The organism is Natronosalvus halobius, assembly GCF_024138145.1.
Taxonomy (GTDB): Archaea; Halobacteriota; Halobacteria; order Halobacteriales; family Natrialbaceae; genus Natronosalvus; species Natronosalvus halobius.
Genome location: NZ_CP099997.1, coordinates 1,581,732 through 1,639,402, shown reverse-complemented (window position 1 = coordinate 1,639,402; position 57,671 = coordinate 1,581,732). Strand labels below are relative to the sequence as shown.

Genomic DNA, 57,671 nt, shown 5'->3' with positions numbered 1-57,671 from the left:
AGATGACGATGGAAGGTCGCGCCACGGTCAATTCGTCCGCCTCGTCGGTATCGGCACCGGCGCTCGAGCGACTCGAGAGTGCCGACTTCGTCCGCATAGTCACGCGGGCGGACGGCGACGGACTGGCCGCGGCCGGCCTTCTCGCCAGAACCCTCACCGATCGCGAGACGCCGTTCCAGGTGACGGTCGGCGAGACGATCGGCGATCGGACGGCGCGCCTACAGCCGAGCGACGATCGCATGCCGGGAACGGTGTCGGTTGCGATCGGTCCGCACGACGTCGACGTCGACGCCGACCCCGAGGGGGCGGACATCGTCTCCCTCGAGACCGAAACTCGCCCGGCGACGCTCGCCGCAGCGGAACTCGCCCGAGATCTCGAGGGCTCGCCCGATCCCGTGCTCACTCTCGCCGGAACAATCGCCGCCGGGATCGAACCCGGTGCCGGCGAGTCCGAGTGGGTGCTCGAGTCGGCTCTCGAGAGCGACCGCCTGGAGCGACGACCCGGCGTCGGTGTTCCGACTGCGGACGTCATCGACGGCCTCACTGCCTCGATGGGCTGTCTCGCGCCCTGGTCGGGTGACGAAGCCGCGGTGGTGGACGCGCTCGAGGAGATCGGGCTAGGTGTCGACGTCGATGTCACCAGCAATGGTGACGGCAACGGCGATGGCAACAGCGACGCTATCGGCCCGAACTCGGACTCGGACCTGGACCCGGACCCGAACACCCACCGAACGATCGGCTCGGCCGTCGCCCTCGACGTCGTGGGCGACGACGACGCGAGTGAGTACGCCGCGACGGCAATCGGGCGGTTCCTCCGCCCGTACGCGATCACCGACGGCCGGCCGTTCGCCACGCTCGAGGGCTACGCGGACGTCCTCGCGGCGACGGCAGCGCTCGAGGCCGGAACCGGCGTGGCCCTCGCGATGGGCCACGAGGCCAGAAAGCCCGCGCTCGAGGCCTGGCGAACCTGTGGACGACGCGTCCACGCGGCTCTCGACGACGCGTCGACGGGTCGGTACGACGGCCTGTTCGTCGTCGACGTCGGTGACGCGCCGGTCCGACCGGCGGCCCGCCTCGTGCTTGCCTACCGATCACCCGAGCCTGCCGTACTCGCGCTCGGAGACGGGGAAGCAGCGCTCGCGACGCGAGACGCCAGCGGCTTCGGGCCGACGCTCGAGGCCGTCGCTCGCGACCTCGAGATCGGCGCGGCGTACGACGTTGGTCGGCGTGGCGGAACGCTGCGATACGGCGACTGCGAGCAGGACAACGAGACGGTTATCGCGGCAGTGAGGGGGCACCTATGACGGAGCCGAACGCGACGCGACGAGCGACGATTCGGACGCGACTGGAGGCCGATCCGGCGACGATTGCGGCGGCCATCGCTCCGGACAACACGTCGGAGATGGCGACGCGACTCGAGTCGGCTGACGACGAGTCGACGGCCATCGTCACGCGAATCGAACGCGAGACGACGGGTAGCCTCCACTCGACGGTCGACGATTACGTCATCAATCTGGACGTCGCGACGGACGTTGCGACAGTGGCACAGCACGGACGAACGAACGACACAGATACCAACACACAATGAGCGAACGATCAGTTTCACGCGCGAAACAGGAGAAGCGGTGGTACACCGTGCTCGCCCCGGAGCAGTTCGACCGGGCGGAGCTCGGCGAGACCCCCGCCGACGAACCCGAACAGGTCTACGACCGAACCATCGAAACGACGCTCGGCGAACTCACGAACAACGCCAGCGAGAACAACACCAAGCTCACCTTCCAGGTGAACGACGTCGGTAGCGACGCCGCGTACACGGAGTTCAAAGAGCACTCGCTGGCTCGCGACTACCTGCGCTCGCTGGTCCGCCGCGGCGCCTCGAAGATCGAGGCCTACGTCACGGTCCTGACGACCGACGACTACCGCCTCCAGATCCAGCCGGTCGCCTTCACGACGAAGAAGGCCGACGCGAGCCAGGAGAAGGCTATCCGCCAGCAGATGGTCCAGATGGTCGAGGAGGCCGCCGCCGACCGGACCTTCGAGGAACTCATCGACAGCATCGTCGAGGGACGACTCTCCTCGGCGATCTACGGTGAGGCGAAGACGATCTACCCGCTTCGACGCGTCGAGATCCAGAAGACGACGCTCGAGGCTCACCCCGAGGAAGTCGCCGAAGAGGAGGCGACCGCGGTCGACGTCGACGAAGAAGACGTCGCCGTCGACGAGTAGACCCCCTGTCGATCGATTTTTTCGAGTGGTTCGGCGATAGCGGTGCGTGGACTGGGAGCTGAGACTCTCTTCGAGTTTTGAATCTCCGATTTCTCCGAGCTCCTCGAGTTCGTCATTCCTCGGAGTCCTCGACTTTCTCGAAGCGATCTCGAAAAGCGCACTGGCGAGTCGCGACTCACTCGGTGACGACGACGCGGCCGACCATGCCGCCGCCGACGTGGGGAACGCAGATGTAGTGATAGGTGCCGGGAACCTCGAACGTGTACTCGTAGGGCTCCCGAATGTCGATTGCGCCGCCATGGTGGTCGTGCCAGGCGTCCTCGGCCGATTTTTGATCGTCGTAACCGCCGGTCGCGAAGTACTCGGCGCCGTCGGGCAGCCTCCCCTCGATAGCGGTGACGGTGTGGATCGACTCGCTCGTGTTCTTCCAGACGACAGGTTCGCCGACGGTCGTCTCGTACTCGGCGGGGAGATACTCGTTTCGGGTCATCCCGATGTCGTACTCGGGTTCGCCGAAGACCTGCTCGCCAACGTCCCCGACGACCGTACAGCCCGCGAGCCCCGCCAGGGCCGCGCTGCCAGCCGTGGCGAGGTATACGCGCCGGTGCATACCGGACGTTCGGACAGGCGAGACATAACCCGCTCGGTTGCTCCCGCTGGGCTGGAATCGGGCGAAACGGAAACACGTAAGAGCGCTGCCGGTCGAACCCGGGTGTATGCTGCCCCGGTTCGTCGGCCGACTCGGAATCGCCGACGCAGTGACTATCGCCAACGCGGGCCTCGGGTTCGTCGCCGTCGTCGTCGCGTTCGTCGACATTCGTCTCGCCGCCCGGTTGATCCTGCTCGCGGCGATCGCCGACGGACTCGACGGCCTTCTCGCGCGCCGGTACGGCGGGACGGCGGCCGGCCCCTACCTCGACTCGTTGGCAGACGTGGCCTCCTTCGCCATCGCGCCCGCCGTTCTCGCGTTCGTCGTCGTCAGCGACGGGCTCGGAATTGGTTTCGAGACGGTGTCCGTCGAACTTGGGGTCGTCACCGCCGTCTGTGCGCTGTTCGTCGCAATGGCCGTCGCCCGCCTCGGCCTCTACACGGCCTACGACACGGCCGACGACTACACCGAGGGCATCCAGACGACGCTCGCGGCGACGATCATGGGTGCGGCGATCCTCGCGGGTTACCCAGTCGACGACCCCTGGCTCGTCCTCGCCATCACCGGCGCGTTCTGTTACCTGATGGTTTCGCGGATTCGGTACCCTGACCTGCTGGCTCGAGACGCGCTCATCATGGGCGTCGTGCACGCGCTGGCCATGCTCGTTCCGAACGCCGCGGGCCGGACGTTCCCCTACGCTCTACTCACGCTCGGCATCGCCTACATGACGCTGAGTCCGTGGTTCTACTGGCGCGAAGAAACCCATCCGGTCGAGGAACGTGCCGCTGGCGTGGAGTAGCCAGCGCGAGGGCGAACGGGTGCGAACCGATCACCTCTCAGAAGCGTGCCTCGAGTGGCACACTCCGTAGCCAGATGGAAACGCTTAGGAGCATCCTGACACGATTCTCCGGTATGAAGACGGAACTGCGTCACCGCACGCCGACAGGTCACCGGGTGGTTCCATGAGCGACGAGGAGTCCGAAACGGCCGACGAACAAGAACACGAACTCACCGTCGAACCACTCCGCGAGCGCCTCGAGTCCGTCGAGGCCGCCCTCGAGGACGCCGAAACCGAGTCCGATCTCGACGAAGTCGAGGCGGCACTCACCGACCTCGAGACGGACGTCGAAGCGGCCGACCTCGACGAAGAAGACGAAGACGAACCCCTCGAGGACGACCTCGACGCACTCGCCACCGACCTTGAGGACGCCCGGGGCCCCTACGCCGAGGACGTCGTCGCCGAAATCGACGACGCGAAGGGCGAAATCGCCGAAACCCGGTGGACCGAGCAAGGCGAGTCCGAACTGGTCGACGTCGTCGAAACCTTCGTCGCCGACGTCAACGAGGTTCTCGGGACGAACCTGACCGTCGCCGATGGCAACGGCGAGGACACCGTCGCCAGGCTGACCGCCACGCTCGAGAACGCCGGCGCCGCCGTCGAGGAAGCCGACCTCGACCCCGACGACGACGCCGACGAAATCGCAGCCCTGCTCGAGGCCACCGAGGCACTCGTCAACGGCATCGACGACGCACAGGCCTGGGAGGATCTCTCGGTTCGCCAGCAACTTCGCGCCCAGGGGTACTACGACGTCCTCGAGCACGTCAAGGACTACCCGCCGGAGTGGCACGCCCTCAAGGTCCACGAGAAGCAACACAACGTCGACATGATCCTACTGGCCCTCGAGACGTTCGACTCGGACTTCATGGAGGAACACGCCCTCGAGGCCCTGGAGCGAATGGGGCCTGAGGAAGCCCTCGAACCCATGCTCCAGCGGGCGACCCGTCGCGACCAGGACGCGATCACCATCATCGGCAAGATCGGTGTCGCCGACGAGGAAGTCGTCGAGACGCTCGTTGACTACGTCGACAACGACTCGAATCCGCTGCTCCAGAAGGTGACGTTCAAGGCCCTGGGCGAAATCGGCGACGAGGACGCCGTCCAGCCCCTCGCGGACCAGCTCGTCGCCGAGAACGGCGAGATTCGAAGCGCCGCCGCGCGCGCCCTCGGCCTAATCGGTGACACCCGAGCGATTTCTCCGCTCGCGGACGTCCTCGAGGAGGACGACGACGACACCGCCCGCGCCTCCGCCGCCTGGGCGCTCAACCGAATCGGCACCGAAGACGCCCTCGAGGCGCTCCTCGAGTACGACGACGACCGCGCCTACCTCGTGCAGGCCGAAGCCGAGAAGGCGGGGCCGGCGCTCGAGCCGACGGTCTGAGACCGAGACGCGACCCCGTCCAATCCTTTTTCGCCGTCGCCGTGGGACGAGAGTTTATATACGAACGCGCGGCCAGAGCCGACCGTGCGCCCCTTCCTGGTCGTCCTCCTCGTGATCGCGCTTCTCGCCACCTCGGCGGGAACCGCCGGAACCGCCGGCGCCGGCGTCGATTCGTCAGCGAGCCACCGCCACGCCCCAGTCGACTCGAGCGACGGCCGAGTCGGGATGGCCGGGACGTTCACGGGAACGTTCACAGGGGACCCGTCGATGGACGTGCGCGACGACAGCCGAGCCTGTCCGGTTCGGGCGGCAACGGCATTTCCCCGCGATGGCCGTCTCTCCGACGCGGTGGAGACGTCCGAGAGCGAACCCCGAACTGAACCACACGTTACGGTCGTCTACCCGAACCCGACGACACGCGGCAACGTCGGTGAATTCTTCGTCCTCGAGGTGCCGGAACGAACGCGACTCGAGAACTGGACGGTAACCGATGGTCACACGACGGCAGCGATTCCGAACGCGACAGTCTCGGGTCCGGTTGCGTTATCGATGAACCCCGACGAAACGGCGTCGATGACGACCCTCGAGGTGCTCGAACTCGAAGGGCACCTCCGGTTGGCGGCCGACGGGGACGCCCTCCGAGTGCTCCAGGACGGAACGCTCGTCGACGAAATTGCCTACGACCGTGCCCGAACGGCCAGGGTCTGGTACCGGTCGGGCTCGAACGCGACTGACGTATCTACGACTCCGGATCAGGACGCGTGGTGGCCTCGCGACGCGACCTGCCTCCCGGTTGCCACCTACGGCGAGACGACGGGGACCGCGTTCGTCCTGCCGGACGCATCCAACGTCGCCCGCGATCGAATCACGGCCGCCGAGGATCGGATTCGCCTCGCCGGTTACACGTTCACGTCTCCGGAGGCCGCGACGGCGCTCGAGGACGCCCTCGAGCGCGGCGTCGACGTCGAGATTCTCGTCGAAGCGGGACCCGTCGGCGGTGCTTCGGAGCGTACCGACGAACTTCTCTCCGAACTCGAGAGCCAGGGCGCCGATGTGTACGCTCTCGGCGGACCGGGAGCGCGGTATCGGTACCACCATCCAAAGTACGCCGTTATCGACGAAACAGTCCTCGTCACCACCGAGAACTGGTCGCCGTCGGGACTCGGCGGTGCCTCGAGTCGTGGCTGGGGCGTCGTCGTCGAGAACCGTGCGCTCGCCCACGACCTGGAGGCGGTCTTCCGGGCCGACGCGGACGGCTGGGACGTCACTCCGTGGGCCGAGCACCGCGAGACGGCGACGTTCGTCGAACCCAACCCGTCGTCGGCCGCGTATCCGACGGTCCACGATGCAGAACCGGTCGCACTCGAGCAGGTAGAACTCCTGCTCGCGCCGGACAACGCCGAGGGTCGACTCCTCGAGTTGCTCGAGGGCGCCGAAGAGTCGATCGACGTCACTCAGGCCAGCATCGGCGACGACGCGTCGGTCCTCGAGGCGACAATCGAGGCGGCCGAACGCGGCGTCGAAGTGCGCGTCCTCCTCGACGCCAGCTGGTACAACGAGGCGGACAATCGCCAGGTAATCGAGCAACTCGAGACGGCCGCGGCGAGAGAGGACCTGCCACTCGAGGCTCGTCTCGTCGTACCTGGCGAGCAATTCGAGAAGATTCACGCGAAGGGCGTGATCGTCGACGGCGACACGGTCGTTCTCGGGAGTTTGAACTGGAACCGGAACTCGCTCCGAAACAACCGTGAAGTCGTTCTGGCCCTCCACGGCGAGTCGGTCGCGTCGTACTACACGGCCGTCTTCGAGGCTGACTGGGAGGGAGAGGAGACGACGCCGCTTCCCGTCCCGCTCGAGTTACTCGGTGCGGTGGGTGTCGGCCTGGTCGCCGCGGGCGTACTCGGATGGCATCGGCTCGCGTTCGAGGGTCGGGGTGGAGAGAGACAGCGGAAGCAAGAGGAATCGCTCGACGACGAGCGGATCTACTTCTAGACTAGTTCTCGAGGGGCGCCGCACTCGAGAGCGCTTCGTCGATGTCCGCGGCGGCCATCTTCTCGACGAGGGCGTCGATGACTGCCTCGCGTTTGCCCTTGACGAACTTGATCGAGCCGACGACGAGGTGGCCACCGCCGGAGACGCCGCCGCCGGGGATCTCTTCTTCGAGTTCCGAGACCATCCGGGGGATGTCGAGGCGGACGCCATCACTGCGGAGGACGGCGAAGTCGGGCCCGTAGCCGACCGTGATGACCGGGTCACCGGTCTCCTGGATCTTGCGGTCGTGGATCTCGCCCGTCGTCTTGCCCGGAGCGGGGTAGGTGAAGCGATGGGCGTGGTTCTCGACGTCGATCCGGTAGAGGTGGACGCCGCTGTCGAGACGCTCGTGCTCGACGTGGTTCATGGCCGCGTCGAGCTGGCGGTCAACGTCCCGACCGGAGCGGTTGGCGAGGAACGTGACCAGTCGTCGGTGGCGGTTATCGTCGGCGTCGGAGAGTTCGAGGACGTCCTGGATCAGGTGATCGCCGGAGTTGTAGCGGAGCCAGAAGGCGGCGTAGTCGAGGGCCTCGCTGACGTCTCGCAGGCGGTCTTCGTCGTAGCCGTTCTCGGCGGCGAGTTCGAGGTACTGGTCCATCGCGTCGGCCTTCGATCGATCCGAGACGCCGGCTACGGCGGGGACGTGTCGCAGGTCGTCGGTGAGGTCGGGGTCGATCATCCGGGCGAGTTCGACACAGAGCATGCCCGTCGTGATCCGGTAGTCCTCGTCGTGGAGGTACGGGTTGACGTGGGCGTCGAGCAGACTGCCGACCGCCTCGGGGTCGGGGTGGTGGTGGTCGATGGCGACGATGGGGATGTCGTAGTGGGCCAGCGTCTCGTAGGCGGGCACGTCCTCGGCCGTGGAGCCGTTGTCGAGCATGAGTACGAGGGGCAGTTGCTGGCCGTGTCGCTCGCGGTCCTCGAGCGCGAAGTTGAGGTCGCGTGTGGCATCTTCCATCTCGTAGAACGGCGCCTTCGCAGGCAGACGCTTGATCAGGTGCTGGGGCGCGTTCTCGTCCTGGTGAACCTCGGCGATGAAGTTCTCGAGGGCGAGCTGGAGGGGGACGGCCGCGCACATGCCGTCGCCGTCGGCGTGGTGACGGACGCGGATGGGTCGCCCCTCGAGGACGGTTCGCCGGAGAAGGGTCGCGACCTCCAAGAGGTTCGGGCGGAGTTTTTCGAAGGCCGGCCAGTCGATGAGCGGGTCGACGTCGTGGGGCTGGGCGCGCTCCTCGAGGGCGGCCTCGAGTCGTTCGCGGGCCTCGGACTCGTCCTCGCCATCGAGTTTCGAGAGGCCGTCGACCTCGATCTGGACGCTCTCCTCGCGGGTTTCGGGGGTCCCGGTGACGCGAACGATGTCGCCCACCTCGACGGAGGGGTAGGCGCGAACGCCGGCCTCCTCGAAGGCGGCACAGGGGACGACGCCGTGTTCGTCGGCGATGTGGAAGATCGTCGGGCCGCCGGTCTGTTTGATCTGGACGACTTCGCCCTCGAGGTGGACCTGTTCGCCGACGTTCGCCTCGAGGCGGTCGGTCCCGGTCAGGGGATAGTCGTGGTCGACGGGTTCGACCGCGTAGTCGTCCTCCTCGAGGTCGACCTCGGCCGGCTGGAAGGCCATGTCGCCGTTGTCGCGAACCTCCTCGAGTTCGACGGCGAGTTCCTGGCCGACGCTGAAGGTCCCCTCCAGGACGGATTCGTGGACGAGGCCGGAGACGTTCTCCGAGAGATCGACGAAAACGCCGTACTCGACGATGCCGTTGATCGAGGCCAGATACGGAACGTCGGGTTTGACGTCCGAAGCGGTGCAATCGGGAGCGAGATCGTAGACGACGGAAACATCTCCGTCTTTACTATCACTGTCGCCGGAACCTCCGGCGGAGTCACGTGTCATCGGTGACGGTAATTTGGCTTCGCCGCGTATAACGCTTGCCAAGGCGATCTGTGGCCCCTTTCGGCGGGTGCGGATGCAGAATCCACGGCCGGTACCGATCCGGGCCGCCGGGGATGACGCGGGCCGCTGGGCGTCGGCTTCCGGAACGTTTAGCAACGTCAGGACCGGACGTAGGGGCATGGGTCTGCTGGACGCGTTCTTTCGCTCGAGCGAGATTCTCGGCATCGCCGAGGAGACCGTCGAGTTCGCCCTCGAGTCCTCCGAAGCCGCCCACCCCGACGAGTACATGGGGTTTCTCCGGGGGACCGAGGCTGCGGAACTGGGACTCGACCGGGAGGGGCTGGTCATCACCGACGTGCTGATCATCCCCGGAACCGAGTCCAATAGCGTGAGCGCGACCGTACAGACCAGTTCGATTCCGAACGACGTGAAGGCTCTCGGCAGCGTCCACTCCCACCCCAACGGCGTGATCCGGCCGAGCCAGGCTGACCTGGAGACGTTCGGCCGGGGCAGCGTGCACGTTATCATCGGCGCGCCCTACCGCCGGAACGACTGGAAGGCGTTCGACTCGCAGGGGCGGCGGACGCACCTCGAGGTCATCGACGTCGACTTGCCCGACAGCGAGTCGTTCTTCGATTTCACGCAGGCGGACATCGACGAGGAGTTACGCGGATGAACGACGCGAACGATGCGAGCGATACGAGTGTTGCGAACGATGCGAGCGATACGAGTGTTGCGAACGATGCGAGCGATGCGGGTGTTGCGAACAATGCGAGCGCGGTGAGCGCGCAAAGCGCGGCGAACGGTAACGGCACCAACGCGACCGACGGTGAGAGACTACAATGACGGACACGCGAAACACCGACCGAACGACACGAACCCGGGGACGAGACGGCCGACCCGACGAGACGCTCGTCGTCGCTCAGGGAACCTTCGACCTGCTTCACCCCGGCCACGTCCACTACCTGGAGCAGGCCAGGGCGATGGGCGACGAACTCGTCGTCATCGTCGCTCGGCCGACGAACGTCGACCACAAGGAGGCCCCGATTTGTGCCGCCCGGCAGCGCCGGGAACTGGTCGCCGCTCTCGAGGTGGTCGACGAGGCAATCCTGGGTGACCGTGAGGACATCTTCCGGCCGATCGAGGAACTCGATCCCGACGTTATCGCGCTGGGCCACGACCAGCACCACGACCCCGGTGCAATCGAGGCCGAGCTCGAGTCCCGCGGCATCGACTGTGCGGTCGAGCGTGCGTCGGGGCGAGAGCCAAAGTACGACGACGAACTGTTGTCGACGCGATTGATCGTCGAGCGAATTCTTCGACGCCGCGGGTAACGGAATTCGGCTTACAGGATTTGGGTAACGGCTTGGGTCAGGTCCCTACGCTCGAGTTCGATGGGCGTTCGAATCCGATCCAAACGCAGTCAGAATACGGCGCGAACGGTCGTCCCACCGGCGTCGGCCCTGCTGACCTCGAACGTCCCGCCCGACTCGAGCACGAGGATCTGTGCCAGCCAGAGGCCGACGCCGCTTGCGTGAACGAGTTGATCCTCGACGGCGGTTTCGAGTGCCTCGCGCTCGGTCGCCGGGATGCCGACCCCATCGTCGACGACCTCGAAGGCGACGTGCCCGTCCGCAGACCGATCGACCGCGAGCCGCACTACCGGTTCGGGCGAGCCGTGGTGAACGATGGCGTTCTCGAGCAACTCGTCGATGGCGAGTTCGACCTTCGGATGTGCTTCGAATCGGGCAGTCTCCGGAACGTCCGTTTCGATTCGGGCTGATGGGAACCGTTGGCGGTAGATCTCGGCGTACTCCTCGACGATCTCCGCCAGGTCGACCTCCGTTCGAGACTGTGGACCCGTTCCGATCACCGACTCCAGAGATCGTGATTTGTCGCCGATCGAAACCAGCCGCTCGGCTTCCTCTTCGATGATTTCGAGTGATCCGTCGACGTTCTCGGTTCGCTCCTGGAGCGTCTCGGCGGTCCCCTGGATAACGTTGCAGGTGTTCCGAAGGTTGTGCCTGAGCACGCGGTGGAGAACGCTCGAGTGTCGAAGCGCGAGGTCGAGGCGGCGGTTCGTCTCCTCGAGTTCGTGTCGACTTCGGGCGACGAGGGCGTAGATGATGATGGTCGAGGCGAGGATGAAGACGAGCCCTTTTGCCGTCTGTGCGACGGACATGGCTGCGATCGTTGGAAACAGTATCTCGAGGAACCGATCGGTGAGGACGACCCACAGTCCGCTCACGATCGCGTAGATGCCGGCGATTTGTGCGGCTGTCAGCGATCGACGATTCTCGAGACCCATATTCTCGCTACGGAGACAATATCAATAAAACTAGGTGTGTGGTCGGAGAATGTGGCGGAGGGCGCCGTCTCGAGGTCGATTAGAGGTAGTCTTCGGCCGCCAGCCGCTCGATTCCCTCCTCGAGTCGCTCCTCGCTCGCCGCGTAGGAGATGCGGGCGTATCCGGGTGTTCCGAAGGCACTGCCGGGGACGGTCGCGACGTGGGCGTCTTCGATGGCGCCCTCACACCAGGCCTGGTCATCGGCATCGACGGGGAGCATCATATAGAACGCGCCGTCTGGAACGGCCACATCGACGCCGTGGTCCTCGAGCAAGTCGACGACCAGGTCGCGTCGGTCCTCGAACGCCTCGACCATCTCGGTCACGGCATCGTCGGTGTTTTCGAGCGCCTCGATCCCGGCGTACTGGACGAAGTTCGTCGCCGAGGAGACCGAGTGGCTGTGGAGTTTGCCGGCCTGGTCGATCAGGTCCGTTGGTCCGGCGAAGTAGCCCAGTCGCCAGCCGGTCATCGAGTAGGCCTTCGAGAAGCCGTTGACCGTGATGGTGCGATCGGCCATCCCTTCGAGAGTTCCGAGACTCGTGGGCTCGACGCCGTAGGTGATCTCTTTGTAGATCTCGTCGGAGATGACTGTGATATCGTGCTCGACGGCCAGGTCACGAACACTCTCGAGCGCCGCGTCCGAGTAGACCGCGCCCGTCGGGTTCGACGGCGAGTTGACGATCAGCAGGTCGGTGTCGTCGGAGACCGCCTCGGCGAGGTCGTCGAGGGCTGGCTCGAGCCGGAAGTCAGTTTCCGAGAGGTCGACTCGCGAGAGCGTGCCGCCTGCCATCTCGACCATCGCCTCGTAGGAGACCCAGGCGGGGTCGAGGAGGACGACCTGGTCGTCTGCCTGAATCAGCGTCTGGACGACCTCGTAGAGCGATTGCTTCGCGCCGGGTGTGACGATGATCTCCTCCGGGCCGTGGTCGAGGCCGTCGGCGGCGAGTTTCTCCGAGATGGCCTCGCGAAGCTCGAGGTGGCCCGCGGGCGTCGTGTAGCCGGTGTGGCCGGCGTCCATCGCGTCCTTGCCGGCCTGGACGACGTTTTCGGGCGTCGGGAAGTCCGGTTCGCCGACGCTCAGGTCCACGACGTCGACACCGTCGGCTTCGAGTTCGGTGGCGAGCGCGGAGATTGTGAGGGTTGCGGACGGTTCGACTCGGGAGACGCGGTCGGTGAATTCCATGGTCATGGCTGAGGGTTTGGCTGTGGTGTGTTTCGCTGTGAGTCAGTCGGCTGGTTCGTTTGTTGGCAGTTCCTCGACGAGGGCGAGCGCGCCGTCGACGGCCTTCGCGGCGTTCTCGACGCGCTCGCGGGCCTCCGCGGCGGACATGCCGGGACCTGTGACACCGAGGGTTACCGGGGTGTCACGCTCGAGGCTGACGTCGGCCAGACGGCCGGCGGCGGCGTCGGTGATCACCTGGTCGTGGTCGGTGTCGCCGGTGATGACCGTCCCGATCACGACGACGGCGTCGACGGCCTCGAGGCGGGCGAGCCGGTCGGCGGCCAGCGGTGCGTCGTAGACGCCAGGGACCGACACCACGTCGTACACGTCGGCCTCGGCGGTCTCGGCGGCCTCCAGGGCGGCGGCTTCCATCCGTTCGGTGATCGGACGATTGAACTGGGCGATCACCAGCCCGAGCGTGGTCATACTCGAGGCGAAGCGTGGATGCCTAAAAGAGGTACCGCTATGGGCGAGTGTAACGAGCCCGGAACCGGCAAACACCCGTTCTCGCCCCCGTTCCCCGCGAGCGATTCCGAGCCCGGTACTCGAGGAACGCTCTGCGGGATCGAATGCTCGACCGAAACGATCCCTCCCGAACGAAGAGGGCTGCTGACCGGAACGTCGTCGCTAGCTGTTGTGAGGTGGTTCGTCCCGGTGATTGTCCGGGTTTTCCTGCTCGAGGGCCTCGTTCTCGCGTTCGATCGATCCGTGTTCGATGTCCTCCTTTCGCTCCTCTTCGTCTCGGCGACGGCGGGCCTCTTTTTCCTCCTCGGTGAGTTCTTCGTTCTCGTCCGCCTCGGGGTCTTCTTTGGCCAGTTCGACATCTCGGCCGTGATCTGTCTCTTCAGACATAGTCTTCACCGGTTTGTGATTGACGGTTCGCTCAAAAGGTCGTTGGGCTTGCAACCGCCATCGTCTCGTCGGCCCGCAGCTCTACGGACAGCCGAAACGTCGTTCGAACGCGGCCTGACTAGTAATCCTTTATCTATAGTGCTATGCTACAACCATTGTATTATATGTCGTAACTGCTTCGAGTCGGTGGTCTCTTCCACCCGACGTCGAAATCGAGCGTCTCGGGCTCCATTGTCGCTTCCTCGTATACCTATCCGACGATGGTGAACCGATGCTGCTCGGTCACTGTTCCGTCCGGCCACGGCGAGTGCTGGCGCAGTAGCCCCTCGTGGCGGCCACCGTACTTTTTGGGCTCGACTCACGAACGCGTACAGCTCGAACGGGTCGACGGTTTCGTGACTGATTCGTTCGAAAATCAGTCGGTCTGTATCGAGACGCGTGGAAAACAACGTGTGCATCCTGCTATCCGTGTATCCGTAGAACCCGAGAGGTACAGGGTGAGCAGTGTGTACTCATCGCGAGCGAATAAGGTGAGCGAGCGAGCCAAGGAATCCCTCGAAGGCGCAGCTTTGCTGCGTCGGAGGGGATGACGCCGTGATTTTCATCAACGTTTCGCCGAGCGAGCGAGCGAAGCGAAGGAGCGTAGCGCAAACGGTTGGCTGTCACAGGTGGCGGAGAATCTCACCGACAGCGACACCGATTGATGGCCTCAGCTAGAAGCGAAGCCAATGAGCCAGACCCGCGCGTCGCTCCACCGACGCCTGTGGAGCACGTATCGATCCGTCCCACTCATCTACCGCATCGCCGTCGCATTCGTCCTCGGATCCGCTCTCGGCGCGGTCGCCGGGGAGCGAGCGAGCGTTCTCAGCCCGCTGGGGGATCTCTTCTTGCGCCTCCTGGAGATGCTCATCATCCCGATCATCGTCTTCACGCTGCTCGGCGGGATCCGCAAACTGACGCCGTCTCGGCTGGGCAAGGTCGGTGGGCTCACGGTCGGGCTCTACATCGCGACGACGACCGTCGCGGCCGTCATCGGCCTCGCAGTCGCGAACCTGTTCGACCCCGGTACAGCCGTGGAGTTCACCGGTGGCGAGGCTCGAGAGGCAGAGCCGCCGACGGTCACGGAGGTCATGCTCGGAATCGTCCCGGAGAACCCGCTCGGGGCGATGGTGGAGGGTGACATCCTCGCGACGATCTTCTTCGTGATCGTCTTCGGGCTTGCGCTGACGTCGGTCCGCGAGGCCACGAACGACGAGTCCGTCGAGGGGGCGGTCGGCGGTTTCTTCGCGTTCATCGACGCTGGAACGCAGGCGCTGTTCAAGATCATCTGGGGCGTCCTGGAGTACGGCGTCGTCGGCGTCTTCGCGCTGATGGCTGCGTCGATTGGGGCCGAGGGACTCGGGGCGATCGTGCAACTCGGCGCGCTCGTGGGCGTCATCGCGGTGGGGATCGTGATCCACATGACCGTCACCTACCTCGGCGTGATGACGATCGGAATCCTCGGGCAGTCGCCGCTTGACTTCCTCAATGGGGCGAAAGACGCCATGCTGATGGCGTTCACGACGCGTTCCTCGACAGCCACCTTGCCCGTCACGATCACGAACGCCGAGGAGAACCTGCGGATCGACGAGTCGGTCTACGGCTTCGGGCTGCCCCTCGGGGCGACGATCAACATGGACGGCGCGGCGATCCGGCAGGCGGTCACGGCCGTCTTTGCCGCTAACATGGTCGGCATCTCGCTGGGGCTGGGCGAGCAGGTGCTCGTCCTCTTTACGGTGATCCTGATCAGCATCGGGACGGCCGGCGTCCCCGGGGCCGGGCTCATCATGCTCACCGTCATCCTGAACGCACTCGGCCTGCCCCTCGAGATCGTCGGCTTCGTCGCGGGCGTCGATCCGATCCTCGGTCGGATCGCGACGACGAACAACGTCACCGGCGACCTCGCAGTCTCGTCGGTCGTCGGCAAGTGGACCGGTGCGATCGACCTCGCGGACGGGGCGTGGGCCGACGCGCCTGTTGACGGGGGACCGGAGGAGACCGTGACGACCGATTGACGAACGAGTTGCTCTCGTCGAGTGTATTCGTCGAGTATCTTGTCAGCCGTTTTCCTCGAGTGTTCTCGCCAACGTCTCTCGTGATAGATGACGACGACGCTCGCTACATGAACCCGCGATCGACCGCGTCCTCTTCGATCAGGTCCTCGAGTTCGGAATCCAGCAACTTCTCGGCGTCTTCGAACTCGTCGGACAGCCCCTCGAGTTCGTCGGGACGGTCGTACTGGTCGTACGCCATCGGCCCGAACGCGGGGCTCTCGAGGGCGCCCATCACGTCGTCGAAGAAGTCCTGGGGCCGCGTCGGCGCGTCGGCGTGCGTCTGGACGACGGTCTCGAGGCGTTTGGCGACCGATTGGGCGTGGTCCTCGTTCTCCGGCGGAGACTGAACGGCGAACCGGCTGGGCGTCTCCTCGTCGGGGAGAAAGGAGCCAATCTCGTCGTCCAGGTGACGAGCGACCCGGCTACCGATGCCCCTGACCTCGTAAGGGTTTTTCGCGTACGTCTTCAGGACGAACAGCCCGACACGAGGGTGGGCGAGGTACATGTCCTCGCCGACCCCGCGGGCCCGGTCGCCGGCGACCGCGCGCCAGCCCTCGGGGTCGACGTCCCGTTCGACGACGTCCTGGAGCACATCCTGCCAGTCACGGATCCGCATACTCGACGATACGCGCCGGGAAGAAAATACGTATCGGTCGGGACGACCCGCGCCCCGTCCGCCGCGTAAGGTGACGTTTCCAGACAAACGCGGGATTGAACCGCCGTCTCGTGATCGGTTTCGGGCTCGCTCGAGAACCACAAGAGCTACGAAACCCCCGTTCTGGTGTCCGGTAAGAACGGATTTCGTATGCCCGCTACCGACACATTCCCGTTGACGGAACTGTTTCGAACCGCGCCCGTCGAAACCGCGCTCGTCGTCGTCACACCGGTGGTCCTCGCGCTCGCCCAACTCGCGATCGGGGTACTCACCGACGGACCGCTCCTCCCCGTGATCGGCTTCGCAATCGTCATGGGCGCGTTCGCTGCCGTCGCCGCCGGCTTTCTCGAGGCGACCCATCGACGGCGGCGACTCGAACTCGAACTCGAACTCGAAGGAGTCCCCCTCGAGCCGTAACGTGGATCGAACGGACTCCCCTCGAACCGTGACCCGAACTCAGAACCGCGATCGGGCTTCCCCCGTCACGGATCGTGCTTCTCGAGCCGTGTAGACGGTCCAGCCCGAGAGACCGACGACGAGGAGGCCGGCGGCGAACGTACTCCAGAACAGCGCGCCGACTATTCCGAGGGCGGGGGCCGCGACGATCAGCCAGAGTCCGAGGACGGCGACCAGGGAGGCAACGACCGGGCTCAGCGGGACGTCGTTTCGGACGCGATAGTAGTTGTACCCGGCGGCGAGTGCGATGACGAGGCCGACGAGAAAGTTGTTCGTGACCGCGGTCGACGTCGCTCCCGCGTCGAGGAGGAGTCCCGAGAGCGCGACCCAGAGCCCCAGTCCGGCGATGATCGCGCTGAGAATCGGTGTCTGTTTCCGTCGCTCTTCGTTCGCGATCTGGGTCGACTCGTCGCGCGGGTCACGCTCCATGGTTCGGTGACTCCCGGTCGATTCGGCGTGGCGATCGGCCATGATCTCGAGCGGGGTGGGCGCTCGTCGGTTCGACTGTCTCACGGTCTCGTCGGTTGGCGAGGATCGACAAAAGCCCGTTCTACCGTTACGGCCTTCTGTGGCCAACTACTCCGGTAATACGGTGTTTCCGGCACAGAAACGATCGTGGGGCGACGCGACAGCGACCGATAGCGTTTTTCCCTCCCGGGTCCGTCAGAATAGCCGTGAACGTACGCGGAACTGTCGCCGGTGAGGTGTCGATCCGAACGGTGCCGACGAGTTACGGCGAGAGCGAGCTCGCGGAGGTACCCGTTCGCGTCGAGTCGCTCGAGGGTGAGGCGATGGGTCCGGAGGCAGTAGCCGACACGGGTATAGCGGCCGGTGGGGATGCGGCAATCGACACTTCGACCACAGTCACAGTCACCTGCTGGGGCAAGTGGACCGAATCCGCCGAGCGTCTCGAGCCAGGGATGGAACTGCTGGTCACGAACGCTGAAGAGGGCGAGTACCAGGGCGAGACGCAGTACTCGACGACGGGGGAATCCTACGTCGTCGTCGAACCGAGCTTTCTCGTGAACGTCACGGCCATTCGGAACTGGGTCGAGTGCCCTCGCCTGTACTACCTGAACAAACTCTCGGGCGTTCCGCTCAACTACCCCGTGGTCAAGGGGACCATCGTCCACGAGGTGTTCGGCGACCTACTCCGGGGTCGTGACCTGGACGCCGCGATCGACGAACGGATCGACGACCGCGGCCTCGAACTGGGCCTACTCGGCGAGTCGCCCGAAACGGTCGAGGAGGACGTTCGGAAGAACGCCGCAGCCATCGAGGGATGGCTCGAGCAGGGTCGGCTTACGGGTGGCGATGGGGTGGCCGCTGCCACCGAAGACGGGACGGGTACTGCCACCGAGGACGGGGCGGCCGCTGCCACCGAGGACGAGGCGGCTGCCGAAGACGGGGCGGCCGCTGCCGACAACTCGGCGCGAGCGTTCGCGCCCGAGCAGAGCGAGTGGCGCTCCGAGCAGTTGCTCATCAGCGAGACCTTCGGCATCCGCGGGCGGGCCGACGCCATCCGACGTGGGGCTCCCGTCGAACTCAAGACCGGAAAGAATCTTCGGAAGGAACCCCGGTTCAAGGACAAGGTGCAGGCGGCCTGCTACGCCCTCCTCCTCGAGGAACACGGCGACCCCGTCGATACCGGAACCCTGCTCTACACCAAGAACTCCGCACTCGAGCGCGACGAGGAGACCGGCGACCTCACGCCCGCGAAAGACTTCTCGATGGGGCAAGGGCTGCTGAAGTACGTCGTCCGCCTGCGAAACGAAATCGCGGCGATGGAGATGTCGGGGTCGATCCCGACCGGAAAGGAAGCGGACGCGAAGTGTGAGTACTGCTTCGAGCGCGACACCTGCATGGTCGTCTCCGGGCGCCTGGACCAGGAGTCGAAGGCGGGTTCGATCGGCCAGGCGCTCCCCGACGAGGAACTCGAGCACTTCGATCGTTTCTATCGCGCTATCGAGGAGGAGCGCCGCGAGGTCCACCGGGAGTACGCCAAACTCTGGGAACAGACCGCCGAGGAGCGCGCCGACGACGACCGGGCCATCATCGACCTCGAGTTCGAAGGCATGCGCGAACTCGAGGGCGGACGCTGGGAATTGCGCGCACGCCAGCGCTCCCCGGCGACCTCGAAGATCCGCGAGGGCGACCTGGTGCTCGCGAGCGACGGTCATCCCGTTCGGGGGGAGGCCGAACTCGCCCGCATCGAACGGCTGGACGAGGAGGTCGTCCTGACCGCCGACGAACCCGTCGCGGTGACTCGGCTGGACATCTACCCCTCCGAACTCACGACAGACCGACTGCTGACGGCGCTGCACGACGCCTTGCTGAAGGGCGATCAGCGGCGAAAGGACGTCCTCTTCGGGCGAGTGGAACCCGAATTCGACGACCTCGAGGAGACGTTCGTCGACAACAACGCGGCCCAGGACGAGGCGGTGCGAAAGGCCGTCGGCGCCCGGGACTGTGCGCTGATTCACGGCCCGCCGGGGACGGGGAAGACCTACACCATCGCTCGCGCGATTACCAAGATGGTCGAGCGCGGCGAGCGCGTCCTCCTGTCTGCCTTTACCAACCGCGCCGTGGACAACGCGCTCGAGGCCGTGCTCGAGGCGTTCGGCGAGGCCGGAATCGATTCCGACACCGTGGTCCGGGTCGGCAGCGAGAGCGGAGTCCGCGAGGACATGCAGCGCTACCGCCTCGAGCGGTCGGGCCACCCCGAGAAACGGCTCGAAGAACTCCAGAGCGCACGAGTAGTCGCGGCGACGACGGCCTCGTGCGGTTCCCGGATCATGGCCGAGCAGTCGTTCGACGTGGCGCTGGTCGACGAGGCGGCCCAGCTCACCGAACCGGGCACCTACGCCGCCATCGAACTCGCCGACCGTTTCGTCCTAGTCGGGGATCACGAGCAACTCCCGCCGGTCGTGCGCGCGGAGAACGACCTCTCGACCTCGCTGTTCGAACGCCTCGTCGACCTCCACCCCGACGCCGGCGTGATGCTCGACCGCCAGTACCGGATGAACCAGCGCATCCAGTCGTTCGCCTCACGGGAATTCTACGACGGCGCGTTGCGTCCGGCGACGGCCGAGGTGGCGGGTCGGACGCTCGACGACCTGGAGGGCGTTTCCCGCGATGCCCTCCCCGATCCCCTTCGCGATCCCGTCTCGTTCGTCCTCGTCGAAGGTGACGGCGAGCAATACACGGACGCCGTCGAGGCCGAACGGATCGTCGAGTTGATCGAGACGTACGAACGAGCGGGACTCGACCGGAACCAGATCGGTGTCATCGCCCCCTTCCGGGCGCAGGTCGCGACCATCTCGAACGCGGTTCCCGACGGCGTCACAGTTGACACCGTCGACCGGTTCCAGGGCTCGAGCGAGGAGGTGATCGTCATCTCGTTTACGGCGACCGGCGACCTCGAGGGGCCAATCTTCGAGGACTATCGGCGGATCAATGTCGCGTTGACGCGGCCCAAACGGGCGCTCGTGTTAGTCGGCGATTCCGCTGCACTCGAATCCGATCCGGTCTACGCGCGGTTGCTCGAGTGGGCCGACCGGTAGCTCCCGGTTTCGGCCAGGACGAGGGTAGCTTGCAGGTGCAATCCAAGTCGTCAACCCGCATCCAGTGTATACGTAGATACAGTATGGCAGCACCACAACGCAGACCTGACTCCTCGAGTCTCGCCGAAGTACTCGACCGAATCCTCGACAAGGGCGTCGTCATCGACATCTGGGCGCGCGTCTCGGTCGTCGGGATCGAACTCCTGACCGTCGAGGCCCGCGTGGTCGTCGCCTCGGTCGACACGTTCCTCCACTATGCGGAGGAAATATCGAAAATAGAACGGGCAAGTTCCGAAGGCGATCTCGAGGACCTCGAGGAACTCGAGATCGAGCAGCGTCCCGAATCGTCGCCGCAATCGGCGGCCGAGTGATCACCACGAATGGGCTCGGACTCCGGACGCAAACGAAAGGTTCGCGGACGGAAGATCAGGAGCGACCGATCCGTCAAGGAGCGACGGAAGGCCGAAAAGCAACGTCGTCGGGCAGCGAAGGAAAACGGCACCAGCGGTAGCGCTAACGGCACCACAGACGCCAGCACCGACGTCCTTCGCTCGCCCCAGTCGGCGGCACCCGACCCGTTCGTCTCGACCGACGCCGTCGAGGACCTGACGACCCGCATCGGGCGCTGGCTCGAGGCCGACCAGCCGGTCCACGTCGTCGGGCCGACCGGCTGCGGAAAGACCGCGCTGGCGCTCTCGGCGGCGGCCGAACGCGGTCGTCCGGTCGTCTGGATCGACGGCGACCAGGCGGTCGACACGGGTACCCTCGTCGGCGAACACGCCGGTGGCGAGAGCTACGTCGAGGACGACCAGTACGTCAGCGGCGTCCACAAGCGAACCGAGGTCGTGCGCGAGCGGTGGGTCGACAACCCGCTCTCGGTCGCCGCCCGCGAGGGCGCGACGCTCGTCTACAACGAGTTCTCCAGGAGCGACCCGCTCGCCCACAACGTCTTGCTATCGGTCTTCGAGGAAGGCGTTCTCGAGCGGCCCGAGAAACGCGGCGACGATCGGAAGATCGACGTCCACCCGGAGTTCCGGGCGATCCTCACCTCGAACACGGCCGAGTACGCGGGCGTCCACGAACCGCAGGACGCTCTCCTGGACCGAATGGTCGGCGTCCACGTCGACTACTACGACGCCGAGACCGAGCGCGAAATCGTCGCTGCGCACGTTGAGTTGCCGGACGACCAAGTCGAGCGAGTCGTCGACGCGACGCGTGCGCTTCGCGAGGAACTCGACGTGGTCGTTGGGACCCGCGTCGCCATCACGGCGGCGAAGGGGCTCGCGGTCTTCGGTACCGGGGGCGACGATGCCATCGACGACGAGGTACTCGTGACGGTCTTCACCGACGTCCTGGCGCCGAAGTTCGCCGGTCGCGAGGACGGGGCGGACGTCGCCTCCCTCGAGGGCCGCGTCGCGGACGCCATTTGACGAATCGACGCTCACCGACCACTAACCGACGCACACCAACCACTAACTCGCTCGACGACGAAGAACACCCATGGCCGAAGCAGAATCCGCGTCAGCCGACCAGTGTAAGGCGATCACGTCCTCCGGAGAGCGGTGTTCACGGCCCGCCCAGGAGGATGGATTCTGCCACCAGCACGGGCCTGACGACGAGACGGTCGACGACGAGGAGGCGAGCGAGAACGCCGACGAGTCGGCTACGAAGGGGTCGACTACGGAGGACGCCGACGAAACCGGCGATGCCAGCGAGGACTCACAGATGAACCAACAGGAAACCACTGATCCAGACGCGGTCGACACCGACGACGTCGACATCGAGGCCGAAACGGACGACGACCAGCTCGAGGGATTCCTCGCGATCCGACGGCGAATCGAGCGCGCCGCCGATTCGATCATCGGCCATCCGCTCGATACGATCAGCGAAATCTCGCCGACTGACGAGGGCTGGGTGGCCGTCGTCGACGTGATCGAACGGCGAGCGGTGCCCGACACCCAGGACATCCTGGGGCGGTACGAACTCACCCTCGATTCGGACGGGGCGATCCAGGGCTACCAGCGCCTCGACCGGTTCCGTCGCGGCGACACGGTGGCGTTCGAGTGAGCTGTCGTCTCACACGCTTGGCGTCTGGCCAGTAGCCTCGAGTCCTGCCGATACCGTCGTGTCCTGTCGGTAGCCTCGAACCCAGCCAGTAGCCTCGAGTCCTGCAACTGTCGACCCCCTCGAAACCCCCGCCGACGCAACACTCTCCTTCCCGGCGCCCGACGTCTCGAACGTGAGCGACTCCGATCGCGACGTGCCCGTCCAGGGCGTCGACCTCGACGCCGAAACCCGTTGTAGCCACTACCGGAGCGACCGCGACGTCGTCGCCCTCCGGTTTGGCTGCTGTGGGGACTTCTTCGCGTGCTACCGGTGTCACGAGGCCGTGGCGGACCACGAGGCAGCCCCGTGGCCGCACGACCGGTTCGACGAGCCAGCGGTCTACTGCGGGGCCTGTGGGTCGACTATGACGGCCCCCGAGTACCTCGAGAGCGAGCACACCTGTCCGCGCTGTGGCGCACCGTTCAATCCGGGCTGTCGGCGACACGTCCACCTGTACTTTGAGGGCATCGACACGCATGTGGAGGGGCTGGACGCGAGCGACCGCACGGACACGAGCCTGACGGACGGGACTCGCTGACTCTCGACGGAAAGCGGCCGCTGGCCGACACAACCGTGGCCAACCCAGCAGGTATTTTTGCGTGCGGGCGCCGCTATCGAGTATGGACTCCGCGCTTGGTCCCCCCGAATCGATGTCCGAGCGACGCGCGGAACTTACGCCGATGATGGCCCAGTACCACGACCTCTGTGCTCGGTACGACGACGCCATCGTCCTCTTCCAGGTCGGCGACTTCTACGAGACCTTCGGCGGCGCCGCCGAGACGACCGCGCGGTTGCTCGAACTTACCCTCACCAGCCGCGAGGACTCGACCGGTGAGTACCCGATGACCGGAATTCCGGTCGACAACGCCGCCACCTACGTCGAGGAACTGCTCGAGGCCGGCTACCGGGTCGCCATCGCCGATCAGGTCGAGGAACCGGGCGAGTCGGCGGGCGTCGTCGAACGGGCGGTAACGCGGGTAATCACGCCCGGAACGCTCACCGAGGACGAACTGCTCTCCAGCGACGACAACAATTTCGTGGCGGCGGTCGCCGTTGGCGACGGTTCAGGAGACACGGCTGGCGACGCGACCGGGGACACGAACGCGAACGCAGACGTCGCCCTCGCCCTCCTGGACGTCTCGACCGGCGACTTTCTGACCACCAGCGCCAGCGGCCCCGAGCGAATCGCCGACGAGATCAGCCGCTTCGTGCCCTCCGAGGCGGTTCTCGGCCCGTACGCTCCCGACGATATCCTCCCGGAGCGGTGTATGGTCACGCCGTTCGATCCCGAGGCATTCGACCTCGAGCGCGCCACGGACCTCCTCGAGACGTACGTCGCTCGAGCGGAGGCGCTCGTCGCGAGCGACGCGGAGGTTCGCGCCTGCGGAGCCGTGCTCGCCTACGCTGAGTACGTTCGCGGGGGTGTCGAGGGAGTTGTGGACGAAGCCGACCTCGGGCCCGGCGAGACGGATGACGGCGAATCGACCGAACACGAGCGCCAGGGAGACAAAAACGAGAACGAGAACGAAAACGAAGACGGCGACGGCGAGGAAGGCGACGGAGACGAAGACGGCGACACGAGCGACGACGGACGCCCACGCCTCGAGTACCTCACGCGACTCCGCCGGTACGACCCCCGCGAGTACCTGCTCCTCGACGCCGTCGCCGTCCGGAGCCTCGAACTCTTCGAACCACGAGGCGTTCACGGCCACGAGGAGGCCACCCTCGTCGGCGTCCTGGACGAGACGGCGAGCGCCCTCGGCGGTCGCAAACTCAGGGACTGGCTCCGGCGACCGCTGCTCGAAGCCCAGCGGATCGACGACCGTCTCGACGCCGTCGAGGAACTCTACCGAGACCCCCGCACGCGAGAGGCGATCCAGGACGCGCTGACGGGCGTGTACGACCTCGAGCGCCTCATCGGACGGATCTCTCGGGAGCGGGCCAACGCTCGCGACCTTCGGTCGCTCCACGACACGCTCGCTGTGGTTCCCGAGATCCGGGGTGCACTCGAGGACGCCGAGGCCGGTCGACTGAAGCGAATCCGCGAGGCGCTCGACCCGCTCGAGGACGTCCGTCGGCTGATCGATCGGGCGATCGTTAGCGATCCGCCCCACGAGATCACCGAAGGCGGCATCGTCGCCGACGGCTACGACGCCCGCCTCGATACCCTCCGGGAAACGGCCAGGGACGGCAAGCAGTGGATCGACGAGCTCGAGGACCGAGAACGCGAGCGGACGGGCGTCGACTCGCTCAAGGTGGGCTACAACTCGGTCCATGGCTACTACATCGAGGTGACGAACCCGAACCTCGAGGCCGTCCCGGCGGACTATCAGCGCCGCCAGACGCTCAAGCGCTCCGAGCGCTTCGTCACGCCCGAGTTGAAGGAACGCGAGGACGAGATCGTTGGCGCGGAGAGTCGGGCCGACCAGCGCGAGTACGACCTGTTCTGTCGGGTTCGTCGCGACGTCGGTGCAGAAGTCGAGCGCGTCCAGACGCTCGCCGACGCCCTCGGGACACTCGACGTGCTGTGTTCTCTGGCGACCGTCGCCGCCGAGCGCGATTACAGCCGGCCCGAGGTGCTCGAGCGCGGGAGCGGTATCGACGATGATAGCGGTGACGGCGACAACGGCGATGACGATGGTGACGGCGGTGACGGCGATAACGGCGATGACAGCGATGACGGCAGTGACGGCGATAACGGCGACAACGGCGATGACGACATTGCGCCCCGCATCGAAATCGAGGCCGGCCGTCACCCCGTCGTCGAACGAACCCAGGAATCGTTCGTCCCCAACGACGCACGCTTCGACGCCGAGGATCGGCTGGCGATCATCACGGGACCCAACATGTCCGGAAAGTCGACGTACATGCGCCAAATCGCTCAGATCGTCTTACTGGCGCAGGTAGGGAGCTTCGTGCCCGCTCGAGGCGCGACGCTCACGCCAGTCGAGCGCATCTTCACCCGGGTCGGCGCCAGCGACGACATCGCGGGCGGGCGCTCGACGTTCATGGTCGAGATGGACGAACTCGCGACGATCCTCCAGGAGGCCGACGAGCGGTCCGTCGTCCTCCTCGACGAAGTCGGCCGAGGCACATCGACGAGTGACGGCCTCGCCATCGCCCGTGCGATCACCGAACACCTTCACGACGAGATCGGGGCGCTGACGCTCTTTGCGACCCACCACCACCCCCTGACCAAACTGGCCGACGAACTCGAGGGGGCGTTTACCCGTCACTTCGAGACGACCCAGGAGGGCGGCGATGTCACCTTCGACCACGAAATCGCTCCTGGCGCTGCCGCTGGCTCGTACGGCGTCGAAGTGGCGACGTCGGCGGGCGTTCCCGACCCGGTCGTCGAGCGCGCTCGTGCGCTGGTTGACGATGATGACAAGGGTTGCGAGGATGATCCGGTCGGTAGCGGGACGGAGGAGGGATCCACCGCCGCTCCGAGCGACGTCGAGTCGACTCCCGCACCGACCGTGAGTTCAGACGGTGGGGACGACCCGAGCGACGTCGCGAGCGAACTCCGGGCGCTCGACCTGGCCCACCTGACTCCCGTGGAGGCGCTCACCGAACTCGACCGGCTGAAGCGGTTGCTCGAGGAGTGACTCGGGGCCTGTTGGTGAAGCGCACGGCTGTTACGGGCGGAACGCAACCGATGATCGACAAACGAGAAGTGGCGCGATCACCGAGTCGATACGTGAAGAGTCGTCAGATCGTCTCCCGTCAGTTGTCGCCGGTTTTGCCCTGCCAGGCGTACGAGCGGCGTTTGGCCGACTTGCCGAAGCCACACGACGAGCAGACGCTTTTCTTGACGTGGTAGGATTTCTCACCGCAGCGCCGACATTTGACGTGCGTCGTCTTGTTCTTCTTTCCTTGGCTCGGGGTTCCTGCGCCAGTCATGGAGTGATCGAAACGACGTTATCGCCGCGTATAATGGTTGTGTCTTGGACCGAGGGCTCGTCGGTCGGATCCGTTTCCTGTGAGACGGTGACGTCCTCGAGGACGAGATTCATGTGCTGGTCGTAGCCGGCGAGGTCACCGACGTACTCCTCGCCGCTCTTGAGTCGAACGCTGACCCGGTCGCCGAGTGACGCTTCGAGGACGTCTAGCGGTCGTCCACTCATACACGAGAAGGCAGTTGTTGGACACTTAACCGTACCGGTCCGGCGGCTCGGGTGGGACCGCCTTCGTCCGGGGTTAGCCTCGAGCTGAGCGCAATCGAAGCGACACGATTATTTAAATGAGGGAAATAATTAAATACTACATACCATCTTCTGGTCGGCAGGGCGACGAGTGAAGGTTTATCGCTGGATTCTGAATATAATCAGTGCCGGAGTGCCTCTGACAACCGGCGATTGCGGCGGGTCCCCATGCCCGAGGGACACGCCGTAGTGTTACCTTTTGACCGACGCGATCAACGCAGAGCGGTCGCGTTCGATTCACTCGTACACGAGGAGAGAACCGGAAACCGTCCTGGGAGGGTAGTCTGTGGAAACCGTCCTGGATGATTGGTGTGGAAATCGCGACGGGACATCCCCCGAGGTCTCGAGCGCCGCTACCGGCCGCTCAGCGAAGCGACTCGAGGTCGGCGTGGTCGGCGAGAAGCGCCTGCATGCGCTCGACGGTCGTCTGGTCGCGGGTCCGACCGCTTCGGACGATTTCCTCGGCCCGCTCGACGGTCGTGAGCGTGTCCGACTGGACTAGCAGGACGGGGACGTCCTTCTCGGCCGCCTGGCCGAGGATCGCGCCGGACGGGCGGTGGCCGCCGGTCAGGATGAGACACTTCACGCCCCGTGCCTCGAGCGCCGCGGAGTGGATGTCCGCGCGGTCACCACCCGTGATGACGGCGGCGTTTTTCGTCCGCCGGAAGTGCCTGAGCGCGCTGTCGGCACCCATCGCCCCGACGGAGAAGCGCTCGACGTACTCGTCGAGGCCGTTCTCGGACAGCACGCGCCCGCCGAGTTCGTCGGCCAGGTCCTGGACGGTGACGCCGGCCAGCGTCTGGTCGCGTGGCAGGACGCCGTGGACCGGTACGCCTCGCCCCTCGAGGAAGGGCGCGATGTCGGACTCGAGCTGGTCCCGGACGGAGTCGGCGACGGCGTTGAAGAGGACGCCGTCGAACTGGTCGCCGAATGCGTCCGCCGCCGCCAGCACGTCGTCGACGTCGCCCGGGGTCTCGTAGGGAGCGATCACCAGCACGCGCGCGTCGACCAGCGACGCGATGTCCGCGTCGGTCAGGTCCACGATGGCGCCTTGCTCGAGTCGGCCCGCACCCTCGAGGAACATGCGGTCGCGGTCCGCCGCGAGGGCGTCGTAGGCCTCCGAAACGCGCTCGCGCAGTTCCTCCGGGTGTTCTCGTCCCCGAATCGCCTGCTCGATGAACGTCGGCGAGTAGACCACGGGCTCGAGGTCGTGCATCTCGGCGTCCAGGCCGAGGATTTCGCGCGCGAGCATCGGATCGGTGTCGAGGGTCTTGCCGACGTTGCTCTGGAGTCGGGTCCCCTTGGGTTTCATGTAGCCGACGTCGTCGCCCGCTTCGGCGGCGTGGTTCGCCAGCGCGAGCGTGATCGCCGTCTTACCTGTGCTCTCCTCGAGGGAGGCGACCAGGATCGGTCGGGTGCCGTTCGTCTTCGCGTTCGCCGTGGTGTCGGTTTCGGTTTCGGTTTCCGTATCTGAGTCGGTCATAGCTCCTCCGTGTCAACGGTCAGTCTGAGGTCGATCGCCTGTACGCCGCCGGATCCGGCGACGAGGGGATTCACGTCGAGTTCGAGGATCGCCGGGAAGTCGGTCACCAGCTGTGAAAGTCGCTGGATCGACTCGACGACGGCGTCGACGTCGGCCGGATCGCGCCCTCGAGCGCCGCGCAGGAGCGGCGCCGCTTTGATCTCGTCGACCATCGCCCGGGCCTCGCTCTCGCCGATCGGCGCGACCCGAAGCGATGTGTCCTCGAGGATCTCGACGAAGATGCCGCCCAGGCCGAACAGGAGCAGGGGACCGAACTGCGGGTCCCGGTTCATCCCAATGATGGTCTCGGTCGAGGACTCGAGGTCGAGCATCTCCTGGACCTGGACGCCGATGATCGTCGCGCCGGGCTGGTAGTTTCGCGCCTTCGCGACGACGTCCTCGTAGGCGTCGTAGACCTCGTCGTCCCCCACCCCCACGCGGACGCCGCCTATGTCGGACTTGTGGCTGATGTCCGGGCTGACGATCTTGAGGACGACGTCGCCGTCGATCGACTCGGCGACCGCTCGCGCGTCCGCCGGATCGTCGACGATTTCGCCCGTCGGCGTCGGAATGCCGTAGGCCTCGAGCAGGTCCATTGCCTCGACGCCGAGGCGGTTGTCCGACCGGTCTCGGGCGGTCTCGAGGATCTCCCGGGCCCCCTCGCGGTCGACGTCGAATCTGGTGGGCTCGTCGGTCGTCGCCTCGCGAATCGAGCGATAGCGCTCGAGGGCGTCGAGCCCCGAGACGGCCCGGGCGGGGTCGAAGTAGTTGGGAATTCCGGCCTCCCGGAGGACCGCCTCCGCGTCGCGCGATCGACTGCCACCCATCAGGCTCGTGACGATGGGTTTCTCGTGCTCGTTTCGTTTCTCGATCACGACTTCGCTCAGTTCGTCGTACGGGAGCACAGCCGTCGGGGCGCTGACGACGACGGCGCTGCCGACGTTGGGGTCCGAGAGGGCGATGTCGAGCGCCGTCTCGAACCGCTCGACGTCGGCGTCGCCGATGACGTCGATTGGGTTGTAGACGTTCGCCTCATCGGGCATCGTCTCGGTCAGTCGGTCGATCGTCTCGTCGGTAAAGCCGGCCATCGACAGCGTCGAGTCGCCGACCGCGTCGGTGGTGAGCACGCCAGGTCCGCCGGCGTTCGTGACGACGGCGACGCCGTCGGTCTCGGGCGTCGGCAGTCCCGAGAGCGCTCGTGCCCAGTCGAAGAGTTCCTGGACCGACCGCGCGCGGAGGACGCCCGCCTGCTCGAGGCCGGTCTCGTAGGCGGCCTCGCTGCCGGCGATGGCGCCCGTGTGTGAGGAGGCGGCCTGCGCACCTGCGCTAGTCCGACCCGACTTCACGAGCACGATCGGCGTGTCGTCGCTCACCTCGCGGGCGACCTCGAGGAACTCGTTGCCGTGATCGATTCCCTCGAGGTAGCCGATGACGACGTCCGTCTCGGGATCGTCGCCCCACTCGCGGACGAAGTCCGTCTCGTCGAGCACCGACTTGTTGCCCAGCGAGACGACGTCCCGGAAGCCGATCCCCTGTTCGTTCGACCAGTCCAGGACGGCGGTGATGAACGCACCCGATTGGCTCATGAACGACACCGAGCCCTCGATGGCGTTCTCGGGGCCGAACGTGGCGTTCATCCCGGTCTGTGTGTTCATAATCCCCAGACTGTTGGGGCCGACCAGATTCAGGTCGTACGACGCGGCGAGGTCGCGCACCTCGCGCTCGCGAGCGGCGCCTTCGCCACCCGTCTCGGAAAACCCGGCGGTGATGACGACGACGTTCTCGACGCCCGCCTCGGCGCTCTCCTCGATCGCCTGGAGGACGATCGACGGCGGGACGACGATCACCGACAGATTGACCGGCGGTGCGCTCGCGACGTCCGGGTAACTCTCGAGACCCAGCACGGACTCCCGGTTGGGGTTGACGGGGACCACGTCGCCCCGAAAATCCGCCTGCAGATTCTCGAGAATCGCCCGTCCGACGGCGCCCTCGCGGTCGGTCGCGCCGACGACGGCAACGGTCTCGGGTGCGAATAGATCGCGTAACCTTCCCATCGAATGTACTGTTCCCCGGGAAGGGAGTTAAACGTGGGGCCGTTCCCTGTGGGTGGGATTCACCGGAGAGCTAGTGGGTCGAAATCGCCGCGACCGACCGACTCGAGAGCGCGATCACCAGCAGGTAGACGGCGATGGCGACGACGATGATCGAGCCGCCGGAAGGGAGCCGCTGCGAGATGGCCAGGCCGAACCCGCCGGCGATCGAGAGCTCTCCGAATAGGACCGAGAGGATCACCGTTTCCCGGAATCCGCGGGCGATCTGTGAGGCGGCTGCCACGGGGATGACGAGCATTCCGGCGACGAGGATGACGCCCAGGACCTGAATCGAGCCGACGACCACGACTGCGGTCATCACGACCAACAGCGTGTTGTACGCGGTGACGTTCAGTCGCGCGACGCGAGCGGCCTGCTCGTCGAACGTGATGAACAGGAGTTGTTTGTACGTGGCGGCGACGACCGCGACGACCGCAACGCTGAGGACGGCCATGAGTCGGGCGCTCGAGGCCGTGACGATCGAGAGGTCGCCGAAGAGGTAGTCCTCGATGCTGATGCCGCGCCGGCCTCGGCCCCAGCTCACGACGAGCGTCCCGACGGCGAAACTGCCCGTGAGCATGATCGCGACGGGGACGTCGCCGTAGGCGTTCGTCCGCTCGGAGAGCCACTGGACGCCCAGCGCGCCCAGAATCGCGACGACGAGCGCCGCGTACATTGGCGAGCCGGCCCAGCCGACTAGCGAGGCCGCGGCGAAACCGATCGCGACGCCGGCGAAGGCCGTGTGTGCGAGCGTCTCGCCGATCAGCGCCATTTCGCGGTGAACGAGAAAACTCCCGATGAGTGGGCCGACGATGCCGATCAGGACGCCGGTGGCCATCGACTGCCACATGAACGACCACTTGAAGACGTTCGTCCCGAGGGAGTAATCGAGCCACTGGCCGGCGATCATGAACTGCTCGTACGCGCCGGCCGCCAGCGGATACTCCTGGAGCCAGTAGAGGACGACGAAGCCAATCATGACGGTGGCCACCAGCCCCGTCAGGGCGAGGCCGGCGACCTCGAGGCCGTATCGCAGGCCGGAGTCGTGACTCGAGACCGGTTCGGCCGCCCTGGCGGTGTCTGTCCCTTCGGTCATCTCAGTGATCGTGGTGGACGATCTGTCCCGTCGCCCCGTAGGCCTCGGCGAGCGCGTCGCTCTCGACGAACGACTCGGTGTCGCCGTGGTGGTACAGTTCCGTGTTGATGCAAGCGATACGCGAGGCGCGGTCGGTGACGACGCCGATGTCGTGCTCGATGAGGATGATCGTAATCCCCGACTCGTTGAGCGATTCGAGTAACTGGTAGAACGCGTCCCGGGACTCGGCGTCGACGCCGACGGTGGGTTCGTCCAGGGCGAGCAAATCCGCCTCGCTCGCGAGCGCACGGGCGATGAACGCTCGCTGGCGCTGTCCGCCCGATAACTGGGTGACGCGCCGATCCGCGATGTCGGTGATGCCGACCGTCTCGAGGGCGTCCTGGACGATGGCGCGGTCCTCGTCGGTCAGTCGCGCGTGGCCCGCGTGGGCGAATCGCCCCATGGTCACCGCCTCGCGAACCGTGACGGGCATCGACCCGCCTTGCTCGGTTGACTGCTGGGAGACGTAGCCGATGCGCTCGCCGTCGACGAACTGATCGACCGATTCACCGAAGAGGTCGATCGAACCGCTGTCGGGCTCGAGGAGGCCGAGCATGAGGTGCAAGAGCGTCGTCTTGCCGGAGCCGTTGGGGCCGATGAGGCCCAGGAACTCGCCCGATTCGATGGTCAGCGAAACGTCTTTCACGACGGGGGTGTCGCCGTAGGCGAACGAAACGTCGCGGACGTCGACCGCGGAAGTCACTGGCGAGTCTCCGCCCGCAGGGGAGTTAGTTCTTACACTTTCGTGTCGGTCGTCGAGGGACATCACTCGGCTTTGAGTGCGGCGCGAAGCGACGGCAGGTTCAGTTCCGTCATCTGTTCGACCCAGCCCCAGTCGCGGTCGTTCCACTCGGCCAGCGTCCCACCCACCGGGGTCAGCGGCGCCGTCTCGGTCGCCTGGCTGTCCTGGACGATGGTCTCGGCGAGGGGCGGCACCTCGCCCTCGGGAACCTCGAACGGATCGTAGAGAATCGTGTCGATTCCGCGTTCGTCGACGAGTTCGATCGTCTCGGCGATCTCGCCGGGGCTCGGCGACTCGTCGGGAGAGACCCCGACTGGCGAGTGGAGCTCGAAGCCGTAGCGGCGCTCGAGGTACCGGAACGAGTCGTGACCGGCGATCACGGCGACCTCGAGGTCGGCCTCGTCGACGAGCGCCCGAAACTGCTCGTCGACTTCGTCGAGTCGCTCGGCGTAGGCCTCGGCATTGGCCTCGAAAGTGTCCGCTTCGTCGGGCGCAACTTCGGCGAGTCCGTCGGCGATAGCGTGAACGACGTCCGCGGCGAGCACGGGATCGAGCCAGACGTGCGGGTCGTGGAAGGCGGTCATTCCCGATCCGGCGTCAGCGGTGACCTCGACGCGGAGTGAATCGGCGCTCGAGTCCCAGACGATTTCGTTCTCTCGTTGGAGTTCGAAGACGAGACGTGTGTCTCCTTCCTCGAGTCCGCGTAGCTCGACGATGTGGCCGTCCACGTCGGTCTCGAGGACGTCCGCCGTCGCGTCGTCGGCGACTCGGGCCTCGAGGTGTGTGGATTCGTCGTCCTGGAGCGAAAGCTCCTCGCCGTCGGCTTCGAGCGCAACCTCGAGTGCGATGGATTTGCCGACTGGAACGAACGGAATGCCGCCGTCCCAGTGATCGCCGTGCCAGTTGGCGGTTACCTCGCCCGAGGAGGTGTGCAGTTCGACGGTCTCGAGGGATAGCGATTCTCCCTCGTGGTCGTCGTGGTCGTCGTGGTCGTCGTGTTCGTCGTGTTCGTCGTGGTCGTCGTGTTCGTCGTGGTCGTCGTGGTCGTCGTGTTCGTCGTGTTCGTCGTGGTCGTCGTGGTCGTCGTGTTCTTGTTCGTTGTCTTCGTGCTCGTGTTCGTCGTGATTGTCATCTTCGTGACCGTGATCATCGCCCGAAAACGACAGAAATTGCGCCTCGGGAACGCCCGCGAGTCCGTCGATGACCGCCACGTCGGTTCCGTCCTCTGCTTCGAGTTGTGTGGCGATGTCCTGTGCCCAGGAGAATTCGGGACTATCGAAGTAGACGAAGACGTCAGTTTCGGCGACGGTTCGAATTAGATCGCCTTCCGGGCTCCAGCCGTGACCCAACTGGCCGGCATCGACAGGGTCCTCGAACGACCCTGTATCGCCCACGACCTCGCTGGTCCAGTCCCAGAGCGGGAAGAAGGCGGCGTATCCGGTGACCTCATCGGGCCCGTCACCGTCAGTCTCGTCTCCGGGTTCGCTCAGACACCCTGCGAACGCACCGATACCGAGAGCCGTCGCACCGCGACCCAGTACACGTCGGCGTGTCAGTTCCATATCTCCCACCAGCGGTCACGCCGATAAAAGTGTTATTATCTTATTGACCAAGGTTAATAACTCGTGGCAGGAACGTGGGAGCAGATTATTAAAACAGGTTCCGACCGGACTTCTCGCGCATCGCTCTCTCGAGGTCGCACCGGACGGTTCCCCACCGCGGCTCGCTGCCGTCGGGCTGATGTCGCTCCCCCGCCGATCACTCGCCGTTATCGGATGGATAGACGAAACGAACCTACGCGAGAACGATCCGCGGCAGTTCACTCGACGACCGAAACGACTCTGGCGTTGGTCAGTTCCTCGAGTTCGGCTGGATCGATCGGAAAGACCGCAGACGGCGTTCCAGCGGCCGCCCAGACCGTGTCGAATTCCTGGAGTGTTTCGTCGAGGTACGTCGGTACGGGTCGGTCGTGACAGAACGGGGGGACCCCACCGATCGACCAGCCCAGGCGGGACTTGATCCGCTCGGGGTCGGCCATCTCGACTGCCTCGGGAGCGATTCCGATCGATTCGGCCAGTGCACTTTCGTCGACGCGGTTCGCACCGCTCGTGACCGTCACCACGAGGTCGCCATCGGCGTCGAACGCCAGCGAACTCGCAATCTGGGCGACGTCACAGCCGATGGCGTCGGCGGCATCCGCCGCCGTCTTCGTCCCCTCCGGAAACTCCTCGACGGCCGGATCGAAGCCGTACTCCTCTCGGGCCTGTGCGACAAACGTCGCTGCACTCGGATGCATTAGATTGTGACTCTCACGCACGGGTTTAAAAGGTAGCGGTCCGAGCGGTTTCGACGGGGACGAGCAGTGGTGCTCAGCGGAGTTCGACAGAAACGTCGACGGATTCGAGGCGGTGATACGCTGGCCTGGACGCGCGGTCGCGTTCGAGACCGAAGACGGCGAGCCGAACGACGAGTCGTCCTGGATGGATGGTCGCCCGAAGCATCGGACCGCGGCTCGTCACGACGACGTACGGCGGAGCGGGAACCGGTCGTGCAGGGAGGGTGTATCCCGCGGATTCGACCAGGTCGACGAGGAGCGGGGGAAACGCCTCCAGGAGCCCCGCCGCCTCGAGTGCGTCCTGAAGCGGATCGACCGCAGCGCCACTTGCGGAAACCGACTCGGCTGGCCAATTGTCGGCCACGGCGTCGGCACAGGCGTCGAGTCGGTCCAGAATCGCGCCGTGTTCGTCCAGGAGGCGGCGTTCGACCGCCCGTCTCGTGGCTCGGTGGCTCACCGTCGATCACCCGTGGCGAACACACACTGCCCGAACCGGGTCATTTCGAACCGCGAGCGTCCAGCCACTCCTGGACCTCGTCCCGGGTCGGGAGCGCCGTCATCGCCCCGGGCTCGGTCGTCGCACGGGCGGCCACCGCGCTGGCGACGGTCAGGGTCTCCTGGAGTCCTCGACCCTCGCGAAGCGAGGCGACGAGCCCGGCGACGAACGCGTCGCCCGCGCCGGTGGTGTCGACGACGTCGGCCTCGAAGCCGGGATGCTCGAAGACGGCTTCGGGCGTCGGTGCCGTCGCGTTCGTCACCACCATCGCGCCCTCGCTCCCTCGCGTGAGGAAGACGGTGTGGGGGCCACAGTCGAGGGCGTCGCGGGCGACGGCTTCCGGCGTCTCGCCGGCACAGCCGAGCGCCTCGAGTTCCTCGACCGTCGCCTTGCAGACGTCGGTGTGTGCGAGCGCCCGCCGACCGATCCGTTCGAACGTCTCCTGGTCGGCCCACAGTTCGGGCCGGTGGTTGGGATCGAATGAGGTGGTACAGCCCAATTCCCGGGCGCGCTCGAGCAACTCGAGGGTCGCCTCGCGCGAGCGGCCGCTCGAGAGGGTGACGCCGCCGGTGTGGACCCACTCGAGGGAGTCGAGGGTGTCGTCGTCGACGATACCGGGTGCGAGGCGTGTGTCGGCGGTCCCGTCGCGGTAGAACGAGAACGTGCGGTCGCCCGACTCGTCGTGGGTGACAAACGCGAGGGTCGTCTGTGCGTCGGAGTCGACCTCGACGAAATCGTTGGGGAGGCCGTGATCGCCGAGGACGTCCACCAGGTAGCGCCCGAAGGGGTCGTCGCCGACGCGCGTCCATAGCGCCGGGACGTGTTCGAGACGAGCGAGCGCGACGGCGACGTTCGCTGGCGCGCCACCTGTTCGGCGTTCGAACTGGTCGACGGCCGAGAACGGTCCTGGACGGTTGGGGAGGAAGTCGACCAGCGTTTCGCCGGCGACGAGGATGGGTGCGTTCATACGGGCGGATCGGTGTCCTCGAGTATAGTGTTCCGGGTCGTGCACGTCGCTCGCAAACTCGAGTGCCGAGCAAGAAACCGGGGCCAAAAATTTGATCTCGAGTAATAATTTTCTCGAAGTCGTAAAAACAGGTTCTGACTAAAGAAGAAATATTTTCTAATGGAGAGGCTTTAAGAGGAATGACGACGTAGTCGGACGTGGGATGAGCACTCAAAAGACCGTCCGTCAGCAGGCCGACAAAGTCGAGGAGAACGCACTGCGACTCGACCAGGAGAAGGCCGAACAGGTCGTCGACGCACTGAACACGGAGCTCGCGAACGCGTACGTGCTGTACCACCAGCTCAAGAAGCACCACTGGGTCGTCGAGGGCGCGGAGTTCCGCGACCTGCACCTCTTCTTCGAGGAGGCCTACGAGCACGCCGAGGAAGGCGCTGACCTGATCGCCGAGCGCGCACAGGCGCTAGGCGGCGTCCCCGTTTCGGGCCCGTCGAACCTCGAGGACCGAGCGACCGTCGAGTTCGAGGGCGAGGACGTCTACGACATCCGCACGATGATGGAGAACGACCTCGAAATCTACGGGGAGATCATCGAGTCGATGCGCGACAGCATCGAACTCGCGACGAACCTCGGGGATCACGCGACCGCCCAGATCCTCCGGGAGATCCTCGTCGAGGTCGAGGACGACGCCCACCACTTCGAGCACTACCTCGAGGACGAAACCCTCGTACTCGAGGAGGCGACCCACTGAGGCGGTCGCGAGCGCGACCATCGCGCCGCGTCGACGAACCCGTTTTACACCGTTTTCGCTCCTCGAGAGTCTGAACCAGTATACATCGTCGCTCGAGCGAGAGGCAGTGACAACTGGTGCTACGTGGTGCGTTCGCTGGGACCAGCTTTGGACGCGTCGTTCACAGGGTTTTGGAAAGGGAGAATCCAACATTCCACGTCCACTGACGAGCCGGTTTCGCGACGTGAACCCGATGGAGGTGCGCCCACCGGCTGTCACGGTACCTGTGACGCCTCGTCTCAGGCCTCGCGCAGTTCGCGCAGTTTCTCGCGACCCGGCGCGATCAACTCGTCCAGGTAGCTCGCGAGCGTCCCCTTCGCGTCCGCTGGGTGGAGTTCGCCTGACTCGAGGTCGCTCGCCAGGTCCTCGTAGCTCCCGTACTCGAGGTCCCCGCCGTACTTCTCGGGTCGCTCGACGACGACCGTCTCGAACCGGGGGAAGACGTGGTACTCGAACAGTTCCAGGACGGGGTTCTCGAGGTCGCCCTCCGGGTCGCGGGTCGGCGGACAGAATGCCGAGTTCACTTTCTCCTCGAGGTCGTCAACGGAGTCCTCCATCGAGATGGTAACGCCCTGGCTCGATGACATCTTCCCCTCGCCGGTGGTGAGGTCGGCGACGATGGGCGTGTGGAGACACGGACGAGCCTCGTAGCCCAGGCCGGGGAGTTCCTCGCGCATCAGCATGTGGACCTTACGCTGGTCCATCCCGCCGACGGCGAGGTCGAGGTCGAGGTACTCGATGTCCAGCGCCTGCATCAGCGGATAGACGACGTGGCTGACCTTCGCCGTCTCGCCCGACTGCAACTCGGCCATCGCCCGCTGGGCGCGATTCAGCGTCGTCGATAGCTCGAGTTCGTGGAGGTCGAGCACGTACTCTTCCTCGAGCTGGTAGCTCGAGCCGTAGACGAACTCGGTCTGGGATTCGTCGAGCCCGTAGGCGAGGAACTGCGCGCGCATCTGTTCGGCGGTGTCCCGAATTTCCTCGAACGTTCCCTTCCCGTTGAGGTAGGCGTGGACGTCCGCGAGCAGGACGACGACCTCCATGCCGGCGTCCTGGAGGTCGATGAGTTTGTTCGCGGTGAGCAGGTGGCCCAGGTGCAAGACGCCGGAGGGTTCGTAACCGACGTAGACGCGCTTGCCGGCCGGATCGGCGGCGAGTTCGCGTACCTCCTCGTCGGTGACGACCTCGTCAGCGTTTCGCGTAATCAGGTCGTAGGTGTCCATACGTGGACGGTACCGGAGCAGGGATTTATGCGTTCTTGAACGATGCGAACGCGACTCGAGGTGTGCTATAATTTTTATAGTAATGACCGAGCCCCGAGTGCTTACTCTGGCGTCCTCACTTGTCGAACACGAAACGAAGCGGCAACCCGATCGCGAAACAAAGCGCGGCCAGGATCATCCCAACCGGTGGGATCGGCGCGATCACGAACACGATACCGAGCAGGATGAGCACTGTCGAGAGGCGAACCATACCGGTACGTTCGAGAGACAGCCGTGTAGCGGTGATGCCGGCAGATGCAGCGTCCACCAGCACGAGGGTCGTCAATCGGCCGTCGTCGCGTCGGTCCCCGAAACCGCTGGCGACGACCGCCAGTAGGCTTGGGCGTACGCGCCGACGAACATGCCGGCGATACCCCAGAGAATCGCGTAGTTGCCGATTCCCAGGCTGGCGTAGGCGGCGCCGGGACAGATCCCAGAGAGTCCCCAGCCGACCCCGAAGATGCCGCCGCCCAGGACGACGTTCCTGTCGAGGGATTTGAGCCGCCGGCCGTAGTAAGCGCCGGTCAACGGAGCCGTCCCGAGGACTCGAGACGCGCCGAAGAAGGCGAGGCCGGTAACGGCGGCACCGCCGAACATGACGAACAGGAGGCCGAAGTCCTCGAACTGGAGGAACGAGAGGACGACCTCCGGCTTCGCCATCTCGCTCAGCGCGAGGCCGACGCCGAAGACGAGGCCGCCGAGGAAGACGACGGGTAAGAATAGCGGGTGCTGATCGTGTTCCTGGACGACCTCGCCGGGATCGGCGGCGCTCACGGCGACACCCCCGCGGCCATCGCCAGTTGTGCGGTTACGATCGCGACGAGGAGGAACGAGAGCACGCCGACGAACGAGGTGCTCGAGGCGGAGCCGACGCCACAGACGCCGTGACCGGAGGTACACCCCTTCCCGAGACGGGTGCCGATGCCGATGAGCACGCCGCCGACCAGGAGTCGCCACGGGGCGACCGCCGTCACCCAGGCCCCGCCGCCGGTCGCGAGCGTGTAGAGCGCCGCTCCGGAGACGATGCCGAGGGTAAAGACGACGCGCCAGTCTCGAGAGGCGCGATAGCGGTCGAGTCTCGAGAGCGACGAGCCGTACGAGAGCGTCGACTCGAGGAAGGTGCTCGCGCCGGGCGCGATGGCGGTCGCGAGGTAGATGGTAACGACGCCGAGGCCGACCAGGACGCCGCCGAGGGCGTAGTGATCGATCCCGTTGGGGAACGGTGCGGCCGGAAGGAGCGACTCGAGTGGCATTGGTGTACTCCCCGAAAGGGGGCGCCCCTAGATCAATGTTTCAGCCGCGGCATTGATTTCACTAATTTAATCCGGACATCGTCGACGCGAACTCGTCCCGAAAACTCGTCCACGACCCGATCGGTCGGGTAGCTCGCCCTCATTCGGCGGCCGTCGATGCGGTCAGCGTTTCGAGTTTGCGTGCGGTGTACCCGAAGACGTTGCGGTAGCCGTAGGGCGACAGCAAAACGGGATAGAAGGATTCGGTGGCGACCTGTTTCTCGCCGTCGGCAGCCGCGAACGCCGCGCCCTCCTGGACACGCTCGAAGTTGTCGACGAACACCTCGTAGGTGTCGGCGGCCGTCTTGTCGATTCGGTCGACGAGCTGGTAGACCGGGAGGTCCCGCCGAACCGTATCGCCCGGGAGCGCCCCGACGGCGGTCAGGAACGCCCGTGTGAGGCGGTCGGCGTTTTCGGCCGCAGCGTCGCTTCCCTGCAGTCCGCACTCGACCTCGATCGCATCGGCCCCGCTGAACAGCCGCCCGCCAGCGAAAGGGCCGGTTTCGACGAGCGCCGTTACCGGCAGCTGCGGGCACAGGTCTCTGGTCGTCTCGCTCAGTTCGTCGACGATGGCGAACGGGTCGGCGTGGCTCTGCGTGGAGTGCATCGAGAACGTGAGACAGCCCTCGAGTTCCGCCCCGAGTTCGTAGGCGAGTCGGCCCTCGTGTGTCTCCGCTTCCGGGTGACCCGGAAAGGCCCGGTTGAGGTCCTCGTCGACGTACCTGACGCCGCGCTCGAGGGCCTCCTCGTTTGCGACGACGAGCTTTACTGGGCGTTTGACCGACGGTTCCTCCTCGATCAGCCGTTCCACAGCGCGGACGCCGCAGGGCTCGTCGCCGTGAATGGCGGCGACGACCGCGAGTTCTGGCGTCCCGGACCCGAGCCGTACAACTCTCATCGGCCGTCCTACGACCGTCAGGCTCAAAGGGGATTCGGTCGACGACAGTCCGCGAGAGCGACCTGTTGCCGTCGGCGACGGCGGGCGAATATTCAAGACGCGGCCGTCCCTGCACTCACCTATGAACGACCTCACCGATGCGGACGCAGGCATCTACGCGTTCGAGTCGACCTACCTCGAGCGGTTCGTCCAGGTCGGGATCGCTAGCGGTCGGGTGATGTCGGTCTCGTTCCCGGACCAGCCGGACGAGAACGCCGTCGTCGACGATCATCCCGTCCTGGATCGCTTCGCGGAGTACCTCGAGGGCCTCTCCGAGGTCGACTTCGCCGACCTCGAGGTCGCCCTGACCGTGCCGACTGACCAGCGATCGGTGCTCGAACAGGTTCGTGGGATTCCCTACGGAGAGAACGTCGACGTCGCCACGGTTGCTCGAATGGCGGGACTCGATCCCGACGACGAGGACGACACCATCCTCGTGCGAACGGCGCTCGACGAGAATCCGATTCCCATCATCTTCCCCGACCACCGGGTCCGGGACGGACCGAGCGCTGCTCCACCGTCGGTCGAACAGAAGTTGCGGTCGCTCGAGGAACTGTAATTGCTGGCACCGGTCTCCGCGAGTGTCAGCCCGTCGTCGAACACTCGCGGGCGACCGTTCGTGACCGATCCTGGTTTCGGCGCGACGATACTCAGGGAGGGAGTAATTGAATATGGTTACTAAACCGGATCGAGGATACCACGAGTGGTTATTATTACCCTTCGAGTGGAGCAACGGACTATGCTCGACGACGTCGTCTCACGGTCGGCACTCCAGGCTCGGAAGCGAGCCTTCGTGAAAACGCTCTGCTACCGGCTCTTCATGATCCTCATCACGACGGTGGTCGCGTGGGCCATCGTCGGGGAGGTCGGCGCGGCGCTCAACATCGGGATCGTCACGAACGTCGTGAAAACGGGGACGTACTACCTCTACGAGCGGACGTGGGACCACATCAGCTGGGGTGTCTCGGCGTCGACGTAGGTCGCGATCACGAGGCCGTCAGGACCGCATAGACGTAGAGCCCGATCCCGACGAAGACGGCGATCGATGCCACGGAATCGATCAGGATGTCGACGACGACGACCGCGACAAGCTGCGCGATTCCGCCGACGACGAGACAGATGCCAGCTCCTCCGAGTGGAGAAAATGTCTCCCTGGCACTGGAGAGGAACACGGCACCAACGCCCAGGGCAACGAATCCGAATACGGCGTTTGCGGCGCGTCGAACGGCGAAAACGTCGGCGATCTCGGCGTAGAAAAACAGCGCGAAGTAGAGCACGATCCCGGCGACGATGGCTCGCTGGACGGTGTCCGAAACGGACTCGAGTTGCTTCATACGCGTTGGAGGAGGGCCAGGTGTTTAGATAGTCCGATAGGTGATTGAGTCACGACTTCTGGAGAGTGACGTCCTCTCGTCCGAAGACGTACGTCTCGTTGACGCGAAATGGGGGATACGCGAGGTGGTGGTCACCGAACACGGGCGGCCGCCCGAACCGTCCGGAGTCAGGGCGAGAATCGGTGGAAACCGACGACCATAGCCAGCAGATGGATCGATACGCTACTCGAGAAGCACGACAGCCGATTCCGTCTCGATCATCTCGCCGTCGCCCGAGTAGGTTCGCTCGTACTCGACTTCGAAGAGGTCGGCCTCGAGTTCTTCACCGGCGACGCGGAGAACCCCTTCCTCCTCGTCGATTTCGTAATTCTCGCTCTCTATTTCCGAATCGATCTCACCGACTTTCGCCCCGTACTTCGGGCCGAGGGTCGAATAGTCGAGGTCGATCGCCGTGATTTCGGTCGCGATTTCGGGCTCTTCCTCGAGCACAGTTAGCTCCTGGACTTGCATCACGCTCTGGACCGCATCCTCGAAGCCCTCGAGAGGGCCGTAGACCGAAACGGACCCGAGATCGGCGTTCAGCGGGAGTTGTTTCTCACTCTTGTATCGGCGGAGTGCGGAGATGACCTCCATGGCGGTCTCGCCGGCCTCGAGGTCGGCCTCGTAGTCCTGTGATTCGGGCCAGGCTTCGGTGTGGATGCTGTCGAAGTCGACGGCCCCGGTGTCTTCGCTCCCCGTATACCTCGCCTGCCAGATTTCCTCGGTGGCGTGAGGGAGAATGGGCGCCCAGAGCAGGAGGAAGGTTCGGTGGGCCGTCCGCAGCGCGTACTGCGTCGAGGCGCTGTCCGCGCGCGATTTGGCGATTTCGAGGTAGTCGTCACAGAAGGTGTTCCAGAAGAACGTCCGGAGGTGGTTGCGGGCTTTGGCGAACTCGTAATTCTGGAAGTGTTCGGTGAGCGTCTCGACGGTAGCGTCGAGTTCCGCCAGCAGCCAGCGGTCGATCGCCTCGAGGTCGGCGGGTTCGTCGGGAGTGGCTGGTGCGAGGTGGTCGACCAGCTTGGAGGCGTTCCAGAGTTTGCGCAGGAGTTTCTCGCCGGCGACGATGTCCTGGTCCTGGAAGGGGAAGTCGTCGCCGACGGCGGCACTGGCCGCCCAGAACCGGACGGCGTCGACCGGATACTCTGCGAGCACTTCGGCGGGTTCGACGACGTTGCCGCGGGATTTGGACATCTTCTCGCGGTTTTCGTCCAGGACGTGGCCGTTGATGAGCGTCGCGTCGAAGGGCACTTCGCCGGTGTGTTCGTAGCATTTGACGATGGTGTGGAACAGCCAGAAGGAGATGATGTCGTGGCCCTGCGGGCGGAGGTCGAAGGGGTAGAGTTCGGGGTTTTCCATCGTAAAGGCCTCATCCTCGGTGTCCCAGTCCCAGCCGGCGTTGATCAGCGGGGTCAGCGAGGAGGTTGCCCACGTGTCGAAGACGTCCTCCTCGGCCTCGAACCCGTCGTGACCGCACTCGGGGCAGCACTCGACCGGCGGGTCGTCGCTCAGCGGATCCACGGGTAAATCGGCCTTCTCGGCGATGACCGGGTGATCGCACTCGCCGCAGTACCAGACGGGGAACGGGATGCCCGAATCGCGCTGGCGCGAGATGAGCCAGTCCCACTCGAGGCCCTCGATCCAGTGGCGGTACCTGGTATACATCTTCTCGGGGTACCAGTTCATGGCTTCGCCAGCCTCGAGGTACTCATCTTTGTGGTCGAGGATTTCGACGTACCACTGTTTGGAGACGCGGTACTCGACGGGGGTGTCACAGCGTTCGTGGACGCCGACGTCGTGGACGATTTCGCGGCGGTCCCTGAGGAAGCCAGCGTCCTCGAGGTCCTGGACGATGGCCTCGCGGGCCTCTTCGGTGTGCAGCCCCTCGTAGTCGCCCGCGAGATCGGTCATGGTCGCGGTCTCGTCGATGGCGACTCGCAGGGGCAGGTCGTGGGCCTGGTACCACTCGATGTCGTTCTGGTCGCCGAAGGTACAGCACATGACGACGCCGCTGCCTTTCTCCACGTCGACGCGGTCGTCGGCGATGATCGGCACCTCGTGACCGAAGATGGGCACCCGTGCGGTTTCACCCACGAGGTCCTGGTTCTCGTCGTCGTCGGGGTGGACGAACACGGAGACACAGGCCGGGAGGAGTTCGGGGCGAGTCGTCGAGATGACGAACTCCTCGCGCGGCGGATTCTCTCCGGCGAGTTCGAAGGCGATGTCGTTGAAGTACGAGTCCCGCTCGTCGTCCTCGGTCTCGACCTGGGAGATGGCCGTCTCACACTCGGGACACCAGATCGCGGGTGCCTTCTTGCGATATTCGCGCCCTTTCTCGTAGAGGTCGATGAACGAGAGCTGTGAAATCCGCTGGACGCGGGGCTCGATGGTCTTGTAGGTGTGGTCCCAGTCGATCGAACATCCCAGCGACTGCATCTTCTCGGTGAACTCCGCCTCGTACTCCGCACAGACCTCGCGACAGAGCTGCTGGAACTCCCGGCGCTCGTAGTCCTGATGGCGAATGTCGAGTTCCTCCTCCGTGAGCCGTTCGGAGGCGATCCCGTTGTCGTCGTAGCCGAACGGAAAGAGGACGTCGCCGTCGGCCATCCGCTGGAAGCGGGCCGCGAAGTCCTGCAGCGTCGAGCCGTAGAGGTGGCCCATGTGCAAGCTCCCCGACACCGTTGGCGGCGGCGTGTCGATGGCGTAGGTGGTGTTCGGGTCCTGGCCGGGTTCACCCTCATAGGCGTAGGTTTTTGCGTCGACCCAGCGCTGCTGCCAGCGCCGCTCAGCTTCAACTGGGTTGTACTCGCCCTCGAGAGACGGTTCAGTATCGATTGTGCTGTCTTCTTGTTCGGGTGTATCCATCTTCTTTCTCTTCCTGGTCATGTTGGGGCCGATCGATCATACGAACGGTGACGGTGAATTCGTCCATTGCGTACCGGGTGTTGCTCGGTGAGTGTTGGTCGCCAACAATAGATTCGTCGAAACGGACGATGTGGTGCTACGGGGCTCCAACAACAATCCCGTCACACGGATCGACGAACGCGTTGGCCGTGACCACAACTGAATCGAGCATACGTAACCGTACTCGAGCGATCATTTATCGGTTTCGTGTCTGGCTTATGAGCGCTGTGCCACGGAATGACGACTGAAACGAGTCTCGAATTCTTCAGTAAAGCGATGCAGTTGGACGAGGGGTCGGCGCTCGGGCAGGTCAATTATCCGAGGGTAACTGTTCCTCGAGTACGTTAACGCCAGCGTCCAGGAGGATCTTCTTTAGATACCCCCTGTTTTGGAAGTACACATTGTGTTCCTCGTACTTCTCCAGGCTAACGTTCTTTGACTTCCGTAAGTCAGTTACGTCAGTGACGGAGATTACGTACGAACGCATCTCGATGTGAGGGTCGTCCAGTCGGTCTTCGAGGGCTTTGATCCGATCGTTCAGTTTCACTTTGTTCGATTTTTCGATGTCCTCTGGCTCGAAGACCATTCCGTGTGGATCTAAGAAGATGATCGTTTGCTTATCGTCGGACTTGATCCAGAGGATAAAGTCGGGATATCCACCCTGTTCGAAACCGATTCCTGTCCCCTGTGGGTTCCTGAGAAGGTAGACATCCTGTCGACGGAGGGTACCTGCGTCGATGAGCGCATCGAGCCGTTCGACTAACCGCTGCTCGCCCTCGTTGAGCGCCTGTACAGGTGCTTTCAGCCGGTCTTCGCGGTCCTCTGCTTCGATCCGTTTTTTGATGAACAGCGGATCGTAGAGACTTCGGTCGAATTCGAGTCTATACGCGTTCGTCGACCGGTCGTCCAGTGCCAAAATCTCGTTCATCGTTTCGACGATCTCTGGCTCCTCGGGAACCCGAAACGTTAATTCGAAGTTCAGTTCGGGATCGTCCGGTTGAAGCAGTTGATACTCACGGCGTTTGTCTTCCCAGTCGGATTTCTCGGCACTGAACACGTTGTCGACGTAGGACCGGAGAATAATGCGGACGACTTCTTCAGTCTGCACTTTTGCTTCGATCGGATCATCGAAGTGGAGTCGGGATTCTGGACAGGTAAGGGTGAAATGGTCGTCTCGAATAACCGTCTCGATCTGGGGTACATCGAGGATGAGGTTAGAGTAGCCCTGCTGTTGTTTGTAGTCGATTAGTTCGATCAAGAGTCGGTCCCAGTCTACGAGATCGAGATCGAGGTCCTCGCTCCGTGCATTGTACTTCTCCTGGGCACGTGTTTGCGTATCCGAACTCCGTAATGTTTGGACGTTAGAATACAGATCGACAGCCGGCGCATGCTCCTCGGATACTGGCAGTTTCAGGCTAGTCGAGGAAACGAACGCCGCGTCCTCTCGCTTTCGTGGAATAGGCAATTCGTCCTCGAGCAGGTCGGCTTTTACGGTCGTTTCGACACTCCGTCGAACGAACCTGGTTGGGATATTTTCTTTCTGTAATTGCGCCTCGAAGTCCTTGATATAGTCTGCCTTGATGCCGAAGACGTTCAGTCGCTCCAGGACGTGGATGTGCTCTGGGAGTTCTGCGTCGGGGATTTCTAGGTACGAACTCCGCTTCAGAGCATTGTTCATCCCGCGCAGACGGATCCCACGGCCGAAAATTTGGATGATCTCGGAGCCCTCGCTGCGTCCAACACGCATGAGGCCCATGCTCGCAACGCGGTAACTATCCCATCCATCGGTGAACTTCTTCGCGCCGATGAGGACGTTGATGTTGGAGTCGTCTGAATTCAACTCCGTGAATAGTGCACGCTTGAATTCCTGCTCTTCAGTCGTTATCTGCGTATTTTCTTCGATGCGCTTGATGAATTTTCGCGTAGAACCGATACTGATGAGACCAAAGTACTTCTCGTTGCGGCCGACCCGTAGTCCGATCTCATTTTCAGCGTTCTTGAGGTGAACGACGCTCAATTCGGCGCCCGATGATGCGTTAAATACGAGATCGAGTATTTCATCGTAAATTTCATCGGCAGATAACGAGTTCCCCTCGAGATAGTCGAACTTGTTTTCGAAGAGACTCCGTCCTTCCTCGTCTACGAACTCCGTACCAGACAACACGTCCTCGATTTCGTAGATAACGGTATCTCGCTCTCGGAGGAATCGTGCGAGGAATCGGACTACCGTTTCGACGTCGGAGGCTTTGTCTTTCTTCGTGATCGTTCGGCCACTGACCGCGTTGACCGTTTGCCCGACGAAGATCCAGAGTGGATTTTCGAGATTGAAGGGCGCCAACTCGGCTTCATTTTCGACGTAGTACTTCTTCTGTTCGTAGAACGAGAGCAGGTTAGCAGTGAGGTATTTGCCGCGGCGCAACTCGGTTTCCTCGGCGAGGTTCAGGATGTCGTACTCTTTCCCAAATCCATCGACGTGGAAGTTTCTGAAGGAGTAGTCGAAGATGATCGACTGAACGTAGCGATTCTGGAGTTGCTCGTTCTCGATGGAACTGAGCGCCTGGCCAAACGTGGCGCTGTACTCGAACGAGAATCCACCGTCGCCAATTACTTGCTCCCGATAGGTAATCCACTGATCACCTTGTGCGCCTTTGTGACCTTCATCAACGAAGACGAGATTATCTCCCTCGAACGTGTCGACAGCGTACGTTTTCTCGCCAGTTTCGTCGCTAATTTTGTGGATGTCTAAGACGTCGATTGTCGTTCCGGAACTGGAGTTACGCTCCGGGCTAAAGCGGCGTGCGTCGATTCCGCTCGCTTCGAACTCCTCGAGGTGTTGATCTGTCAGTCCCTCGTTTGGCGTGATCAACAGCACGTTTGCCGGCTCCTGGTCGCTGTATCTCTGAAACTGCCAGAGGTTTGCGTGCATTATGAGCGTCTTCCCTGAACCGGTCGCCATCCAGTAGGCGAGTTTACTGAGCGTATCCTCTTCCAGGGGGTACAGATCCTCGACGTCGAGTTCAGCCCGTTTGTCCTCGATCAGGAAGCTGAATTCCTCTCGCAGTTTCTCCTCGTAATTGTAGTAGAGGTCCAGGTAGATCTCGGTGAACAGCAGCGAAAGGTACTGAAAGTACTTGAGACGGATATTCTCCTCACGGTTTTTTGCTAACCGTCTCTCGTACTCCGAGATGTTTCGATCGTACTCCTCAATGTGTTCCCAGAGCCAGTCAGTCGGTTCCAGCTCGGTAGTAAGTTGCTCGACGAATCGGCTTCGGTTGTCAGCCTTGAATCCCTCTTCAGCATCGTTGAGCGCGTCTCGGAACTGATCGAAGCTGTCGGCGCCGAATTTGCTATACAGGTATTCGGTCAGCACTAGTTTTTGGTCAAAGTTTTCCATCAGTCACCACATCCGATTTCCGAAGGCCTTCTCAATTGAACGCGTCTCAGGAAGAGCGCTGTCGCGATTGATGTACAAGACGTCTTCGTCGTCGACGACTTCGTCACGCAAGAAGTCTCGTTCACGCTCGAAGAACTCCGCATCGTCGTCGTCGTATACGGGCCGCCAAATGACGGTTACGTCCCCGTCTTCGTTTTCTCCGTGAACGACTCTGTATTCGCGATCGAGTCGTTCGTAGCGCCGAATCCTGTCGACGTGCAGTCCGAGCAGGTGGTTGAAGGTCTCGACCAGGTCTACGGGCGTGTCTTCCAGTTCGTCCGCTGAACGAATTTTCATCTGGTACTCGAAGGGGGTTCGCAACTCGTCGATTTCGAGGAGTGAGGACCCTTCGAGTTCGAAATCGAGGAAGTACTTGAGATGCCTCCCAGTGAACTCGTCTATTCGGCTCTGTTGATCGTCCGATTCGAGGTTATCGAGTGTGTCTTCGTACTGCTCCAGGGAGTAATACTTGAAGACGTGTGAGACGCTCTCGTTGTCCGTAGCGATGGGCGTTCCATCCTCCCACTCGTCGCTGTAGACTGACTTGATGATTCTGGGCTTTAGCACCTCCTTGAAGTGTTCACCCATGTCGATGACGATGTACTTTCTCTCGCTTCCTTCCTCCTCGTTCAGTCGAATCGTGGCTTCAGCAGTCGTTCCAGATCCGGCGAAGAAGTCGAGGATGTAATCGTCGGACTGGGTGCCCAGTTTTGCGAACTGTTTGACCAGGCTGACCGGCTTCGGGTTGTTGAACAACCCACGTTCGCCAAACATATTCCGTAGATAGGTCGTTGCGTTGGTCGTCGTATCGAGGTCGTCCCAGAGCGTGGTCGGGGTGGTACCGCGTTCTTTCGCCTCGTCCAGGAACCGCTTTCGCTTCGGTCGTCCAGTTCCTGTCTTTCCGAAGACGATTCGGTCGTCTTCTTGCAACTGCTGGAACGTCTCGAAGTCGTTCTTCCAGCTATTGCCATCTTTCGGCGTGAAGGTCTCGCCGGTCTTCGGGTTGGTAATTTCGTATCGCTGATTAGGTCGTTCCCCACCAACTTCGAAGGGATCTGCTTTCCACGGGCCTCGCGGATCGTCGTCGGGGTTCTCGAAGCCGTCTGTTATCGCCGGCAGCCGGAATTCGTCCTTGTTAGCTTTGAATAGCTCTTTGTCCTTCGCGAAAAATAGGGTGTGGGTATGGGCGTTCGAGATTGGAGCGGGATTCGTTACTGATTTAGTCGAGTTCCAGATGATATCCGAGACGAAGTTTTCACGACCGAACACAGTGTCGAGGGCTTTCTTTAGATTCGAAAACTCGTCGTCGCTGATGGAGACGAACAGTTTGCCATTGTCTGTGAGAAGTTGTTTTGCGAGGGAGGTCCGATCGTACATCATCGACAACCAACTGGAACTCTGGAAGTTATCCTTGTAGACGAACCCCTCATCGTCGCCGGTGTTGTATGGTGGGTCGATGTACGATACTGCGATTTGATTCCCGAATGTTGGCTCGAGGAGGTTCAGCGCCTGGAAGTTCTCGGATTGAATTGCAATTCCATCCACCGCATCGTTCAGTGGTTCAATTTCCTTCAGGATCTCGAAGACGAACGCTGTATCGAAGTACTGCGTGTCGAGCATTACCGACGGATTGTTTCGGAGGAACGTCTCGTCGATAGCCTCACCAGTTGTGAATCTCGATAATCCCTCGTCTTCACTATCGTCAATCGCGTACAGTTCTTTCCAGGCTTCGATCTGCTCGTCGTTGTCCAGGATCTGCGAGTAATAGTCTTCTGGGACGTGGTCGAGCGTAATACAGTATTCGCTCCCGACGACGAACTTCTGCTTCTCGAAGAGCCGTTTCTGGAAGTTCTCGATCTCGGAGACGAGGTCGATGATGTCGGTGGCGATGTTCTCGATAGCGTTCAGCCTTGCACGGACGTGAAACGGAATCTCACCCCGCTCTTCAGTAATTTGTGTCCAGGAGAAGATTTCGTTTTTGAGGTAGAACTCGAGTTCTCGCTGGAGGAATCCGTTCAGATCTTTGTGGATGAAGTAGTCGCTTTCGTTCTTCGTCCGATAGCTCCGTAGATGACGCTGTAGCACGGTGCTATCGCTCTGTTTGACGGCCGAATCTTTTCGAAGCGTTTCCGCAAGTTGGGTACTTGCTCGAGAGAGAATCCGTTTCTCGATCCCTTTTTGGATATCTCGTCCCTTTGTTCGAGATCCTTCAGAGAGGTCGTACGTTTCGTAATCGTCTGGCGTCAGCGACCGATATTCGAAGTGTACGGTGACGTCTCGACCGTCCTGAGTCAGTGAATTGGATTCCCTGAGAACGAAATATTTCCCTTCGTCTTTCCGGTCATTTCGTTTGACGTGAGCGTCGTGGACTTTGAACGTGATAGTATACGAATCTTTACGGAACGTATAATCCGTAAATTCCTCACCAGTTTTGACGAAGTATTGCTCTCTGTTCGCCCAGTGGAGCGTGACCTCTTCACCATTGTATGGGATTGCGTACTTTTCTTGGTTCGCGGCTCGGCGTTGAGCGACGAAGTCACCGTCGTCGTAGTACCGTTTAAAGAACCGATAGAGATCCTGATAGATTGCTGCCTCGGTTTGTTCGGCGACTTCAGCCTGCTCGATCGCTTGCCTGGCGTCGAAATAGGCTTCTTTCCGCTCTTTGGCGATCCCCTGCGCGTCGTCTGGAAGTAGCCCTTCGTCGACGTTACCGTGCTCGTCGACCCAGTTTGGAAAGTCCTCCTGAATTTGTGTCTTCGCTGCTTCGAGCCGGCGTCTTGCGTCTTGCTCTTTCGCCGATCGAAATTCGTCTAATTCGTTTTCAACGCGTTCCGGCAAGCCCTCGTCGAGAAACGCTCTAATTTCAGCGCGCTTCTCGTTCATTATCCGATAGATGCCGAAGTCCAGGTCGGCACTCTCGAACTGAAAGAGTTCCTCCAGGAGTGCTCGAAATCGCTCGTAATTTTCAGTTCTATCTGGCTTCTCCCGCAGTCCATTTTCCTCGAGAAATGATAACAGTAACCGACGCTTAGAAGGTGATTTGATTCCTCGAATGTCACCGAGTTCCTCCCAGGTGATGCCCTGCAAGTCTTCGAGATCCTCATATCCTGCATCCTTAAAGTTCTCTATTTTTGACGGGCCAAAACCTCGTAGATCCGCGATGTCCTCGAGTGCAGCCATCGTCCCAACCCAGCGACCAACCAGTATTAATGATTCCGTGTTCGAGCCCTGATCTCTTTCTCGAGCCAGCTGAGTCGAGAAAACGTGCTACAGGAGGCCATTGCTTTCCAGATTCATATCTCCACAGAAAAGTCCGTAGTATCGTTGATCACCCAGAAGTGAGCGCCAATCTGACTAGAGAAATCGAACGATTCAGTGTCGAGATTTTGAGCCACGACCTTCTAGTCTCCATATTCAAATCTAATGAAAAGTTATTTCCTCCCACAAACAACCCGTCATACGATGTCGGATAAATCGAAGCCGATTGCTGATGTCGACGAGGAAGCGAAGAAGTTACTCATCGAGGTGATGGACGGTGAGGACTCTGGTGGCTTTGACGTCGATTCTATCTATTATATCGATGGACGAGGGTGGGTTGTAGTAGAATTCTTGAAATGTGATTCTGTACGCCCGTCCGAAAGCCACCCAAACAGATACTGGTTTAACAAGCAGAAATTCTTGAACTTGTGGCGCCTGGCGACTGACCTGGATGGCGAGTTGGTACTGGTGAACTACGAAGATTCACGGGACCAATTCAAAGTAATTGAAGTGGAGGAAATGGACGAGAGGGGTATTCGTGAGGACACACAACGCGAGATGGAATACGAGGAGTTCCAGGAGTATTTCGTTGGTTTGAATCGGTCGGCGCGTGGGGAGTCCAGCGGCTAGATTCGTCTTCTATCCGCGAGCGGTCTGCACTTTTACCGGCGCTCCCAACCAGGACTGTTCACGGGCGTCGTCGGCGATGCAGTCCCTTTGCTCGTCCCAGTCGGTGAGCGACTGGTTTCCGAAGTCGTCGACAGACATTGATTGGACCACTGTGCGAGATACCAGCTCTCGCAATCTGGCCTATCTCTTTTTTCTAGCGCGAAGACAACAGTAGTCCTGGAGCAGATTATCCCCTGTGGCCGACATACAAACTTATTGTCTGGTAATCCAACACGCTATGCATCGTGTCACTCAAACGGTCGAAATCGATCGATCGGCTGTATCACGAGGTCGCCGACTACGACCTCGTGATCGTCCCCGACTCGCCGCTGGCAGACGCCCTCAACCGCCGCCTCGAGCGACCCCATTTCGGGCCGTTCGCAATCACACCCCGGCGGCTCGCTACCCGCCGCCGAGAGACCGCGGAGGACCGGACGGCCTTCCTCGAAGTAATCGATGAGACCGATCTCAGCTGGAAGGAGGTTGCGTACACCGTCGGAAACGTGCTCCAGTGCTGGGAGTACCGGGGAAGCGCCGACGCAATCCTCGAGTACGAGGCGTTCGACACGCCGGCGACCAGAACCGTCGTCGACGTGGTCAGGTCGCTGCAGACGTCCTCACGACTCCTCGCAGACTACGAGATCGACGTTGCTGCAGACGAAGCGATTGCAGTCGTCGGTGAACGCCAGTTGACGAACCTCGAGCGGTCGATTCTCCCCGACGAGTACGATTCGATCGATCGGTTCACCGATGACGCGTTCGATCTTCCGGCGTTTCGAATCTTTGAGTCACCGACAGCGATCATCGATGCGATTCTCGACGCCGTCACGCGCGAGAACGCGAACGAGATCGGCATCGTACTCGAGGCAGGCAGCGACTATTCGCCGCTCGTCGAATCGGCTCTCGAGACGGCGGAAATTCCCTACTACGGCGGTCCTGGATTCATGGACGACCGGGATCACCGTGCGTTCGTTCAGTTGCTGCGCTGTACGACGGCTGGCTCCGACACCCGCGTTCGCACGATAAAACCGCTGCTCTCGTGTCTCGGTGCAACGGTGCCCGTCGAACACGACGAGAAGCGACTGGTCGACGTCGACGACCCCGAGATCGATTGGCTTCGTGCGTTCACCGAAGATGCGGACGCGCTCACCTTCGAAGAGACGCTGAACGCGTACGAAGATCGAACGGGGCGAACGCTCGAGGGGTTCCGCGAGGAACTCGATACACTGGGCGTACTCGAGGAGTCGATCACGGCGGACGCGATCAATCGCCTCGCGTTTTACCTCGAGACCTACGAGGTACCGATCGACCGGGACAACGAGGGAGTCCTACTGGCGGATGCGAAGTCGGCGTCGTTCGTCGATCGGCCGGTCGTCTTCTATCTGGGCCTCGACGAGGACTGGACCCACAACTCGCCTAACCGTCCGTGGGTCGACCGTGACGAGGAGTACGAGCGAAACGTAGACGGCTTCCAGACGCTCCTCCAGAGCGGTGTCGACCGCCACTATCTCGTCCAGGACGCGGCCGGTGGCTCACCCGTCACGCCGTGTCTCTACTTCGATGCGTTGCTCGAGACCGAATTCGATCGGTTCAGCGATCTCGCGTCGATTTGTCACGACCGAACTGACCGGTCGACCGGCGATGGATTCGATCGAGTACCGCTGGATGCAGACGTCGAACCTAAACGCGTCGAGACGGTCAGTCAGTCGAGTCTGAACACGTACGCGAACTCTCCACGGGACTACTTCTTCGGCCGACTCGTCGAGGGCCCAGACAGACACTACTTCGTCGAGGGAAATCTCTTTCACGACTTCGCCGAGTTCGTCGCCAACCACCCCGGGTTCGTCGACGATGCGCGTCTCGAGGACGTCGTCGACGTCATGATCGAGGAGACGCGTGCGTTTCATCGGGCGATCGACATCGTGACACAGCGGACGCGGTATCGAATCGGCCTCGAAACGATCGTCGAATATCTCGGCGAACACGCTCCAACCGACACGACGTTCCTGACGCCGTCGAGTGGCTGGGGGGCTAATTTCTTCGCAGAATACTTCGACCGCGATGTCGACTCACCGGCGACCGAGCGGTGGTTCGAAGCCGAGGACCTTCGACTCGAAGGGAAGATCGACCTCGTTCAGTCGCCGACACGGCTCGTCGATTTCAAGAGCGGAACCAGAAACTCCGCGTCGCAGGTAACTAAATACGCATCGCTCGATGAACCGAGTGACAGGCCGAACTTCCAGGCACTGTGTTATCTCACCTACTGGCGTCGACAACAGCCAAATGAAGCCCTCGAATTCACGTTCTTTCACTTCCTCGAGACGCTCGACGACGTCGTCACCGGTGACGCCACGGAGACGCTCGAAGACTGTCTGACGACGATAACCTACCACCCAATCGCGTTCGACGAGTTCGTGCAGTCCAGGACGGTCTTCGACGAACTCCGTGAAGAGGCCGCTAACGACTGTACCAGGACGTTCTCGAAAACCGACTACGAGACGTACCTGGCGACGTTCGACGCCCACGACGTCCCCAGAACGCGAGACGCGGACGAGATGGCTGATTCACCGTTTGGCAAAGCGCTGGTCGAACACCTCGTCGACGACGTTGGCGACTACAAGTACGTCAAAAATGGCTGTTTGCAGGCGTTCAGACACCTCTGTGGCTACCGCAAAGCGGGCTACTTCGTGGAAGACCTCGACGCGTTCGAGCGCTTCGTCGACGAGCAACTCGAGGAGTTGAACCGCTACCGTCGTGGCGACGACCGCTTCCCGATCGACGGTCGTGCTGGCGAACCGAACTACCGCTACGTGAACAATCGCGATATGCTACTCACTGAATCCCGATCGACTCGAGACGGTCTCCAGGCCACCCAGATCGAAGAACCACTCGAAGCCGAGCCAACGGGTGCCGAGGCAAACCGATGACGTCGCCGACTGACGAATCGTCTTCGGCAGCGCCGACACCCAACGAGGGCCAGCAGGAACTCATCGAGGGAACGGACGGCCTGTATCTCGTGGACGCCGGCGCCGGGACCGGCAAGACGTTCACGGTCACTCACCGGTATGCGAACATCGTTGCACAGGACGATGTCGAGCCCGACGACGTCCTCTTGATCACGTTCACTCGAAACGCGGCGACGGAGATGAAAGACCGGATCGTCACCAGCTGTGACTACGACATGCGGGCGTTGAACGACGCACCCATTCAGACCTTTCACAGTCTGTGTAGCGATATTCTCGATCAGCACGGTTTTCATGCGCCCGCCTACCTCGGGATCGACGAGGCGATCACCGGGTCGACGCAGATCCTCGAAAACGAGACAATCGAGCGGGAGTATTTCCGCGAATTCGTCGATCGCTTCAATGACGAGCACGACGAGTACGCCGACTTCCTCCGATGTCTCTCCGAGCCGACGACGCTCCTCGGTCTCATCAACAATCTCGCCGCGAAGGGCGTCTTTCCATCTTCGGACGGCTGGTATCGCGACTCCAGAGACGCTCTCGAGGGAGATTTCGACGCGTTCGAAGACGCGTTCGACGAGGTGAATCGGCCACGAAACGGCGGGAGTAAACAGTCGAAACTCCGTTCGCGTCTCGGCCGATACGGGAAGGGGAAGTGCTACCTTCCAGATGCTCCCGACCGCACCGAGTTACGCGGCGAATCTGGATCGAAATCCGTTCCCGAAGTCGTTGCCGGACGGGTCTTCACCGAGAATCGCGACCATCTCATCGCGTTCGTCCACGACGTGTACTTCGAGTATCTCGAGTTCGCACTCGGACGGAACTATCTGAACTTCTCGTTCCTCCAGCTGTTCGCGTTCGTGCTGTGCTGTGAGGACGACGACCTTCGTGAGTCACTGGGGTTCGAGTACGTCATGGTCGACGAGTTCCAGGATTCGAGCGAGATCCAGTTCAAACTCGCCTTGCTCCTCTCGGGGACGAGCAATTTCTGCGTCGTCGGGGACTGGAAACAGAGCATCTACTCGTTCCAGTACGCGGCCGTCGAGAACATCACCGAATTCGAGTCCCGACTCGAACACTTCGCCGACGAGTTGAACGACGATGCCGACCGCGTCTCGTTCCCGCTCGAACCCGTCACGCGGATCGAACTCGAGCAGAACTATCGCTCGACGCAGTCGATTCTGGACTTCTCCGAGAACGCACTCGTCGTACCAGGCAACAGTCGCGAACCGATCGACCGGAAGTCGACTCTCGAGCAGGTCGTCTCTCTGTCCGCAAACACCGAACGGGACCAGTCGCGGATCGAGGCCTTCCAGCACGCTGACGAACACGAAGCGATCCTCACGAAGATCCAGGACGTCGTCGGTAACGACGAATACGCGGTCGAAGACGACGGTGAATTGCGAGCGCCAACGCACGGTGACATCGCCGTCCTCACTCGAACGCGCGACTTCGCTCGCGAGTTGCTCTCGACCGCCGACACGTACGAGTTCCCCATCGCCTACGAAGGCGGAATCGAGCTGTTCCGGACCGACCAGGCGAAACTCCTGCTCTCCTGGATGCGTATCCTGGAGGGGGGATCGGCGGCCGAGCGAGGGTGGGCAGTCGTCCTCGAACGTGCCGGGTACACGCTCGACGAGATCGAATACGTTCTCGAATACGAGGCGTATCCCGATCCGATGCAGCGCTTCCGTTCCGAACTCGAGGCCTTCGAGACGCACGCGGCCGCTACGCGACGCGTTTTCGAACGCTACGGCTACGACGGACCGACGGCGGACGTCGTCCTCACGACGATCCAGTCGCTCCACCGTTCGACGACGATGACCCGGGGAGATCTAGTTCGAGTTATCGAAGATGGGATCGAGAACGGCTACACGCAGGATGTTCAGGCCGCCGCAGGCACCAATGCGGTCACCGTCCAGACGATTCACTCCGTGAAGGGGCTCGAACATCCGATCGTTATTCTTGGGAACATGAACAGCGGAGCATTCCCGCCGTCGGGAGGGTCCGGCGACACCATCAGTTACTCCGAAACGGCTGGACTTCGCCAGCGGAAGTGCTACGACGATGTCCACGGTAAACCACACGTCTACGACAACTGGTATGCCGATGTCCTGCGATGCTGTCAGCCGACCGAATACGACGAGGAGCGGCGTCTCCTCTACGTCGCGATGACTCGCGCCGAATCTCACCTGCTGTTCGCCGCTGGGGCGGATCCCAACACCTTCCTTCAGGAGTTACCAGTCGAGATCGAGACGCTCGAGCCACACGTTCTCCCAGACGACGTCGACGAGACGAAGCACACACAGTTCAGTATCGACGTTCCGGCGTCATCGGAACCCAAAGGTCGATCACCGCACTCACTCATGGACGACAGCGTCTACGAGGACGTTTCCGATGGAAGAGGGATGGACTTCGGTTCCCGAGTACACGAGTTCGCCGAAGACTATGCGCGTAGAAAGGATGTGCTGCCCGAAAACGACGACGAACAAAACGTGAAGGCCCTCCTGGATGGACTGCCGGGTGAGCTGCGAGTCGAGGAACACGCCTACCTTCCGCTCGAGGTCGATGGGACTCAGGTCACGCTATCGGGAGTGATCGACCTGGTTCACGTGACCGACGACGCCGTCGAGATCGTCGACTTCAAAACGGATCTCAGCCGTCGCGCCGAGTCCGAGTATCGAATCCAGCTCAGCGTCTACTACCACGTCCTCGACGAGTGGTTCAGTGATCACACCGTGACTGCGTCACTCTTTTATACGTCCGAGGGGACTCGAGTCGAGATCGAGCCGGTATCGAAAGCAGCGTTAGTGGGGTTAGCCAACAGTCGGTGATTCGTGACTGCCCCGCTCCGTTCGAGGTCGAGTTATTCAGTACGGTGATCGACGGCCTGTTCCAGGTCTATCTATCTTCTACCGCACGGCACCGTCTCCCCATTCGACAGCACGATCTTCTGAATGGTTAGCTTCCGGTGATACTCTCGAGCACCGATTC

At 63.0% G+C, this 57,671-nt stretch carries 53 protein-coding genes (2 of these 53 cut by a window edge); 24 read left to right on the top strand and 29 right to left on the bottom strand.

Translation table 11 applies throughout. The features are described from left to right. The 4 genes in view from NGM15_RS07975 to NGM15_RS07960 are tightly spaced (each overlapping or abutting the next) and all read left to right on the top strand, a layout consistent with a single transcriptional unit that may run on beyond the window. Positions 1-2, top strand: partial view of a 30S ribosomal protein S15 gene (locus NGM15_RS07975; RefSeq protein ID WP_253437579.1) — a 2-nt sliver only. The gene continues 466 nt to the left of window position 1, outside the view; a 2-nt sliver of its 468-nt coding sequence is all that appears in the window; its start codon lies off the left edge, out of view; only part of the stop codon is in view: it crosses the left edge, with 2 bases visible at positions 1-2. Continuing rightward, complete coding sequence (locus tag NGM15_RS07970; protein WP_253437576.1) at positions 3-1,304, top strand: exonuclease; 1,302 nt, start codon at positions 3-5, stop codon at positions 1,302-1,304. It begins immediately after the preceding gene. Then, positions 1,301-1,588, top strand: coding sequence for a KEOPS complex subunit Pcc1 (locus NGM15_RS07965; RefSeq protein ID WP_253437573.1), 288 nt, complete (start codon positions 1,301-1,303; stop codon positions 1,586-1,588). The genes NGM15_RS07970 and NGM15_RS07965 overlap by 4 nt, the downstream gene beginning before the upstream one ends. Further along, complete coding sequence (locus tag NGM15_RS07960; protein WP_253437571.1) at positions 1,585-2,226, top strand: 30S ribosomal protein S3ae; 642 nt, start codon at positions 1,585-1,587, stop codon at positions 2,224-2,226. Before NGM15_RS07965 ends, NGM15_RS07960 begins: the two co-directional genes overlap by 4 nt. 175 nt (positions 2,227-2,401) lie before the next feature. On the opposite strand, the gene NGM15_RS07955 is transcribed toward NGM15_RS07960, so the two are convergent. Beyond that, a complete protein-coding gene (locus tag NGM15_RS07955; protein ID WP_253437568.1) occupies positions 2,402-2,836 on the bottom strand; it encodes a cupredoxin domain-containing protein in 435 nt (144 codons plus the stop codon). A gap of 106 nt (positions 2,837-2,942) precedes the next feature. On the opposite strand from NGM15_RS07955, the gene NGM15_RS07950 reads away from it, so the two are divergent. From NGM15_RS07950 to NGM15_RS07940, 3 genes are all read left to right on the top strand, one after another. Next, positions 2,943-3,674: a protein sorting system archaetidylserine synthase gene (locus tag NGM15_RS07950; RefSeq protein ID WP_253437565.1), complete on the top strand. Its 732-nt coding sequence runs from the start codon at positions 2,943-2,945 to the stop codon at positions 3,672-3,674. A gap of 163 nt (positions 3,675-3,837) precedes the next feature. Beyond that, positions 3,838-5,094: a HEAT repeat domain-containing protein gene (locus NGM15_RS07945; RefSeq protein WP_253437562.1), complete on the top strand. Its 1,257-nt coding sequence runs from the start codon at positions 3,838-3,840 to the stop codon at positions 5,092-5,094. A gap of 84 nt (positions 5,095-5,178) precedes the next feature. Next, a complete protein-coding gene (locus NGM15_RS07940; protein ID WP_253437559.1) occupies positions 5,179-7,086 on the top strand; it encodes a phospholipase D-like domain-containing protein in 1,908 nt (635 codons plus the stop codon). Position 7,087: 1 nt separating this feature from the next. Here NGM15_RS07940 and han read toward each other — a convergent pair whose 3' ends face one another. After that, on the bottom strand, positions 7,088-9,016 hold the full coding sequence (gene han, locus NGM15_RS07935; protein ID WP_253437557.1) for a Hef-associated nuclease: 1,929 nt from the start codon (positions 9,014-9,016) through the stop codon (positions 7,088-7,090). Positions 9,017-9,194: 178 nt separating this feature from the next. On the opposite strand from han, the gene NGM15_RS07930 reads away from it, so the two are divergent. The 3 genes from NGM15_RS07930 to NGM15_RS07920 are packed head-to-tail and all read left to right on the top strand — an operon-like array spanning position 9,195 to position 10,350. Beyond that, positions 9,195-9,692 carry a Mov34/MPN/PAD-1 family protein gene (locus tag NGM15_RS07930; RefSeq protein WP_253437554.1) on the top strand — a complete coding sequence of 166 codons (498 nt, stop codon included), beginning with the start codon at positions 9,195-9,197 and terminating at the stop codon, positions 9,690-9,692. After that, a complete protein-coding gene (locus NGM15_RS07925; protein WP_253437551.1) occupies positions 9,689-9,862 on the top strand; it encodes a hypothetical protein in 174 nt (57 codons plus the stop codon). Before NGM15_RS07930 ends, NGM15_RS07925 begins: the two co-directional genes overlap by 4 nt. Continuing rightward, entirely contained in the window at positions 9,859-10,350 is a 492-nt protein-coding gene (locus tag NGM15_RS07920) for an FAD synthase family protein (RefSeq protein WP_253437547.1), read from the top strand. The genes NGM15_RS07925 and NGM15_RS07920 overlap by 4 nt, the downstream gene beginning before the upstream one ends. Before the next feature lie 89 nt (positions 10,351-10,439). Here NGM15_RS07920 and NGM15_RS07915 read toward each other — a convergent pair whose 3' ends face one another. The 4 genes from NGM15_RS07915 to NGM15_RS07900 all read right to left on the bottom strand — a co-directional run bounded on the left by NGM15_RS07915 (position 10,440) and on the right by NGM15_RS07900 (position 13,437). After that, positions 10,440-11,324: a sensor histidine kinase gene (locus NGM15_RS07915; RefSeq protein ID WP_253437544.1), complete on the bottom strand. Its 885-nt coding sequence runs from the start codon at positions 11,322-11,324 to the stop codon at positions 10,440-10,442. Between the two features lie 79 nt (positions 11,325-11,403). Then, positions 11,404-12,552, bottom strand: coding sequence for a pyridoxal phosphate-dependent aminotransferase (locus NGM15_RS07910; RefSeq protein ID WP_253437541.1), 1,149 nt, complete (start codon positions 12,550-12,552; stop codon positions 11,404-11,406). 36 nt (positions 12,553-12,588) lie between these two features. Then, the gene (gene ribH, locus NGM15_RS07905; RefSeq protein WP_253437538.1) at positions 12,589-13,011 is read right to left on the bottom strand and encodes a 6,7-dimethyl-8-ribityllumazine synthase; all 423 of its coding nucleotides are present in this window, start codon (positions 13,009-13,011) and stop codon (positions 12,589-12,591) included. Between the two features lie 201 nt (positions 13,012-13,212). Continuing rightward, entirely contained in the window at positions 13,213-13,437 is a 225-nt protein-coding gene (locus NGM15_RS07900) for a hypothetical protein (RefSeq protein WP_253437535.1), read from the bottom strand. A 728-nt stretch (positions 13,438-14,165) separates the two neighbouring features. On the opposite strand from NGM15_RS07900, the gene NGM15_RS07895 reads away from it, so the two are divergent. Continuing rightward, positions 14,166-15,491 (top strand): dicarboxylate/amino acid:cation symporter, encoded by a 1,326-nt coding sequence (locus tag NGM15_RS07895; RefSeq protein WP_253437532.1) that lies wholly within the window; start codon positions 14,166-14,168, stop codon positions 15,489-15,491. Positions 15,492-15,594: 103 nt separating this feature from the next. Here the strand turns inward: NGM15_RS07895 and NGM15_RS07890 are convergent, their stop codons facing one another. Next, complete coding sequence (locus tag NGM15_RS07890; RefSeq protein WP_253437530.1) at positions 15,595-16,146, bottom strand: hypothetical protein; 552 nt, start codon at positions 16,144-16,146, stop codon at positions 15,595-15,597. Positions 16,147-16,335: 189 nt separating this feature from the next. Between NGM15_RS07890 and NGM15_RS07885 the strand changes: the two genes are divergently transcribed. Further along, complete coding sequence (locus tag NGM15_RS07885; protein WP_253437527.1) at positions 16,336-16,602, top strand: hypothetical protein; 267 nt, start codon at positions 16,336-16,338, stop codon at positions 16,600-16,602. A gap of 39 nt (positions 16,603-16,641) precedes the next feature. Here NGM15_RS07885 and NGM15_RS07880 read toward each other — a convergent pair whose 3' ends face one another. Next, positions 16,642-17,154: an SPW repeat domain-containing protein gene (locus NGM15_RS07880; protein ID WP_311136460.1), complete on the bottom strand. Its 513-nt coding sequence runs from the start codon at positions 17,152-17,154 to the stop codon at positions 16,642-16,644. Positions 17,155-17,315: 161 nt separating this feature from the next. On the opposite strand from NGM15_RS07880, the gene NGM15_RS07875 reads away from it, so the two are divergent. The 6 genes from NGM15_RS07875 (at position 17,316) to mutS (ending at position 25,918) form a co-directional block, all read left to right on the top strand. After that, entirely contained in the window at positions 17,316-20,204 is a 2,889-nt protein-coding gene (locus tag NGM15_RS07875) for an AAA domain-containing protein (protein ID WP_253437524.1), read from the top strand. 83 nt (positions 20,205-20,287) lie between these two features. Then, the gene (gene gvpA, locus NGM15_RS07870; RefSeq protein WP_253437521.1) at positions 20,288-20,575 is read left to right on the top strand and encodes a gas vesicle protein GvpA; all 288 of its coding nucleotides are present in this window, start codon (positions 20,288-20,290) and stop codon (positions 20,573-20,575) included. A 9-nt stretch (positions 20,576-20,584) separates the two neighbouring features. Then, positions 20,585-21,634 carry a gas vesicle protein GvpN gene (gene gvpN, locus NGM15_RS07865; protein WP_253437518.1) on the top strand — a complete coding sequence of 350 codons (1,050 nt, stop codon included), beginning with the start codon at positions 20,585-20,587 and terminating at the stop codon, positions 21,632-21,634. Positions 21,635-21,704: 70 nt separating this feature from the next. Further along, on the top strand, positions 21,705-22,271 hold the full coding sequence (gvpO, locus tag NGM15_RS18785) for a gas vesicle protein GvpO, halophile-type (protein ID WP_305882006.1): 567 nt from the start codon (positions 21,705-21,707) through the stop codon (positions 22,269-22,271). A 172-nt stretch (positions 22,272-22,443) separates the two neighbouring features. Further along, a complete protein-coding gene (locus NGM15_RS07855) occupies positions 22,444-22,848 on the top strand; it encodes a CHY zinc finger protein (protein WP_425494476.1) in 405 nt (134 codons plus the stop codon). A gap of 82 nt (positions 22,849-22,930) precedes the next feature. Next, on the top strand, positions 22,931-25,918 hold the full coding sequence (gene mutS / locus NGM15_RS07850) for a DNA mismatch repair protein MutS (protein WP_253437515.1): 2,988 nt from the start codon (positions 22,931-22,933) through the stop codon (positions 25,916-25,918). 118 nt (positions 25,919-26,036) lie between these two features. Here the strand turns inward: mutS and NGM15_RS07845 are convergent, their stop codons facing one another. The 10 genes from NGM15_RS07845 to NGM15_RS07800 form a co-directional block, all read right to left on the bottom strand. Next, positions 26,037-26,213 (bottom strand): 50S ribosomal protein L37e, encoded by a 177-nt coding sequence (locus tag NGM15_RS07845; protein WP_253437512.1) that lies wholly within the window; start codon positions 26,211-26,213, stop codon positions 26,037-26,039. Continuing rightward, positions 26,210-26,437: an LSM domain-containing protein gene (locus tag NGM15_RS07840; RefSeq protein ID WP_253437509.1), complete on the bottom strand. Its 228-nt coding sequence runs from the start codon at positions 26,435-26,437 to the stop codon at positions 26,210-26,212. The genes NGM15_RS07845 and NGM15_RS07840 overlap by 4 nt, the downstream gene beginning before the upstream one ends. A 442-nt stretch (positions 26,438-26,879) precedes the next feature. Further along, entirely contained in the window at positions 26,880-27,998 is a 1,119-nt protein-coding gene (locus NGM15_RS07835) for a phosphotransacetylase family protein (RefSeq protein WP_253437507.1), read from the bottom strand. Beyond that, on the bottom strand, positions 27,995-30,091 hold the full coding sequence (locus tag NGM15_RS07830; protein WP_253437504.1) for an acetate--CoA ligase family protein: 2,097 nt from the start codon (positions 30,089-30,091) through the stop codon (positions 27,995-27,997). The genes NGM15_RS07835 and NGM15_RS07830 overlap by 4 nt, the downstream gene beginning before the upstream one ends. A 70-nt stretch (positions 30,092-30,161) precedes the next feature. Continuing rightward, entirely contained in the window at positions 30,162-31,223 is a 1,062-nt protein-coding gene (locus NGM15_RS07825) for a metal ABC transporter permease (protein WP_253437501.1), read from the bottom strand. Position 31,224: 1 nt separating this feature from the next. After that, the gene (locus NGM15_RS07820) at positions 31,225-31,965 is read right to left on the bottom strand and encodes a metal ABC transporter ATP-binding protein (RefSeq protein WP_253437498.1); all 741 of its coding nucleotides are present in this window, start codon (positions 31,963-31,965) and stop codon (positions 31,225-31,227) included. A 62-nt stretch (positions 31,966-32,027) separates the two neighbouring features. Then, positions 32,028-33,566: a metal ABC transporter substrate-binding protein gene (locus NGM15_RS07815; protein WP_253437495.1), complete on the bottom strand. Its 1,539-nt coding sequence runs from the start codon at positions 33,564-33,566 to the stop codon at positions 32,028-32,030. A 257-nt stretch (positions 33,567-33,823) separates the two neighbouring features. After that, on the bottom strand, positions 33,824-34,300 hold the full coding sequence (locus NGM15_RS07810; RefSeq protein WP_253437493.1) for a YbaK/EbsC family protein: 477 nt from the start codon (positions 34,298-34,300) through the stop codon (positions 33,824-33,826). A gap of 73 nt (positions 34,301-34,373) precedes the next feature. Then, on the bottom strand, positions 34,374-34,796 hold the full coding sequence (locus NGM15_RS07805; RefSeq protein ID WP_253437490.1) for a DUF7988 family protein: 423 nt from the start codon (positions 34,794-34,796) through the stop codon (positions 34,374-34,376). 40 nt (positions 34,797-34,836) lie between these two features. Beyond that, the gene (locus NGM15_RS07800) at positions 34,837-35,802 is read right to left on the bottom strand and encodes a carbohydrate kinase family protein (RefSeq protein WP_253437487.1); all 966 of its coding nucleotides are present in this window, start codon (positions 35,800-35,802) and stop codon (positions 34,837-34,839) included. 202 nt (positions 35,803-36,004) lie between these two features. Between NGM15_RS07800 and dpsA the strand changes: the two genes are divergently transcribed. After that, a complete protein-coding gene (gene dpsA, locus NGM15_RS07795; protein WP_253437484.1) occupies positions 36,005-36,550 on the top strand; it encodes a DNA starvation/stationary phase protection protein DpsA in 546 nt (181 codons plus the stop codon). 278 nt (positions 36,551-36,828) lie between these two features. Here dpsA and NGM15_RS07790 read toward each other — a convergent pair whose 3' ends face one another. The 5 genes from NGM15_RS07790 to NGM15_RS07770 form a co-directional block, all read right to left on the bottom strand. Next, on the bottom strand, positions 36,829-37,812 hold the full coding sequence (locus NGM15_RS07790) for a tyrosine--tRNA ligase (protein WP_253437481.1): 984 nt from the start codon (positions 37,810-37,812) through the stop codon (positions 36,829-36,831). 115 nt (positions 37,813-37,927) lie between these two features. Continuing rightward, complete coding sequence (locus NGM15_RS07785) at positions 37,928-38,137, bottom strand: hypothetical protein (RefSeq protein ID WP_253437479.1); 210 nt, start codon at positions 38,135-38,137, stop codon at positions 37,928-37,930. Beyond that, the gene (locus tag NGM15_RS07780; RefSeq protein WP_253437476.1) at positions 38,134-38,625 is read right to left on the bottom strand and encodes a DUF6691 family protein; all 492 of its coding nucleotides are present in this window, start codon (positions 38,623-38,625) and stop codon (positions 38,134-38,136) included. The genes NGM15_RS07785 and NGM15_RS07780 overlap by 4 nt, the downstream gene beginning before the upstream one ends. After that, positions 38,622-39,104, bottom strand: a complete 483-nt coding sequence (locus NGM15_RS07775; RefSeq protein WP_253437473.1) for a YeeE/YedE family protein — start codon at positions 39,102-39,104, stop codon at positions 38,622-38,624. The genes NGM15_RS07780 and NGM15_RS07775 overlap by 4 nt, the downstream gene beginning before the upstream one ends. A gap of 139 nt (positions 39,105-39,243) precedes the next feature. After that, positions 39,244-40,041, bottom strand: coding sequence for a M14 family metallopeptidase (locus NGM15_RS07770; protein WP_253437470.1), 798 nt, complete (start codon positions 40,039-40,041; stop codon positions 39,244-39,246). Positions 40,042-40,162: 121 nt separating this feature from the next. Here NGM15_RS07770 and NGM15_RS07765 point away from each other — a divergent pair, with 121 nt between their 5' ends. Both NGM15_RS07765 and NGM15_RS07760 read left to right on the top strand, forming a co-directional pair. Then, positions 40,163-40,639 (top strand): MGMT family protein, encoded by a 477-nt coding sequence (locus NGM15_RS07765; protein ID WP_253437467.1) that lies wholly within the window; start codon positions 40,163-40,165, stop codon positions 40,637-40,639. Positions 40,640-40,819: 180 nt separating this feature from the next. Then, positions 40,820-41,059, top strand: coding sequence for a DUF2061 domain-containing protein (locus tag NGM15_RS07760; protein WP_253437463.1), 240 nt, complete (start codon positions 40,820-40,822; stop codon positions 41,057-41,059). A gap of 7 nt (positions 41,060-41,066) precedes the next feature. On the opposite strand, the gene NGM15_RS07755 is transcribed toward NGM15_RS07760, so the two are convergent. From NGM15_RS07755 to NGM15_RS07740, 4 genes are all read right to left on the bottom strand, one after another. Beyond that, positions 41,067-41,414 carry a hypothetical protein gene (locus NGM15_RS07755; protein WP_253437460.1) on the bottom strand — a complete coding sequence of 116 codons (348 nt, stop codon included), beginning with the start codon at positions 41,412-41,414 and terminating at the stop codon, positions 41,067-41,069. Positions 41,415-41,636: 222 nt separating this feature from the next. Beyond that, positions 41,637-44,315, bottom strand: a complete 2,679-nt coding sequence (locus tag NGM15_RS07750; RefSeq protein WP_253437965.1) for a valine--tRNA ligase — start codon at positions 44,313-44,315, stop codon at positions 41,637-41,639. Between the two features lie 349 nt (positions 44,316-44,664). After that, positions 44,665-47,748, bottom strand: a complete 3,084-nt coding sequence (locus NGM15_RS07745) for a DEAD/DEAH box helicase family protein (RefSeq protein WP_253437457.1) — start codon at positions 47,746-47,748, stop codon at positions 44,665-44,667. Between the two features lie 3 nt (positions 47,749-47,751). Next, positions 47,752-50,967, bottom strand: coding sequence for a site-specific DNA-methyltransferase (locus tag NGM15_RS07740; protein WP_253437454.1), 3,216 nt, complete (start codon positions 50,965-50,967; stop codon positions 47,752-47,754). Positions 50,968-51,249: 282 nt separating this feature from the next. On the opposite strand from NGM15_RS07740, the gene NGM15_RS07735 reads away from it, so the two are divergent. After that, positions 51,250-51,675: a hypothetical protein gene (locus tag NGM15_RS07735; protein WP_253437451.1), complete on the top strand. Its 426-nt coding sequence runs from the start codon at positions 51,250-51,252 to the stop codon at positions 51,673-51,675. Between the two features lie 9 nt (positions 51,676-51,684). On the opposite strand, the gene NGM15_RS18695 is transcribed toward NGM15_RS07735, so the two are convergent. Beyond that, positions 51,685-51,813, bottom strand: coding sequence for a hypothetical protein (locus NGM15_RS18695; RefSeq protein ID WP_256499384.1), 129 nt, complete (start codon positions 51,811-51,813; stop codon positions 51,685-51,687). A 146-nt stretch (positions 51,814-51,959) separates the two neighbouring features. On the opposite strand from NGM15_RS18695, the gene NGM15_RS07730 reads away from it, so the two are divergent. Continuing rightward, on the top strand, positions 51,960-54,641 hold the full coding sequence (locus NGM15_RS07730; protein WP_253437448.1) for a PD-(D/E)XK nuclease family protein: 2,682 nt from the start codon (positions 51,960-51,962) through the stop codon (positions 54,639-54,641). Beyond that, positions 54,638-57,511: a UvrD-helicase domain-containing protein gene (locus NGM15_RS07725; RefSeq protein WP_253437445.1), complete on the top strand. Its 2,874-nt coding sequence runs from the start codon at positions 54,638-54,640 to the stop codon at positions 57,509-57,511. Before NGM15_RS07730 ends, NGM15_RS07725 begins: the two co-directional genes overlap by 4 nt. Before the next feature lie 127 nt (positions 57,512-57,638). On the opposite strand, the gene NGM15_RS07720 is transcribed toward NGM15_RS07725, so the two are convergent. Then, a protein-coding gene (locus NGM15_RS07720) for a CPBP family intramembrane glutamic endopeptidase (protein WP_253437443.1) crosses the window boundary here: on the bottom strand, positions 57,639-57,671 show its end. It continues 1,092 nt past the right edge of the window; 33 of the gene's 1,125 nt are visible here — the last part of the coding sequence; its start codon lies off the right edge, out of view — the gene reads right to left on this strand; its stop codon occupies positions 57,639-57,641.

Coding starts and splice junctions, on each gene's coding strand:
- NGM15_RS07970 (WP_253437576.1), top strand. CDS start 3: ATGACGATGGAAGGTCGCGCCACGGTCAATTCGTCCGCCTCGTCGGTA.
- NGM15_RS07965 (WP_253437573.1), top strand. CDS start 1,301: ATGACGGAGCCGAACGCGACGCGACGAGCGACGATTCGGACGCGACTG.
- NGM15_RS07960 (WP_253437571.1), top strand. CDS start 1,585: ATGAGCGAACGATCAGTTTCACGCGCGAAACAGGAGAAGCGGTGGTAC.
- NGM15_RS07955 (WP_253437568.1), bottom strand. CDS start 2,836: ATGCACCGGCGCGTATACCTCGCCACGGCTGGCAGCGCGGCCCTGGCG.
- NGM15_RS07950 (WP_253437565.1), top strand. CDS start 2,943: ATGCTGCCCCGGTTCGTCGGCCGACTCGGAATCGCCGACGCAGTGACT.
- NGM15_RS07945 (WP_253437562.1), top strand. CDS start 3,838: ATGAGCGACGAGGAGTCCGAAACGGCCGACGAACAAGAACACGAACTC.
- han (WP_253437557.1), bottom strand. CDS start 9,016: ATGACACGTGACTCCGCCGGAGGTTCCGGCGACAGTGATAGTAAAGAC.
- NGM15_RS07930 (WP_253437554.1), top strand. CDS start 9,195: ATGGGTCTGCTGGACGCGTTCTTTCGCTCGAGCGAGATTCTCGGCATC.
- NGM15_RS07925 (WP_253437551.1), top strand. CDS start 9,689: ATGAACGACGCGAACGATGCGAGCGATACGAGTGTTGCGAACGATGCG.
- NGM15_RS07920 (WP_253437547.1), top strand. CDS start 9,859: ATGACGGACACGCGAAACACCGACCGAACGACACGAACCCGGGGACGA.
- NGM15_RS07915 (WP_253437544.1), bottom strand. CDS start 11,324: ATGGGTCTCGAGAATCGTCGATCGCTGACAGCCGCACAAATCGCCGGC.
- NGM15_RS07910 (WP_253437541.1), bottom strand. CDS start 12,552: ATGACCATGGAATTCACCGACCGCGTCTCCCGAGTCGAACCGTCCGCA.
- ribH (WP_253437538.1), bottom strand. CDS start 13,011: ATGACCACGCTCGGGCTGGTGATCGCCCAGTTCAATCGTCCGATCACC.
- NGM15_RS07900 (WP_253437535.1), bottom strand. CDS start 13,437: ATGTCTGAAGAGACAGATCACGGCCGAGATGTCGAACTGGCCAAAGAA.
- NGM15_RS07895 (WP_253437532.1), top strand. CDS start 14,166: ATGAGCCAGACCCGCGCGTCGCTCCACCGACGCCTGTGGAGCACGTAT.
- NGM15_RS07890 (WP_253437530.1), bottom strand. CDS start 16,146: ATGCGGATCCGTGACTGGCAGGATGTGCTCCAGGACGTCGTCGAACGG.
- NGM15_RS07885 (WP_253437527.1), top strand. CDS start 16,336: ATGCCCGCTACCGACACATTCCCGTTGACGGAACTGTTTCGAACCGCG.
- gvpA (WP_253437521.1), top strand. CDS start 20,288: ATGGCAGCACCACAACGCAGACCTGACTCCTCGAGTCTCGCCGAAGTA.
- gvpN (WP_253437518.1), top strand. CDS start 20,585: ATGGGCTCGGACTCCGGACGCAAACGAAAGGTTCGCGGACGGAAGATC.
- gvpO (WP_305882006.1), top strand. CDS start 21,705: ATGGCCGAAGCAGAATCCGCGTCAGCCGACCAGTGTAAGGCGATCACG.
- mutS (WP_253437515.1), top strand. CDS start 22,931: ATGGACTCCGCGCTTGGTCCCCCCGAATCGATGTCCGAGCGACGCGCG.
- NGM15_RS07845 (WP_253437512.1), bottom strand. CDS start 26,213: ATGACTGGCGCAGGAACCCCGAGCCAAGGAAAGAAGAACAAGACGACG.
- NGM15_RS07840 (WP_253437509.1), bottom strand. CDS start 26,437: ATGAGTGGACGACCGCTAGACGTCCTCGAAGCGTCACTCGGCGACCGG.
- NGM15_RS07835 (WP_253437507.1), bottom strand. CDS start 27,998: ATGACCGACTCAGATACGGAAACCGAAACCGAAACCGACACCACGGCG.
- NGM15_RS07830 (WP_253437504.1), bottom strand. CDS start 30,091: ATGGGAAGGTTACGCGATCTATTCGCACCCGAGACCGTTGCCGTCGTC.
- NGM15_RS07825 (WP_253437501.1), bottom strand. CDS start 31,223: ATGACCGAAGGGACAGACACCGCCAGGGCGGCCGAACCGGTCTCGAGT.
- NGM15_RS07815 (WP_253437495.1), bottom strand. CDS start 33,566: ATGGAACTGACACGCCGACGTGTACTGGGTCGCGGTGCGACGGCTCTC.
- NGM15_RS07810 (WP_253437493.1), bottom strand. CDS start 34,300: ATGCATCCGAGTGCAGCGACGTTTGTCGCACAGGCCCGAGAGGAGTAC.
- NGM15_RS07800 (WP_253437487.1), bottom strand. CDS start 35,802: ATGAACGCACCCATCCTCGTCGCCGGCGAAACGCTGGTCGACTTCCTC.
- dpsA (WP_253437484.1), top strand. CDS start 36,005: ATGAGCACTCAAAAGACCGTCCGTCAGCAGGCCGACAAAGTCGAGGAG.
- NGM15_RS07790 (WP_253437481.1), bottom strand. CDS start 37,812: ATGGACACCTACGACCTGATTACGCGAAACGCTGACGAGGTCGTCACC.
- NGM15_RS07775 (WP_253437473.1), bottom strand. CDS start 39,104: ATGCCACTCGAGTCGCTCCTTCCGGCCGCACCGTTCCCCAACGGGATC.
- NGM15_RS07770 (WP_253437470.1), bottom strand. CDS start 40,041: ATGAGAGTTGTACGGCTCGGGTCCGGGACGCCAGAACTCGCGGTCGTC.
- NGM15_RS07765 (WP_253437467.1), top strand. CDS start 40,163: ATGAACGACCTCACCGATGCGGACGCAGGCATCTACGCGTTCGAGTCG.
- NGM15_RS07760 (WP_253437463.1), top strand. CDS start 40,820: ATGCTCGACGACGTCGTCTCACGGTCGGCACTCCAGGCTCGGAAGCGA.
- NGM15_RS07755 (WP_253437460.1), bottom strand. CDS start 41,414: ATGAAGCAACTCGAGTCCGTTTCGGACACCGTCCAGCGAGCCATCGTC.
- NGM15_RS07750 (WP_253437965.1), bottom strand. CDS start 44,315: ATGGATACACCCGAACAAGAAGACAGCACAATCGATACTGAACCGTCT.
- NGM15_RS07745 (WP_253437457.1), bottom strand. CDS start 47,748: ATGGAAAACTTTGACCAAAAACTAGTGCTGACCGAATACCTGTATAGC.
- NGM15_RS07740 (WP_253437454.1), bottom strand. CDS start 50,967: ATGGCTGCACTCGAGGACATCGCGGATCTACGAGGTTTTGGCCCGTCA.
- NGM15_RS07735 (WP_253437451.1), top strand. CDS start 51,250: ATGTCGGATAAATCGAAGCCGATTGCTGATGTCGACGAGGAAGCGAAG.
- NGM15_RS18695 (WP_256499384.1), bottom strand. CDS start 51,813: ATGTCTGTCGACGACTTCGGAAACCAGTCGCTCACCGACTGGGACGAG.
- NGM15_RS07725 (WP_253437445.1), top strand. CDS start 54,638: ATGACGTCGCCGACTGACGAATCGTCTTCGGCAGCGCCGACACCCAAC.